Here is a 56,240-nt window from a genome sequence, read left to right on the forward strand (position 1 = left end):
GCGAGTCCTTCCGCATGAAACAGGCACGAACCCGGACAGGCAGACGCCTCACCAAGAAATAGTCAACTACGAAGACGTGGGGACCTTTACTTGGCCACCAGCGGCGACACGCACCCGACCATTGACAGCGCACATCCTTGCAGGAGCGCTAGTGGCTTTCGCGACATACGACCCTTACGACAAGCGTGATCTCTCATTCATTCTTCAAGAGATACGTGACGGCAGAGTGCGCGAAGCGACCCTTATCGACAACGATCAACGAATTTCCGTGACCAAGAACGATGGTCGGCAGTGGTATGCCGACTTTGGGCCGCCCGGTCTCTCCGAGACGGCACTCATGGAGGAGCTCAGCAAGGCTGACCCACTCGGCCATCTCAAGGTCACAGTTGTAGGATCTTCGTGGGGATGAGACCCGCCAGTACAGTTCGCTGAACTGGCTCAGAGTTTCTCTGCTGGTTCACGGCGACGGCGCTCCGCGCCGTACAGCCTCCGTGGCCGGCCTCCGCACCGTCGCCGCTCCGCCGCCCCCACCGCGCACACCATCGACTCAGGCGATCCCAGCAGCCCGACGCCGACAAACCGTCATTCGGCGGCCTTGTCCTACACGACACGCTGCTGCCCATCGGCGCATTCGGCGCGCTTGCACCCACGGACCTTCTGGGCCGGCCTGAAATTTTCACCGGAGACGCACCCGTCGACCTGCCTCGAGGTGGGCCGCCGAGTGTCGTGCCGGGGGATCTCGTTGACGATCGTTCCTGACTTCGCGTCCACTGAGGCGTGATGCCCCAGGCCGCCGGAGAGCGTTCACCGGCGTCAGCCCGTCCCCCGATATCGACGTCCGTTCGACGTGCCGTGGCAGGGGCGCGAGGACCCCGTCCCGCTCCAGGAGGCAGCATGAAGAAGATCGTGGCGGTGATCCTCGCCGCCATCACGCTCGCCGCGGGCGCTGACCCGGCGGCGGCGAGCCCGGGCGGCTCCCCGGCATTCCAGACGGCCTACACCAATCTCCTGCGCGGCATCCGGGCGGAGTGCCCGAACGCCGCGCACGTAAAGATCGCCAACCGCCTCACACCCATCGTCGCCCCCAAGATCGGAGTGTTATGAGGACCCGCCTGCTCCTGAGCACGCTCGTCGCCCTGGTCACGGTGCTCACTTCGCGGGCCGAGGCGGCGGTGGGCGACGGCTCGCCGACCGACGCCAACATCTCCTTCACCGGGCGGTGGGACACCTCGGTCTCCACCGCGTACGTGCCGTACTGGGCGGGCACCTACCTCACCACCGGCTTCAACGGCAGGACGGTCAAACTGCTACAGCGCAACACCATCGACTTGTACTACAGCATCGACGGCGGCGCGTGGGTCTACATCCAGAACGTGAAAGGCACGGTCAACCTCACCCCGACGCCCCTGGCCGCGGGGAACCACACCTTGCGCGTCTCCTACCGGGTCGTCGCGGGTTCCTACCATGGCGACGCGGTGTTCCAGGGCCTCGTGCTCGACCCGGGGGCCACCACGTACGCGACCGCGGTCTCGCCGAAGCTGATCGAGTTCGTCGGGGACTCCATCACCGTCGGCACGACCACCTCCAAGAATGCCCTGACCGCCTACGGCTGGCTCATCGGCGAGCGCCTCGGGGTCCGGCACACCCAGATCGCCCAGGGCGGCGCCTGCCTGGTGGCGACCGCGGACGGCTGCGTCGGCCTGGAGGCGCGCTTCCCCAAGCTCAACCCCAACGCCGACACCCCGAACTGGAACTTCTCCCGCTACCAGGCGAACGCCGTGGTGATCAACCTGGGCACCAACGACGTGGGACACGGCGTGAGCACCACCACCTTCCAGACGTCGTACGTCCACCTGCTGCAGGAGGTCAGGGCGGCGTACCCGGGGGCGGCCATCTTCGCGATGGAGACCTTCACCAGGCGGTACGCCGCGCAGACCAGTGCCGCGGTCGCCGCCCGTAACTCGGCAGGCGACGCCAAGGTCTACTACGTCACCACCGAAGGCTGGCTGACGAGCACGAACATGTCCGACAACGTTCACCCCAACGACAGCGGTCACGTCGTCATAGCTGATCGCCTGGCACCGATCATCGCCGCCAGAATCTGAGCGGCCTGCGGGCCCGGTACGAGCGGGTACGGCCGCGTCAGGCGCGGGCGGGTTCGATGACGCCGAACCACCGCTGCAAGGCTGCCCGGAGTGCTTCCAGCTCCGCAGGTTCTGGTTGTGGTGATGCCGATGCCCAGGCCACGTAGCAGTCCGGTCGAAGGAGCAGGGCTGTGGGCGCGGGGGTCTGGGGGCGTGCGGTGACGATGTCGACGTGGTCCTGCCACGGGGCGAGCGTCTCGGCGAGCGATGTGTCTTCGGTCAGGTCCAGCAGCAGAGGGCGTGCGGTTCTGGTCAGCTCGGCCAGCCGGACCGGCCCGGCCGGGGTGCGCAGTTCCATGTCCGGGGCGAACCTGCCGGTCAGCGGGTGCGCCTCGGGTTCGCCCATGTCGTAGTGGACGTCGGCGCCTGCGGTGAGTTCGGCCAGGCGCTGGACGGTGTCCGGGTCGCGGAGCAGTTCGGTGAACAGGTCGCGCAGTCCGGTGACGTCGCTGCCGGGGGCGATCAGGGCGGACTGTGCCCGCGCGTTCATGACCATGCGTTGGGCGGCCGATCTCCGCTCGGTGTCGTAGCTGTCCAGCAGTCCGGGCGGGGCGCTTCCTCGGAGCTCGGCGGCGAGTTTCCAGCCGAGGTTGATCGCGTCCTGCAGGCCGAGGTTGAGCCCGGGTCCGCCGCCCGTGGCGGAGTACACGTGGGCGGCGTCACCAATCAGGAACACCCGGCCGTCGGCGAATCGTTCGGCGACCCGGGTGTTACCCCCGCTCAGCCGGCGCAGCGCGTGCGGCCCTTCGCCGTCGGGCGGCCCAAGTGGCACGTCGACGCCGAGCACGCGGCGGACGCTCGCCCGCAACTCCTCCAGGCTCATCGGAGCGTCGGTCGCGGGCTGGTCCCGCTCTGTGGTGGTGACCAGCGGCGGGTGGCCGGGCATCGGCGCGTAGGAGAACCCTCCGTGCTCGGTGCGGTGGGGCAGGAACGGCAGAACAGCGCCATAGCCGGGCACGTTCAGCGCGCCGGTCACGGGATCGACCCAGTCCGTCGGGATCGTCGCGTGCGCTGAGCGGACCGTCATCCGGTCGTAGGTGATGCCGGGGAATTCGATGCCGGCGAGCTTGCGCGTGGTGCTGTGGGCTCCATCCGCACCGACGAGATACCGGGCCTGGAGCTGGTACGCTCCGTCCGGACTCGCGACGTCGACGGTGACCGTGTCGTCGTCCTGCGACAGGCCGACGACCTCGTGTCCCCGCCGGATCTCCACGCCCAGTTCGATGGCGCGCTCCTGCAGGACCTGCACAATGCGGTGCTGCGGTACCGGCAGGGCATAGATCGGACTGTCCTCCAGCAGGCTCAGGTTCAGGCCCATCGCGCCGAACATGAAGTACGCGGAGTTCGGCTGCGGCGGATGTGGGCTGCCGCTGAGACGTTCGTACAGCCCGCGGCGGTCGACCATTTTCACGACCTGGCCCAGCAATCCGTTCGCTTTCGGTTCCTTGCTCGGCTCCGGCAGCCGCTCCAGCACGATCGGCCGGACCCCTGCCAGGCTCAGTTCGCAGGCCAGCATCAGCCCGTTCGGACCGCCGCCGGCGATGACGACATCTGTGATCACGTGTGCTCCTTTGATCGCACGGAAAATCGACCCGGCAACGGCCAGGTTGGGAGGGGTTCGCGCGGGTTTTACGGGACGGGAAGGCCTGCGGTGAGCTGGTCGAACACCTCGCGCAGCAGCGGCCCGAGCGGAATCGGCCGATCGGCGTTCAGGCAGTGCGTCACGGCCACGGCAGTGCCCGCGCCGACCACCGCGGCGACCAGTTTCGGGTAGACGTCATGTGCCACGTCGGTGCCGGTGCGCTCGGCGATCGCCTTGGCCAGCTCATCCTGTGCGGCCGCGTCCGCCTTGAGGATCTCGCCGTGCAGCGCCGGCTCGGTCAGCAGGAGCCGGAGTCCGTCGGGCCGGCGCTGGTCGTGGGGAGACCCGCCGCCGTTGCCCTCGCCCGGTGCGAGCTGGGCCTGGACCGCACGCACGATGGAGTCCCACAGATGCTCATCGACCGGCCGCGCTCGCAGTTCGTCGGCGAGCTGCAGCGCGCGCTCCAGGTGGCTGGCGGCAATCGCCTCGGCCTTGCTGGAGAAATAGTTACGAAAGGTGCGCACGGATACGTTAGCCGCCGCGGCGATGTCCTCCACCGTCACATTGCTCCACCCGCGCTCGACGCACAGGTGGATCGTGGCCTGGCTCAGCGCGAGCCGGGTCTCCCGCTTCTTGCGTTCCCGCAGTCCGACACCGTCATTCCCTTCAGCCGTCATGTCCACCACCATAGGCTGATCTTGCCAAAAGTGCAAAAATGCCGTTTTGGCAAGATTTTTGGAGTGCTGCTCCGTCGGCGTTTTCGGGGGGTTGATGAAAGTTTCAGTATTTCTGGGGTGTTTGCCCAGCTCACCCGCATCTCTTCTTGACCGGCCAGCACTCTGCGGGGACGTTCGTCTCGAACCTTTCTGCGTTGGGAGACCGATGAGTTACGCCCGTCGCCGGTTACTCGCCATCCTGCTTCCCGGCCTCCTGGTCGCGCTGTGCGCCTTGGTGCCCTTAACAGAACAGTCCGCCGGCGCGGTCAGCGATCCGCCCGGCCCTGTGACGGGCAACGCCACCTATTTCGACGGGCTCGGCATGCCGTACGGTGGCTGCGGCGTGCCCCAGGCGAACCTCGACTCACAGGACTTCGTCGCGCTCAACGTCTACAACACACCCGGCGATTACACCTTCTACCCCCGGCCACTGACTGGAGCCAACCTCAGCAAGGCCGGGTTGTGGAACAACGGCCTGAACTGCGGCCGCTACGTACAGGTAGAGATCAGCGACTTCTGTACAGGCACCAACGACGGCGCGCAGAGTCAGCCGTTCTGCCGCAACGGCTCCTGGGTCTCCGATGCCTACAACGGCGCGAAGCTGACCATGCTGGTCGCCGACAGTTGCGGCGACTCCAACGCCTGGTGCCGCGACGATCCCTACCATCTGGACCTGGCCAAGGACTCACTCAACCGGTTCGTGAAGAACGGCGCCGGGGTCGGGGACATGTATCCCGGCCATTGGAACAACCGGCACGTCACCTGGTCGTTCATCCCCGCGCCCAACTACAGCGGCGACATCAACATCGGGTTCCTGCAGTCCGCCCAGGTCTGGTGGCCCGCCATCTCCGTCTCGCACCTGGCCAACGGCATTCACGGCGTCGAGTACCTCGCCAACGGAGCGTGGCAGCCGGCCCAGATGAACGGCGACATGGGCCAGTCCTACGTCATCGGCGGGACCACGTCGGGCGGCAGCCAGTTCCAGATCCGGGTGCGAGACGTCACCGACACGCTGATCAACGGCGGCCGCGTGTACAGCTTCACGCTTCCGTCCTCCTGCGGCACGCAGTGCGGCACGCCGTACACCAAGGTCAGCTACACCACCTCGAACGGCCCGACCGCCACGCCCACGGCGACCCCCACCGTCACCCCCACGCCCACGGGCGGCACCGGTGTCTCCTGCGACGTGAACTACCAGGTCGCCAACGCCTGGCAGGGCGGCTTCACGACCAGCGTCACCGTGCGGAACACGGGGACCGCGACCTGGAACAACTGGACGCTCACGTGGACCATGCTGTCCGGCGTGACCCTGACCAGCGCCTGGAGCTCCACCATCACATCGTCGGGTACCACCTGGACGATCAAGGCGCCGAGCTGGGCCACGAGCCTGGCGGCGGGCGCGTCGGCCACCTTCGGCTTCCAGGCCAACGGCCCGTCCACGCCCGGCCCGACCAACATCACCTGTTCTTAGGCCGGGCGGGCTCAGCTCGTGGTCATGAGGGTCAGGCTTTCGTCCTTCACTTTCTCCGCGACCGCCCCAACGTGGACATTCGCTACGAGGAAGGCGATCCGCACGGGACCATTCCCGCGGTGAACGAGGGGCGGCTCGACCTGGCCGTGGTCTTCGAGTACGGCATGGTGCCGCACAACTGGCCGAAGGACCTGAACATGACGTTGATCATGGAGGAGCCGCTCTACGTGCTCGTGCCGACCGGACATCGGCTGGCCGGCCGGAAGCGCATCCAGTTCGGCGAGCTGTCCGCCGAACGATGGATCTCCTACACCGAGGGGATGGACGCCTCGCTCAACCTGTCGCACATCTGCGCGGCCAGCGGCTTCGACCCCGACGTGCTGTTCCGCACCAACGACTACAACCTGCCCTTCGAGCTCGTCCGCAAGGGGCTGGGGGTGGCGATCGTGCCGGAGCTGGCGATGATCGAGTCGCACGACGTGTGCGTGTTCCGGCTCGGCGATCCCTCCCACATTCGCCGGGTCTTCACCGTGAGCCGCGCCACTGACCCGAACCCCCTGCTCGGCCATGCGACGAACATGCTCATCAGCGCCGCCGAAGTGCTGCACCGGCGCACGGACCTCCCCGTCGCCGTATAGGCCGGCGGGCGGCGATCACTCCGGCTCGGCGTGCAGCCGGCGGAAGTCGTCCAGGCTCCGGCGGTAGAGGGCGAGGTCGCTCTCCAGCTTCCGCCTGGTCAGCCGGTCGGGCTCGGACTCGGCCACCGATCTGCCCGACTCGGTCCAGAAAGTGTCGGGGGGCAGCTCGGCCGCACCCGGCGGGAAGAACTTCAGCGCCTCTTCCACGGCGCCCACGGCGAAGCTCCAGTCGGCTTCGACGTTCTCGTAGCTGTGGCCGCCGGACGGATCGGCGGCGTAGAAGAGCGCGCCCTCCAGCGCCCTGCTCGTGTACGTCGCGGCGATGAGGATCCACTGACCGGGGTCGATCAGCTCGGAGAGCCCGGAGCCGAAGATCGCGCCCTCCTCCCGCGCGCCGATCTCGGCCTCGTACGGGACGAGGATCTCCAGAGCACCGAGGCTGACCACGATCCCGTCCGGTTCCCGCGTGAGCGTCGCCCGCCGCGACGCCCCCGGCTCGCCGTCGTGGGCCACCAGGTCGAGGTAGACGTACGCCTCCACCAGCGAACGGCCCAGGCCGCGCTCAGGCATGACCGGCCGCCAGGTCCTGGTAGGTGTCCTTGACGACCAGCAGTCGGTCAAGCTGGAACCGGCCAGGCTCGTCCGAACGCATCCGCTGCCCGCGCTCGGACCAGAACCCGTCGTCGGGCACGGCGTCCGCACCGGGCGGCGCGAACTTGATGACCTCCTCGACGGCCGCGGTCGCGACCCGCAGCGCCCGCCAGGCCTCGGCCCGGTCGTCCACGGGTACGTTGCCCGCGCTCAGGTCGGCCACCCACAGCCACTCACCCGCGTCGAGCAGCTCCGACGGCTCCGGCCCGCCGAACGTCGGGTAGCCGGTGGGCATCACCGGCCGCTCGGGCAGCCCGAACAGGTATTCTCGCGCGGTCCCGCACTCCTCGCACGTGCCCGCGTAGCGGTTGACCAGCTCGCCCTCGACGTCGACCAGCCCACTGTGCCAGGTCGTCTCCGCCGACCCGCACACGCACGGGTGCAGGTCGAGGTAGAGATGCGCCTCGTCCCTCGTCCGCGCCACCGCGAATGCCATAGCCGTCCTTTCCTCGACAGTCCATCATCATGCCGGAACGCCGTCATGCCCCTCACAACGCGACCACGCGCTCCCTGGACGGCACCCGCTCGGGCTCGGGCTCGGAACGATGGCCGCACCGGCACGGCTCACCCGCGGGGCACCGGCACTCCCCCTCTTCCGGTGGCCACCAGCCGGTCGCGTTGGCGAGCGCGCGCAGGCGGTCCAGGTGCGCGGGCCAGTCCCGCGGGCGCTTGCCGCTGGCGAGCGCGGCCAGCTCATCGGCCACCGGCCGCGGGATGAGCCGCCACACCTCCGGGCGGGTGCCAGCGAGCAGGTCGAACAGCACGCCGAGCCGGCCGAACCGCTGGGCCGTGGTGGCCGCCCGCGCCTGTCGCACGCTCTCGTGCAGCTCGGCCAGGGCCGCATGGTCGCCGGGGTGTCTGCCCAGCGCGCGGGCGACGGCCGCGGCGGCGGTCGCGGCGGCGGCCCGCTCGTTCGCGCCGATCGTGCGGCGGCCGTCCACCTGGTACGTCAGCATGCCGGGCTCGGGGGGCCCGGCCTGGTCCGGCCGGACCTCGACGGGGATGGGCGGGCGGCCGGGCAGCACGATGTCCATCAGGCCGGGGCCGTACTCCTGGACCCGCGCGCCCATGAGCGCCGCGGCGCGCGCGATCGCCCTGGCCGCGGCGGTCTCGGGCAGCGCCGCCCCTCCCCGGACGGCCGCGACGTCGGCGGGAGAGAGTACGCCCGCCCGGGCCAGCTCCAGCAGCCTGGGCGTGGCCCCGTCCTGGCCGGGCGCCAGGCCCGCCCGGCTGATCTCGGCGCGCAGCGCGGACCTCTCGGCCGCGGCGCCGCGGGGGCCGGCCTCGGTGATCGCGTGGACCAGCCCGCGGAGCCTGGTCAGAGTCCTGGCGTCGGGCACGCCGAGCGCCCGGTGGGACACCACGGGTCCCGGCCCGAGCAGCGGCTCGTCCGGCCGTCCCGCGAGCCGCGCCGCGTGCGCGGCCACCTGCTCGGCCACCGCGGCCGTCACCCGGGCGCCGCCCTCCGAGGGCACCCGGAGTGTCAGCCGGTCCGACGTACCCGCCTCGACGGTCACCTCGGTGGCGTCCCGCACGGCCTCGGCCAGCTCCAGGGTGAACCGGCGGCCGCCCGCGGTCACGGTGAACTCCTTCACCTGGCCCGGTGCCGGACTCACGTCGGCCACGCCGGCGATCTGGGCCACCTTGGAGAGCCCGGCCGCCGAGGTGTCGAGGCCCGTGGCGGTCCCGCCGCTGAGCAGCCGCGCGATCCTGCTCTGCGGCTCGGCGACGGCCGGTGCGCGCGGGCCCGTCCCCCAAGGTGGCGCGGGCGGGGTGTGGCCGCGCCGCTCGACGTCGGCGGCGATGGCGTCGATCGCGTCCGCCAGGCGCGACCGGGTGGCGGGGTCGGTGGCGGCGCGCCACTTGTCCGACAGGTGGGCGTGCTCGTTCAGGCGCGGGATCAGGCAGAGGTCGGAGCCCTCGGCCTGCTCCTGGGCGAGCGACGGCCGCACGACGCCCTGCGGCGCGCCCCAGGCGGCGGCGGTGGCCTCCTGGGCGACGTGCGAGAGCTCGTGCACCAGGGTGGCCGACACGATGTCCGGGTGCACGCGCGGCCCGATCCGCATCAGGTGCGGGTCGTCCGGCGTGCCGGCGCGCGGCTCCGTGGCGGCGTTCAGCCCCTCGCCCGGGTCTCCGATGAGCACGCGGACGTGCTGGTCGGGCGAGCCGGGGAGCTGGACGGCCATCGTGTCGTCCGCGGTCCACCTGATGTGCTCGGCGACCCCGCCCAGGGCGCTCGCGGAGCGGGCCTGGGCGCGTACCTCGGCCACGGTCAGGCCGGGAACCCCCGCGGGCCGGGCCGACCTCGAGAAGATGGTGCCGTCGATCGCGGGCGAGGTCACGCTGGGCGGCGCCACGCCCTGGCCGACGCTTCCGCCCACCGGCTCGTTCGGGAACGGCCGCTCGGCCGGCCACGACGCCTTCTCGGTGTCGACCGCGACGACACCGCGGGACATCAGCGCGGCCCTGACCTGGTGGGCGAAGGCGCCGGGCGACTCGGAGTTCAGGAAGACGTCGCGCAGGTCGAGGTTGATGCCGGAGGCGGCGTCCAGCAGCAGCGGGGAGAGCGTGGCGAACGCCTCGGCGAACCCGCCGTCGGGGGTCAGGCTGCGCAGCGCGCCGTTGGGGTAGGCGTCGTAAAGGTGCCGGCCGTCCGCCTCCCAGATCGCCACGCGGGCCACCTCGCCGCGTTCGCGGGCGGCCAGCCGCGCGTCCCGCAGGGTGTCGATCGCGCCCTCGCGGTCGGGCTCTGGCCGGAACCTGAACGTCGGCTGTCCCAGGTCCCCGGTGGGCAGGGGCGCGAGCCGAACGTTCTCCTCCATCCGCGTCAGCAGCTCCTCGATCTCGTCCCCGAAGAGGACCACGTCGATCTCGCCGTTGGTGGCGCCCGGCAGGCGGACGGGCTCGCCGACGGGATGCTCGTGGCCGTCCCTCAGCCGGGCCACGTTCTGGAACGTCAGGTCGTAGTCGACCCTGAGGCGGACGAGGTAGGCGGCACCCTTCTCGAACTTGCTGCGCTCGCGGCGCGCCCCGTGGTGGTCGCTCACGCTCTCGGATGTCCCCAGGCGGACGCGGGCGCCCAAGCCGAGCCCCGACTCGCCGTCCGAGAGGTTCGCGCCCGCGCCGCCGGGCAGCACGCGACTGCGGGACAGGGTCGCGTTCTGGGCGTTGGCCGCCCTGTCGACCTCGCCCTTCTCCGCGTCGAACGGCCCGGCGGCGATGGTGAGGTCCGACAGGCGGGCCGTGATGTTCACCTCGGCGCCCTGGTTCCTGAACTTCTGCCTGGCCGCCCGTACGATCACCTCGCCCTCAGGCCCGGCCATCCGCTCGAACGCGGTCAGCATCGCCGACGGGAGCAGCCGCGTGACCAGCTCGGGGCGGATCTCCGCGACCGACGCGGCGCCCATCATCTTGGTGAGCTGCGCGACGATGACCTCGTACAGGGTGGGCCCGCTCGGGTCCTCCCGTATCGCCGCGGGGAAGTGGCCCGGATGCAGCTCGACCGGCCGGGGGTCGGGCACGGTCACCAGCGGTCCGTCATCCTCGGACATGGGCCGGATCATGCCGGTGGGGATGCTCCGGGTCAAGGTGGCGCCGTAGCCGGCCGGCGGCGCGGAACGGCTCCTGCCCCGCAATTTGTCGGCCAGCCTGCCCAACCGTCCCGACAGCTTGCCCTTGCGCATCGGCCGGCGCTCGACCTCGATGACGAGCAGCATGTCCTGCTGGACCCGGTCGAGCTCGCTGAACAGGCCGATCCGCTGCAGCCGCGTGCTCTGCCGGTTGATCGAGCCCGTGTACGAGCGGCCCCGGTCGGTGGACACTCCCCCGCCGTGGCCGTCGCCGTTGTCGGAGGCGCCGTAGTCGAGCCCCGCCGAGTAGGAGCCGTTGTACGACTCGGAGTGCGAGCGGTCGCCGTAGCGGTAGCGCTGGATGATGATCCCGGCCTGCGTCAGGTGCGCGAGGAACTTCGCCCAGCGGGGATGCTTGGAGTCGGCCGGCACCAGCCGCGCCTTGACCGTGACCTCCTCGGTCTGCGTGCCGGTCTGCACCTCGTAGCTCTTCTCGAAGCCGCTGCGCGACCACATGTCGAGGACGCGGATGCGGACCGCGTCGTCGGAGAAGTCGACGGCCAGTTCCTCGCCCAGGGTGGGGCTGCCCTCCACCGCCCCGGGGACCGCGGCGGCCACGGCGGCGGTCACCGCGTCCAGCATCGGCACGTGGTCGCCGTGCTCGTCGGTGAGGTCGAGTGACTCCACCGTGCTCAGGCTCACCGACTCGTCGAACGATGGGGCCAGCACGACGTCCCTGGAGCGTTCGAGCAGCTCCGACGCCTGGCTGAGGACCTTATCGAGGTCCTTTGCCGTCTCCTCCGAGGGTCGGTCGGGCAGCGGCCGGCCATTCGGGTCCGTCGTGGCCGGGTCGGGTGTGACCCCCATCACCTCCTTGACTCTGGCGAGCAAGGCCTTCGGGGTGTGCCGCGCCGCGTAGCTGACGTCCGCGCCGGCCGCCCGCGCCTTGGCCACGTCGGCGATGTAGCGCTGGATCAGGGGCACGGCGATGCTGGGGTCGAGGTTCAGGCTGCGGTTGAGGAAGCGCTCGATGGCGTCGCTGACGAGGACTCCCGACAGCGGGAGCTCGCCTTCGGCGTACAACAGCAGCGCCTCTTCCTCGGCCAGCGAGAACAGCCCGGTGCCCGGCGCCGTGGCCGTCCGGGTTTCGCCAAGGGGGATCCGGCCCCCGGCCGGCAGCGCGTCCGCCATGCTCTCCGAGCCGGTGAACGTGTGCTTCGTGGATGCGAGGATCATGTAGTGGCGGCCGTACTTGATCGTGAGATCCTCGTTGCCCCAGATGTCGAGGATCGAGGTGGAGTCGGCGGTGCCTCCCGACCGGGAGGGCAGCGACAGCGTGCCGCTGTCGCTCGACGTTCCTCCGCCGTCGAGGTCGGAAACGCTGGTCGCGGCGCCGGCGGACACGTTCGACGATCCGCCCCAGGACACGCCGGCGCTGCCGAGCCCGAACAGGATTTTGCCGCTCACGTGGTCGACGATGCCGATCACTTCGGCCTCGCCGAGTTCGCCGGACACCGACAGCGATGAGCGGGTGGGAACGCCGTTGACGCTCAAGGCGAGGCCGGCGGTCAGCGCCCGGGTGAACATCTTGAAGTGGGAGACGAGGGTGCGCACGTTCAGCATCGCGGCGATGGTCTGGAACGCGCCGGAGCCGGGGCGCATGCCCCTGTTCAGCACCTGCTGGGCGGCGGCGTGTGACCCCGGCACGTCCATGTGCAGCAAGTTCAGACTGCGCTGCACCTTCCTGGAGAGCTTGCCCAGGGGTGCGGGCGGGGTGTCGTTCGTGTCCGGGAGGAGGTCGCCGGCGATCTTCAGGGTCGCCCTGCCGGACTCGGTGGCCAGCGTCGTCGTCGTGCCGTTGTGCAGGAGCTCGGCGGTCATGACATGCCCCAGGGAGACGATCGCGACCGGGCCGCTGCTCTCTTGCAGCGTCACCACGTTCACCGTGCCGCCCGCGCTGGAGCCGGCCGTGCTGGTGCGGCTGCCGCCCGCGTTGACGCCCACTTCGTGCGTCATGCCGTCGTGGCCCTGGTCGGGCCCATCGCTCTCGCTGACGGACGCGCCACCCGCGTACGTCCTGGATTTGCTGATGGCCCGGGCGGAGGTGTCGGAGCCGATGTCGAGGTTGACCACCGTCTCCGCGTCGGTGTGCTGCATGGGGCCCACGTCGCCGAAGTCCTGCTTCAGTGACAGGCGCAGCTGGTAGTTCTCCGGGTCGCCGTTCAGGCCGTGCAGCGAGAGGTCGAGGAGGATGCCGTCCTGAGCGAGGGTGTCGTAGGCGGCCTGGATCCGGTGCTCTTTCAGCTGCTCCTCGACCTCCTGGAGGTTGAGGACCTGGGCAGCGCGTTCGAGCCGGTTGCGAGAGTACTCCCGCACGCCGTCGACGGTCTTGGGGATGATGCCGCGCTCGGCGAGCTCGTCCAGCACCTTTGTCCTGAACGCGTCCAGATCCTCGATCTCGTCGACGATGGCGGGACCCGCGCCGCGCATCTGCCCGGGGCCGTCGCCCAGCCAGACGGGCAGCTCGGCCTTGCGGCCCGGCGGCGGGCCGGGGCGCGGGTCGCCGTGCAGCACCGGGACGCCGTTGGCGTTGAGCACCGGCTGGCCGTTGTCGTCGTACACCACTGCCGCGCTGTCGAAGGGCAGTCCGAAATCGCGGGCGGCCGACAGCCGCATGCTGGCCACCACCGTGTTCCGCACCGGAGCCAGCGTGACCGGCGGCTTGCCGAACACCTCCACCGTGTACGTGGTTATCACCTCGAACTCCCAGGTCCCCTCGGCACTGGTCATCCTGAGCACGCTCGGGTGGATCGCCTGCTTGTTCGCGGTGGCGGAGTACGACCGCGACACCGACCTGGAGCCTCTGGCCTTGGGCCCGATGGAAGGGTGGTAGGGGCCGAGGCCGCCGATTCCCTCCAGCGAGGGATCCTTGAAGCCGGCGGAGGCGTTGCCCTCCACCGACCTGCCGACCGACGCCCCGCCTGGCAGCGCGGCGAAGTCGGTGATCACCCTCTCCCCCCACTGCGCGGCACTCACGCCGCCCACCGGCTTGGCCGTCACCCGGACGATCCTGCTGTCGGCGCGTACGCTCGCGTGCGGCTGGCCGTCCCTGGTGAAGACGCGCTCGTAACCGTTGTTGACGGCCTCGCCTAACTGATGGGGCATCTCCTCGGTGATGAACGTGCGTAACTCGTCATGCGGGACGGCACCGACCTTGGTGTACTCCCCGCCGAGGGTCGCGGCGACGGTGTCGAGGTTGTTCTCCGTGTCACTCATGCTGGTGACGACGTGCGGGGGGAATTTCGGGTCGCGCTTGGCCTCGTCGATCCAGAGCAGCTTGCGCGGCGGCTGGTCGGCGTGGGACTGCGAGAGCCATATCCGTTGCGCGGCGGCGTCGCCCGGCGCTCCGGAGTCGACCGTGACGCTCTCGCCCCAGCCCTCCGACTGCCGGAAGCGTACCTGGACGCCCCAGCTCGCGGCGGCGTCGAACAGCAGCGGGTCGCTTCTGTCGTCGGCGACGTAGCCGCCCTGCGCGAACGCCCCGGACCCGCCCGTCGCCGCCCAACTGCGCCCGACGCCCGCCCCGACGCTGACCCCCAGCATCTCGACCATGTTCCTGGCCACCTCGCCCTCGGGCAGCATCGGCGCCAGGGCGCCGCTGCTGAAGCCCGTGGACATCCCGACGTTCCCCGATTCGGTGACGCTGACCGTGCGGCCCGACTGGAAGAACAGGCCCACCATCATCTCGGACGCCTTGATGACCGGGTCCGTCACCTCGACCAGGTCGGAGAGGGCGAGCCTGATCCGCACCTCCGCCGCCGACCGGCCGCGGCCCACCCGCAGCACGACGCCGTCTGAGGTGACGACCTTGTGGAAGTCGGCTCTCAGGGCCTGCTCCAGGTCGATCGCCGTGAACCTGGGGCCGGGTCCGTTGGCCTCCAGCATCTTGTTCACGGTGGCGGTGAGCGTGGTCAGATGGGGGAGCCGGCCCGTCGGCAGGGACGCGGACAAGCTGAGCTCGTGCGGCAGCGCTGCCGCCAGCGCGTCCAGGTAGCTCTGGTGGAGCCGCTCGGCCTCGGCCGCCAGCCGCCGGGCGATGTGGGCCATGCCGACCTCGCCCGGCTGGGTTGGTCTGTCGGCCTGGCTCATGGCCATCAGGAGCTGCTCGTATTTCTGCCGCGCTCGCGTCGCCTCCGCCAGCGCGACACGGTACGCCGCGGCTATCCTGAGGTTCCGCTCCTGCGCGGCGCGGAACGTCCGGCTCTCCTTCCGGGCCTTGCGCCTCCGCTCGAAACGGCCACTGTCGTGCTGGTTCCTCGCCTCCTCAGCGGCCTCCATCTTGTGCTGGATCTGCTGAAGCGCCTCCTCGGCGACCTCCATCTTGTGCTGGATCTGGTGCTGAAGCGCCTTCTCGGCCTTCGCCAGCGCTTCGGCGACGGCCTGCACCTGGTCGGCGCGGGAGCTGTTGGCGGGTAAGGCCGGGGCCTGCTGCGTCCGGGTGTCCTGCTTGGGCGCCCAGGGCGGCAGCGGCGGGGTGTGGCCGCGCTCGCTCAGCTGGCGGGCCACGCCGTCGATGTCCACGGCGAGCCGGCGCTGCTCGCCCAGCGTCGGGGCCCGCTGCCACTTCTCGGCCAGGAACGCCAGCTCGTTGAGCTGTGCCGCCGCGCACATGTCCCGGGTGTTCTTCCCGGGGCGCGGCAGGACTCGCTGCCTCCGGCCTTCGCCGGCCGACAGCACCTCCTGGAGCGTGTCGGTGATCTCGTGCAGCCAGACCCTGGAGACCTGTCCTTCGCCGATGCGCGGGCCGAAGTGGACCAGGTACGGATCGTCCTCGGTCCCGCTCTTCCTGGTATCGGTCTCGCCCATCAGGCGCGGGCTCAGGCCGCCGATGACGGGGCGGAAGTAGAAGGTGCCGTTCGTCTTCGTGTGGACCGCCAACACCCGGTCGCCCTGCTCCTCCTCGTTAGGCTTGGTCTGCGACCAGGAGAAGCCGCTCACGTCCTCGTTGAGGAAGTGACGTGACTGCACGTCGGCGAACGCGTGGTGCACCTCGTCCAGGGTCAGGTTGGGGCCCTGGCGGCCGTCGGGCACGTGCCTGGTGCCGGGGACGGGTCTCGACGTGACCGTGCCCGGCTTGCTCGTCGGCGCCGCAGCGGCCAGGTCGTCCTGGGCCGGGGCCTCGCCCTCCTGGACGACCAGCAGCATCGCGGTCGCCTCGGCCTGCAAGTCCGCGATCTCGGTGACCTGCTCGGCGCGGCTGTCGAGGGCGGCGCGGAGGCGGGTCATCGTGGCGGCGGAGATCGTGCGCACGCTGGAGCCGGAGGTGATGAGGAGGTCGCCGGCCGGGCCGATCACCGCGTCGGGGAAGTCCGTGGCGAGCGCGCCGATCAGCGCCGTACGGGCCCGGTCGGCGGCCGGAGCGGTGACCGGGGCGGTGACCGCGGCAGGGTGCGTGGCCGTGTCCTGCGTTCCGTGGTCCGCCACGTCTGCCTGTGGGGCGGCATGGGTCGAGGGGCCGGCCGCGGCCTGGTCGCCGGTCGCGACCGGGCCAGTGGTCGCCGTTTGGTCGGGCGTCGCCGTTTGGTCGGGCGTCGCCGTTTGGTCGGGCGTCGCCGTTTGGTCGGGCGTCGCCGCGTGGTCCGGCGTCGCCGTGTGGTCCGGCGTCGCCGTGTGGTCGGGGGTTGCCGTGTTGTCCGGGGCTTGGGCCGGTTGGCCTGCTGCCTCGGCCGTGTTCGGCGAAGGGTGTTCCGCCGTTCCGGTCTGACCCTGTGCGGGCGCCGTCGCGGTGCCGCGCCCGGAGGGGTGGTGTGCGCCGTCGGCGGGCTCCGGGGAGGCGCCGGGCTGCGGGGGCTGGGCTCGATCGCCACGGTCCTGGGCGGCCGAGCCGCGCTTGGGCGCGGACGTGTCCACGTCCGGGGCGGCGGCCACGCGCCCGGCGGCGCCGTCCTGGCCCGTGGGGGACGGCACGGTGGCCGCCGGCCTCGCCGTCGCGGGCGAGTGGGGGGTGGCGGGCACGGCGCCGGCCCTCGGGGCGCCGGCCGCCGCGGGATCGGGTACGCGCACGGCCGCACCCGGCTGACCGCCGCTCGGGCCGGGGCCGCCACCCACCGGGCTCCCGTCGGGCGTGCCCCCCGGTGTGCCCCCCGACGGGTCGCCGCCCGCGCGGACGGCGTCGGCGCGGGCCGCGGCGTCGTAGGCGGAGGCGAGAGCGGTCGTCGGATGGGCCAGCGTCGTGTAGACCGCGGGGTTGAACGGGCTGATGGATCCGGTGCGCCCGGCGCCGCCCATGAAGCCGCCCATGAGGGAGTCGGCCGTGAACGGGTTCTCCCATTGACCGTAGACCACGCCGTTGGCGATGAAACTGCCCACCGGGGAGGCGATGGTGTTGGTCGCGCCGGTGGTGATCGCCCGGCCCGCGAACCCGGGCACGCGCCCGGTGACACGGGACACGGGCCCGGCCACCTTCATGCCCACGATCGCGCCGCCGCCCGCGCCGATGATCGCGGCCATGGACTTGTTCCAGTCGATCTCTTTCCTGGTGCCCATCTTGACCTGCTGGTACTGGGCGACGAAGTCGATGAAGAACTCTTCGCCGATCTCCTCGATGAGCTCGTGGCCGAGCGCGGAGCCCAGCAGCCTGGTGATCACGCTCCGCCCGGTGGCCCCGCTGAGCACGGCCACTCGGGCCAACCGCGTCGTGCCCACCTGCCTGGCCCCGGCGACCGCGAGCCGGACGAGGATCCGGTCGAGGGCCGCGCGGGCAGCGGCCGCGTACGGGCCGATGAAGATGGTGGTGGATCCGGCTGTGAAGAAGTTGGCGAGGCTGGCGATGGCGATGGCGACGACCGTGACCCAGAACGCCACGTTGATGGAGAGCTTGGAGTACTGGGTCTCGACGGCGAAGTTGCTCGCCTGCTGCGAGTAGGCCTGCGCGTTCTTGGCCACCCCCGACATTCCGCCCTCGTGGCCGTACAGGACCTTGGCCCTGGTGACGAAGTTGGCGGTGGCGGGTGAGGCCCAGCCGGTTACGATGGTGCGCGCGGCCGTACCCGCGCGCGGCGCGCAGCCGGCGGCGCCAGTGGCCAGGTCGTCGTACGCCTGGCACATCTTCGACAGCCCGCTCTCGCTGGCCTCCGGCCATTTCTGGCCGGCGGACAGCATCGGGATGAGCCAGTTGACCACCCAGCCGGGCAACGCCTCGGTCTCCCAGGCGGGCAGAACGTCCCGGTCGATGCGCACGATCGACTGGCCGCCGGTCGCCTGGCTGCCTGTGCTCACGGCGCCGGAAGCGCCGTTGACGGTCACCTCCCGGGCCTCAGATCTCTCGCGTCAGCCCGGACATGTCCTGATACGTGGCGGCGTGGGTGCGCAAGGTGTTGTCGATGGTCTTGCGCATCCTGTCACCGGCGTCGGTGATCTCCTTGGTGAGGTGGGCACATTGTGTGAGCATCTGGTTCGGGCCGTCGCCGCGGAAGTGGGCGGCCTTGAACGCGGCGCCCTCGGGCCCGCCGCCCCAGGGCGCCGCGGCGAGCGCCTCGGTGACCGCCGCCCTCAGCCGGGGCGATTCCCGTTCCCAGTCCTCGGCCATCGTGGACCACTGCGAGATGCCCAGGTTCACGATCGGCTTGGCGATCTCCACGCCATCCCAGGGTTTCAGCTCGCGCCTCCCATCCGCTCGGCGAAGCGCGCCATGACGGCTTCGAGGTCACCGTCGAGATGCGCCTTGAACTCCTCGGCCGGGATCACCGGTTCGAAGATCTCCGTGATGCGCTCCTGGGCCCTGACCGCCGCCCGCTGGGCGGTCTCCGCGATCGTGTCGGCGAGGTACCGCGCGTCGGGGCGCCGGTAGATGCGCGGGTCGAGGTCCAGCCGGACGAGCTCGCCACGGGCGCCGACCGTCACCGACACCTGGCCATCGCGTGAGGTCTCGGTGACCTGAACCGCTTTGGCCTGGGCGTGCAGCTCCGCACTCGCCTCCTGGATCCGCTTGAACACGTCGCGTAACTCGTCGGCGTAGGCCCTCGTTCCGGCCGTATCAGGTTGGTCAAGCGATTCCACGGACCCCCCTCGAAGCCACACGGTGCGCGTTTTGTCCCTTACGACACTGTCGCATTTCCTCCTAGTTTCTGTCACATGAACATCAAGAGACAAGAGCGTTACGTCACAAATGTTGATCTTCGGCATTCAGTGGCACGGCCTCCTCTTGGATGCCGATCACCTCCGCGCGAGGCACCCACAGGCGGTAAACGCCCCGCTCGACCCGCTCCAGCCCCAGCTCCACCGCGGTGAGCGCGGATCCGCCCAGGTATTCGAGCAGCACCAGCCCGTCCTTCTCGTCGTGCACGTGGAAACGCTCTCCGCGCCACTGGCACACGATCGTCACGAAGTCCAGGGCGGCGCACTCCGTCACGGGGACCGTGCGCACGTGACAACCCGGCTCGACCTCCTCGAAACCGTCCGCGGGTTCGGAGCTGCGCAGCCGTACCCACAGCTCCAGGGCGTGCGGCTCCGGGCTGGCCATGTAGTCGGCGCCCTGCCAGCGGGCCCGGTAGAAATGCCGGCTCACGCTGCCTGCCTGCCCACCAGCAGCCAGCGCCGCAGGTCGCCGTGGTACATCGCGCGCCGGTGCTCGGTCCCCTCGAAGGTGAGCTCCCAGATCTCCGCGCCGTGCGGCAGGCCCACGCCGTACACCTTGTACTCGCGGATGACGTGATCGACGTTGGGCACCAGGCCCAGCCCCACGAACGGCGGCTCCTCGACCACCCAACCGGCCACCGCGGCCTTGCCCTCCTCGTCGGTCCCGCCGTACGGAGTGCGGTACAGGTTGAGGCCGACGGGCCGCCAGCGCAGGATGTTCAGGCAACCGTCGGCGGTCAGCATGCCGGGCTGGCCCAGCGCCTCGGCGAGCACGGCGGGCGTGGCGATGTGGGAGACGTCCAGCGCGTGATGGCAGTAGCCGGACACCCGCGGCTCGCCGCCGACCAGGAGGCCGTGAACGTCGGCCGGCGAGAGCAGCTTCTGGACCACCGGCACCCCGGACCCGGGATCGAGCAGCAGGTCCTGGGCCAGCGTCGGCACCGCGAGCCTGGCCACCGTGCCCGGCTCCAGCATGAAGACGGTCGGCAGCCCCGGGTTGATCGCGAGACCCCACCGCGGGTCCGGCCAGCCCGCCGCCAGCTCGGCCAGCGAGACGACGCGGTAGTGCGTGGCGACGCCGCCCGTGGCCAAGCGCATCGCCTCGGCGGAGGTGTAGGCCAGCAGCCAGGTCCGTTCGGGGTCCGCGGCCGTCGCCCAGGCGGGGGCCTCAGTCCCGGCCGCCGCGGCGGCGGTGATCGGCAATGCCAGGTCGGCGTCGCGGAGCAGGCTCAAGCACAGAGCCTCCTGCCCGTTCTCACGTGCCGCCCACAGCCGCTCCTCGAACGGCGTCGCCGGATGGTGATCACTCATCATCATCTGCTCAGTCTGCCGACTCCCGCAGTCTTCCCGGCCCTCCGGGCCATAGCCCGTCTGCCGCTTCCCCCATCACCGCAGGAGGCGCCTTGGTCACATTTCGGGGCACAAGCTCTCCCACCATGCCTGAACCACATGATCACGGGTAGCGCTGGGCAACCACATCCACAACACCCGACGGACGGAAGCCCAGCATGATCTCCCTCATCCTGCTCATCTTCGCCCTGGCCTGCTTCGTCCTCGCCGCCTTCAACGTCGGCGGAGGCCGCGTCAACCTCATCGCCCTCGGCCTCGCCCTTTGGGTCCTGACCGAAATCATCCCTCACCTCAGCGACCTGTAGCAGCCGGCAGGACTCTGCCGCCGTCCCTAGCGAGGACGGCGGCAGAGTGGCCGGCGTCTGAGCTCAGCGGTCCACGAGCACCCGGCCGAACTCGACCAGCGGGGTACTGCCGGCGAAGTTACGGTCGACCTCGGCCCGTTCGGCCGCGCTCGGGTTCGCGTTCGTGCAGCTCACCGGGGCGCTGGAGCCCGACATCAGGTCGGAGCAGAGACCGGTGCGCCGGTCGGGCAGGCCTAAGATGTGCCCGATCTCGTGGGCGGCGATGCGCACGGGGTTGTAGCCCTGTGAGGTGGCTTGCCTGCCCATCCAGACGGTGCCCCGGCCCAGGCTCGTGGGCAAGGTGCGTGGCCAGCCGTTGTCGGCGACGACGACGAAGTCGGCGGGGGTGCCTGCGACGAGGCGGACATTCGTGACACTGGAGTTCCAGATCTGCGCGGCCTGGTCCACCGCGCCGCGGAACTCGGCCGCGCGGCTGGCATCGTACCGGAGGGCCCTGACCAGGGGCGCGGCCTGCGCGGGCGAGGTGGCCAGCAGGAACGCGACGGTGAGGACGAGAGAGAGCGCGAGACGGAGGGGTCTGGGCATCGTGTCTCCTCGGACAGTGGGGGTGCTGTCACGGTAGGCGCGACGACACCATCCGGGGATAGGCCAGTTTGCCCCTATTGCCGTGTTATGGAGCAGCCGATGTCTGCTATCGGCCGCGAGGGACAGTTCACGAAAGATACTTCTCGCGCAACGCCGTGATCAGCTTGTCGTCGACGCCCAGCCGGGTGACCGCGTAGTCGCGTACGGAACCATGGCCGGCGGCCAGCTCCGCCAGGCAGAGCCGCATGACCTCGCCCGGCGCGCGACCGTAGCCGGGCCACTTCAGTGTCCGGTCGGGGTGGGCCGCCCGCCAGTCGGCGACCAGCCGGTCGGTGGCCAGCTCGGTGAGCGCGAAGTCTTCGACGACGGTCTCCTCGTCCACCCCCAGCAGGGACAGCACCAGCGCGGCCAGCAGCCCGGTACGGTCCTTGCCCGATGCGCAGTGCATGACGAGAGGAGCGCTGTCGTCGGCGGCGATCACCTCCAGCGCCTGCCGCAGCTCCTCGACCCCGTCCAGCGCGACCTCGGCGTACCGGTCGGCGAGGAAGCGCGCGGTGTCGATCTCCGGGCCCAGTTCGGCCTGGTCGTAGGGCTGGTGTTCGATGCTGAGGTTGTGGTAGACGAGCCCGTCGCTCTCCGGTACGCGGCCTCTGGCGGCTATCTCCCATGGGTAGCGCAGGTCGATCACCGTACGCACGCCCAGGTCGAGAAAGCGCTGCCAGTCGTCGCCCCGGAGCTTGGCCAGGGAATCGGAGCGGTACAGACGCCCCCAGCGCACCGTACGCCCGTCGCGGGTGCGGTAACCGCCCAGGTCCCGGAAGTTGTGCAAGCGTTCGAACGCGACGTGCCTCATCGATCACATGCTATGGGGTTGGCGGACCTATAGACGTAGCCACCAAACATGACCAGATTGGTGGAGATATCCGTCTAAGCCCGGAGGTACGCGTGAAGCGTGTCATCGTCCTGGCCGCCTGCACCCTTGTGGCGACCGCCCTCGTCACCCCCGCTCAGGCAGTCCGGACCCCAACCGGTCAGGAAACCGAATACGTCGTCTTATACAAGGAGGGCGTGCGCCCGGCCGACGCCCGCAAGGCGGTCCAGGCCGCCGGCGGCACGGTGGTCAAGGAGAACACCGCCGTCGGCGTGGCCACGATCTCCACCACCAACGCGGGCTTCGCCACCGCCCTCGCCGCCAACTCCTCGATCGAGGGCGTGGCGCACAACCGGTCCATCGGAACGGTCCCGTCCGCCGCCCGCTCCGCCGCCGAAGCCCGCAAGGCCGTCGAGGCCGTGGAGAAGGCCGCTGACGGCGCCCCCGCCGCCACCACGTTCGGTAAGCCCGCTCCGACGGCCGAACCGCTGTCGGAACTGCAGTGGGACATGAAACAGATCCACGCCACCGCGGACGGTTCCTACCGTTACCAGCAGGGCGATCCGGGGGTGCTGGTCGGCATCCTGGACACCGGTGTGGACGCCTCGCATCCGGACATCGCACCCAACTTCAATCGCGCCCTGAGCCGTAACTTCACGGTCGACATCCCGGTCGACGCCAACGGCGCCACGGTCGACGGGCCCTGTGAGGCCGAGGCCGACCACTCCTGCAACGACCCCGCGGACGTGGACGAGAACGAGCACGGCACCCACGTGGCGTCCTCCATCGCCTCCCCGATCAACCGGCTCGGCGTGGCCGGTGTGGCGCCCAAGGTGTCCATCGTCAACCTGCGGGTCGGCCAGGACTCCGGCTTCTTCTTCCTCCAGCCGAGCGTGGACGGCCTGACGTACGCGGGCGACCACGGCATCGACGTGGTCAACATGAGCTACTACATCGACCCGTGGCTGTTCAACTGCGTGGACAACCCGGCCGACTCCCCCGCCGACCGCGCCGAGCAGGCCACCATCATCAAGGCGACCCAGCGGGCGCTGAACTACGCCCACGCCAGAGGCGTGACGCTGGTGTCGGCGGCGGGCAACGGCGCCACCGACTACACCAAGGAGATCATCGACGGCTCCAGCCCCGACTTCGCCAGCGTGCCCGGCGAGGCGCCGTACGATCGGACGATCCCGCCGAGCTGCGTGTCCATGCCCAGCGAGGGCCAGCACGTGATCGCGGTGTCGGCCACCGGCATCAGCAAGCGCAAGTCGTACTACTCCGACTACGGCAACGGCTATGTGGACGTGGCCTCACCCGGTGGCGACGCCTATGACACGCCGACCAACACGCGTGACGTGACCAGGGCGACGCTGGCGGCCTACCCGCAGTCGCTGGCGCAGGAGAACGGGCAGCTCAACCCCGACGGCACGCCGAACACCCCGTCGGTGGTGCGCGACTGCCGCGACTCGGTCTGCGCGTACTACACCTACCTGCAGGGCACCTCGATGGCCTCGCCGCGGGCCGCGGGCGTGGCCGCGCTGATCATCAGCCGGTACGGCCACCGCGACCGCGCTCACGGCGGCCTGACCATGAACCCGGACGCGGTGGAGGCGGCGCTCAAGGCGACCGCCACCAAGACGCCGTGCCCGGAGCCACGCGCGTTCACCTACACCCGCATCCTGCCGACCGGTGCGACGGTGACGGACACGCACACCTGCGAAGGCGGCAGGGCGCGTAACGGCTTCTACGGATCGGGCATCGTCGACGCGTTGAACGCGGCTCGGTAGCCGACGGCATGCCCGGTGCGCGCCCGCGAACGCGCACCGGGTCACCCGGGACCGGCGCCGGCTGCCGTAGGAGCCGACCGGCGTGCGCTATGACCTCTGAGCGCCCATGGCCTCGATCACCAGGGCCAGCTCGGTCTCGAAGAGGTCCGCCGACGTCATCGCGCCCAGGTGGGCAGCGACCGCGCTCAGGTGCGGCAGCCCTTCGGCGTCGACGGGGGCGTGGCCGAGCAGCACGCCCGCCGCCGCTGTGGGAGTTCTACCCCGCCGGGCTGCTGCCGTTCTGGACGTTCGCCGTGATCGCCCTGCTCGCCGTGGTCACCGCCGCCCTGATCCCGGCGCCGGCCGTACGGGAGACCGCGCCCGCGGGACGACGCTAGGCACGGCGGCCCCGGGCGAGGAGCCAGAGCAGGAGCGGCGCCCCGAGCACGCCGGTGACCACGCCGACGGGCAGCTCCACGTCCGGGATGACGCGGCGCGCCACGAGATCGGCCGCCAGCACCACGAACGCCCCGGCCAGCGCCGAGGCGACCGGCGGCGGCCAGGCGGTGCGGGCCAGGCGCTGGGCGATCTGCGGCGCGGCCAGCGCGACGAACGCGATCGGCCCCGCGGCGGCCGTGCCGAAGGCGACCAGCGCGACGCCCACCAGCAGCAGCGTCAGCCGCGCCCGCTGCACCGGCGCGCCGAGCACCACGGCCACCTCGTCACCGAGCTGCAGCGCCCGGCTCCAGCGGCCGAGCAGCAGCGCGACGGGCACGAGCACGGCCAGGGCGACCGCCAGCGGCACGGCCTGGCTCCAGGTGCGGCCGTTGAGGTTGCCCCAGAGCCAGCCGAGCGCGGCCTGCGCCTGGAAGGTGTCGCTCGTGACCATGAGATATTCGGTGGCGCTGGTGAAGATCCACGACAGGCCGATGCCGACCAGCACGATCCGGTACCCGGTGGTGCCGCGCCGCCAGGCGAACAGGTACGTGAGCACCGCCGCGAGCACCGCCCCCGTGAAGCCGAGCACCTGCGTGCCGGGCCCGGACCCGATGCCGAGGACGATCCCGGCCACCACCGCGACGCCCGCCCCCTGGGTGACGCCGATCATGTCGGGGCTGGCCAGCGGGTTGCGGGTCATGGTCTGGAACAGGGCGCCGGACAGCCCGAAGGCGGCGCCGGTGAGCAGCCCGGTCAGCGCCCTGGGCAGGCGCAGCTCCCGTACGACGAACAGGGTGCCCTGGTCGCCGGTGCCGAGCAGGGACTGGACGACCTCGCCGAGGCCGAGCGGGAACTCGCCCAGCCCGATGCCGAGGCAGAAGACCAGGAACGTCGCGGCGGCCAGGACCAGGCACACCACGACGACCCGCGGGCGCAGCACGCCGGACACGGGCGGCGTCGAGAGGCGGAAGGTGAGCTGGCCCATCACAGCTCCGCCAGCCGCTGCCGGCGGGCCAGCACGATGAAGAACGGCCCGCCGATGAACGCGACCAGCAGCCCGGCCTGCACCTCGATCGGCGGCACGACGAGGCGGCCCAGGATGTCGGCGGCCAGCAGCAGGCACGGCGCGAGCAGCGCCGACAGGGGCAGCAGCAGCCGGTGGTCGGTCTCGGCGCCGGCCCGCCGGGCGACGGCCCGCGCGAGATGCGGCACCACCAGTCCGACGAAGACGACGGGTCCGATGGCCGCGACCGCGGCGCCGGTCAGCAGCATCACGGCCGCCGCGCCCTGAAGGCGGACCAGGCCCACCCGGCGGCCCAGCCCGCGGGCCACGTCGTCGCCGAGCGCGAGGCTGTTGAGCGCGGGCGCGCAGGCGAGCGCCAGCACGGCCCCCGCCAGGATGAACGGCAGCAACTGCGGCAGTACGCCGGAGCCGTGCCCGGACAGCGACCCGGCCGACCAGAACCGGTAGCGGTTCAGCGATTCGGGATCGACGAGCACGATGGCGCTGGTCACCGAGCTGAGCAGGAACGTGACGGCCACCCCGGCCAGGGCCAGCTTGACCGGCGTCATCCCGTCGCGGCCCATCCCGGCCAGCGCGTACACGACGAAGCTCGCCACCAGTGCGCCCGCCAGCGCGAACCACACGAACCCGGACAGCGCGCTGATACCGAGCACCCCGATGGAGATCACCACGCCGAACGCCGCCCCCGCGCTGACGCCGAGAACCCCGGGGTCGGCGAGGGGGTTGCGGGTGAGCGCCTGCATGAGCGCGCCGGACAGGCCGAGCGCCGCCGCGGTGAGCACGCCGAGCAGCGTCCGCGGCACGCGTACGGACCAGATCACGTCATGCGTCTCCCGGTCCACGCCCAGGCCGCCCAGCGCCCTGACCACCTCGCCCAGGGGGATCTGGCGGGCGCCCAGGGCCAGCGACAGCAGGCAGATCAGGGCGAGGGCGCCGAGCGACGCCCCCACCAGGGCGGCCCGTCGGGTCACGAGGGCAGTCCGACCTCGGTCGCCGGGTTCCCGTCCACGGCCGCCGCGAGCCGCGGCACCAACGCGTCGAGTACGTACGGCAGGCTGAGCACGGTGATGAAGGACACGGCGTTGCCGTCGTCGGTGCTCTCCTTCACGAACACCTCGCGCCCCTCCTTGACCACCTTGAGCCCCTTGTAGACGCTGTCACCGCGCAGCGTGGCGGTGTCCTTGTCCACGTTGGTCACGCTCCAGATGAGCGCTCCGGTGTCGAGCAGGTCGAGGCGTTCGCGGCTGATGTTCGCGCCGAACTTGTCGCCGATGGCCTGGTCCAGGTCGGCGGGCAGCGTGAAGCCGAGCGCGGCGAGCAGGCGGGAGCGCGGGTCCTGGCTGCCGAAGACGAAGTAGCCCTCGTAGACCGTGGCCATCAGCCCGGTCTGGCCGGCGAACTCCGGATGCTCCTTCCGCACGGCGGCGAACCGGTCCTCCACCTGCTTGACCAGCGCGTCCGCCTTGGCGCTCTCGCCCACGGCCACGCCGACCTGCTTGGTCACCTCCTGCCAGGAGATCCCGTAGTCGATGTGCTCCTTCGGCTGGGCCACCGTGGGCGCGATCTTGGACAGGGTGGTGTACTGCTCCTGGGTCAGCCCCGAGTACAGGGCCAGGATCAGGTCGGGCCGCAGTGCCGCGATCTTCTCCATCTGGGGGCCGCTGCCCGTGTCCTTGAGCACCTGCGGGACCGGGGCGGAGCCGAGCTTGGGCTTGGCCCAGGGGCCGATCGCGCCCGGGTAGCCGCCGAACCACTCGGTGGTGGCGACGGGCACGATGCCGAGGGCCAGCAGGGCGTCCTGCTCGACGAGGCCGACGGTGACGATCCGCTTGGGCTTGGCGGTGATCGTCGTGCTGCCGTACTTGTGGGTGAGGGTGGCGGAGAAGGCCGACGCCGCCGCCACGGGGGTCTGGGGGGTGGTGGTGGAGCCGCATCCGGTGACCAGGGCGAGGGTCAGGGCGGCGAGCACGTACAGGACGCGGGTCATTGCTGGAGACTCCCTTATTCGTTGTGCTCGGCGCGGCCCAGCCGCCAGTAGCCCATGAAGGCCACGGCCCGCCGGTCCATCCCCCGCTCGGCGACCAGATGCCGCCTGAGCGTCCTGATCACGCCCGCCTCGCCGGCCAGCCAGGCGTACAGCGGGCCGTACGGCGACTCCTCGGGCACCTCCCACAGCTCCTCGACGTCCACGTCGACGTCCTCGAAGGAGTCCGGCGTGGGCAGCGGTGGGAGCAGCCGGTCGGCGGCGGCCCGGACGGCGGGCACGAGCAGGGCGCCGCGCTCCGCGCCGTCGCGGGCCAGCCAGGTGACCTTCACCCCGCTCGCCGTCTCGACGGGCAGGAAGTCGTCGGTGCGCGGCACCTCCATCAGCGCCTCGCCCTGGGAGCCGGCCGGGAGCCGTTCGAGGATGGAGCAGATCGCGGGGACGGCCGTCTCGTCACCGGCGATCAGCACCGCCCCGGTGTCGGCGGGCGGATGGAACTCCAGGCCACCGTGCGGCCCGGCGTGCCGGGCGTCGGGGCCGAGCAGCACCGCGACGTCGCCCGGCCGCACACCGGCCGCCCAGCGCGCCACGGGACCGTCGCCGTGGTCGTGCAGGACCACGTCCACGTCCACCTCGCGGGCCTCGGGGCGTACCAGGCGGGCGGTGTAGGTACGCAGCGGGTTGCGCTGCTCGTCGGGCAGGTCGCGCCAGCGCGGGAACCAGTCGGGGCCGGACGGCAGGTGCTCCAGCCCGTGCCCGTCGACCGGCAGGATGAGCTTGATCCGCTGGTCGAACCCGTTGTCGGCGAAGACGTGCAGGTCCTCTCCCTCGAACGTCACACGCAGGAACGACGGGCTCAGGCGTGCTAACCGGTTCACGCGTACGTCGAACATGCGAAAGGGCTCGGTCATCGTCAGCTCCACCTCTTTTCGTTAAGGTGAGGCTAACCTAACCCATGCTGATCGACCAGCCCGCCCCCCGGAAACGGCAAACGCCCCCGTCCCTCCAGCCCGGGACGGGGGCGCCTGCCTTTCCGAGCCCATGTCCGGCGGACTCGGAGGTCTGCGACACGAGGGCTGCGGCGCCGCCGAGTATCGCCCGCTCCCTCGGCGGCGCCGCGCCCGGCATGCGGACGGAGCATGGAAGCCTGATGCAGGACACTAGGCGGAGATCGGCGGCGTCGCGACAGGGCCGGACCTAGGGATATCCCTAGGCGCCTTCGCCGCTCACGGGCAGAACGTCTTTGCCGCTCACGGGCAGAACGTCGAAGTGGACCACCACGCGACCGGTCGCCGGGTCCGGGGCGCCGGGAGAGTCGATCTCGCGGCGGTCGGCCACCGCCCGGTACTTCTCCAGCACCTCGAACACCTCGTCGCGCATCTGCCGCGTCTCGGCCACGGTGAGCCGCATCGACCGGCGGCCGAAGCCGCTCGCCTGCACCCACTCCTCCGGAGTCGTGGCCTCCTCCTCGCGCCAGCGCGCCAGCTCGGCGCCGCGCTGCCGGATGAGGTCGTCGAGCAGGAAGGCGAACGCGCCGGCCACCTCGGGATCGGCCGAGGCGTCGGCCGAGGGGTCGCCGTAGGAGAAGCCGCCCGGCACGATCCGCCAGTACTTCTCCTTGCCCTTGCCCAGCTCGGGCACCGTCTCGATCATGCCGTGCCGGGCCAGCTCGCGTAGGTGGTAGCTGGTCGCCCCGGTGTTCTGGTCGAGCAGGCCCGCCAGCCTGGTCGCCGTCGACGGGCCGTGCTCGTCGAGCAGCTCGTAGATGCGCAGACGCAGCGGGTGCGCGAACGACTTCAGCGCGTTCGCGTCGAGCGTCCTGGCGGAGTAGTGCTTGCTCTGCATGGCTGTGCACACCTATCCTTGCAAAGAAATCTGTGCATAGTTTCCCTTACACATTATCGGAGTGGGCCATGCCACGTCTCGGCCGATCGTTCGGCTTCCTGCTGTCGTCGACCGCGCTCTCGAACCTGGCGGACGGCGTGCTCAAGGTCGGCGCGCCGCTCCTGGCCGTGTCCATGACCCGGTCCCCCACGCTGGTGTCGCTGACCGGGGCGGCCGCCACGCTGCCGTGGTTACTGTTCGCCCTGCACGCGGGCGCGATCGCGGACCGGCTCGACCGCAGGCGGATCATGGTGCTGGCCAACCTCGCCCGTTCGGCCGTGCTCGCGGCGGCCGCCGTGCTCGGCCTGCTCGGCCTGCTGAACCTGTGGGTCATGCTGGCCGCCGTCCTGCTGGCGGGCGTGGCCGAGGTCTTCGCCGACACCTCGGCGCAGTCGGTGCTGCCGATGGCGGTGCCGCCTGAGCGCATCACGGCGGCGAACGGACGGGTGCAGAGCGCCCAGATGATCGGCAACGAGTTCGCCGGCGCGCCGATCGCGGGCCTCGTGGTCACGCTGCTGCCCGCCGCCGTCGTCGGCGGCCCCGCCCTCCTGTACGGCGCCGCGGGCCTGCTCCTGCTGGGCATGAGGGGCCCTTACAGGGCACCTGCCGAGCGGGGCCCCAGGCGGTCGCTGCTGCGCGACATCGTGGAGGCTCAGCGCTATCTCTGGTCCCAGCGGTTCCTGCGGACCCTGGCCGTCTCGGCCGGGATGCTGAACTTCGCCAGCGCCGCCTACTTCGGGGTGTTCGTGCTGTGGGCCGTCGGCGACGGGTCGCGGATCGGGCTGTCGCCCAGCGGGTACGGCCTGATGATGACCGCGCTGGCCGTCGGCGCGGTGGCCGGGTCGCTCATCTCGGAGCGGGTCTCCGGGCTGTTCGGGGAGGGCCGGACGCTGGTCGGCGCCTGGCTGGTGAGCGCCCTGCTGTACCTCGTGCCGGTGTTCTGGCCCGTCGCCTGGCTCATGTACCCGACCGGCGTGGTGTGGGGTGTCACCGGGGCCGTCGCGAACGTACTGGTCATCTCCACACGGCAGCGGCTGATCCCGGCCGAGCTGCTCGGCCGGGTCAATTCGGCCTACCGGCTGATCGGCATGGGCGGCATGCCGGTGGGGGCCGCTCTCGGCGGGATAGCGGCCGAACTGGCCGGGTTGACCGTCGTCCTCGCGGGCGCCGCGGGGGTCTGCTTGGTGGCCGTGGGGCTCGTGTGGCGAGCCTTACACGATCGAATTTCTCACCCTTTGACCAGCGCACCTTCCGTTCTCGACACATTCAGATCACGTTAGTCACACTTTGGCCTACCCCGAGATGACATGATTACCCCGAGCAATGAGGGGATGGCATGCGGGAGATCGGCGGACGGTACCTCCTCAATGAGGAGGCCGGTCGTGGAGGTATGGGAGTCGTCTGGCGAGCCTTCGACCAGCTTCTCCATCGTGAGGTGGCGCTCAAGGAGCTGACCCTCAGCGGTGAGGCCGAGATGGTCCGCCGCCGGGTCCTTCGTGAAGCGCGGATGGCCGCTGGCCTCACCCACCCGAACATCGTCACCGTCCACGACCTCATAGAAGAGGGCGGCAAGCTCTGGATCGTGATGGAGTACCTCGACGGCCTTTCGCTCCACCAACTGCTTTCTCAGGTGGGGACGCTGCCCGCGCAGTCGGTGGCGGCGATCGGTGTGCACCTGCTCGCCGCGCTGCGCACCGCGCATCAGGCCGGGGTGCTGCACCGCGACGTGAAGCCCGCCAACGTGATGCTCACCGGCGACCGCGTGGTGCTGACCGACTTCGGCATCGCCACGGTCGAGGGCGACATCCGGATGACCACGTCCCGGCGGCTGCGCGGCACGCCCGCGTTCATGGCCCCCGAGCGGTTACACGGCGGCCCGGCCAGCAAGGAAGCCGACATGTGGTCGTTCGGCGCCACGCTGTACAGCGCGATCGAGGGCCAGCCGCCCTACCCCGGGCAGGACGCGGCCACGGTGCTCGGCATGGCCAGGAGCGGCGGCTACCCGCCACCGCGCCGGGCAGGGGTGATGCGGCCGCTCATCGAGGGTCTGCTGTCCCACGACCCGGTGCGCCGCTTCACGCCCGAGCAGACCGCCGGACTGCTGGCGGGCATGCGCGCAAGCAGCTACCCCGCGGCGATCTGACCGGCCGCTGTGCCCCTGCGGTTACCTGACCGCCCACGGCTGGCCGACCGGCCGCTGCTTTCCTGCGGCCGGTCGCTAGTCCTCTTCGCCCCGCTTGGCGCGGGCCTCCGCCTCGGCGGCGTCCATGGCGGCGGCCTCCTCCGGGGTGGGAGCCGTGCCGCCGAGGTGGCGGGGCTGCCACCACACGCCCGGCGGGATCTCCGGGTAGGTGCGCTGAGCCCGGTCCACCAGCTCCGACATCCGCGCGTGCAGGTCGGCGGCGTGCTGGTTGACGTCCTCGCCGCGCTTGGGGTGGATGGGCTCCCCCACCAGAATCGTGATGGGCACATGCCGCAGGGTGAGCTGCTTGGACCGGCCCTTGGTCCAGATCCGCTGACTCCCCCACAGCGCCATCGGGATGACCGGCACCTTGGTCGCCTGGGCCATGCGGATGGCGCCGTTCTTGATCTCCTTTACCGTGAACGACCGGCTGATCGTCGCCTCCGCGAAGACGCCCACCACCTCCCCCGCCTTCAGCATGCGCAGCGCGGTCGCGTACGACCCCGCGCCCGCGCCCCGGTCGACCGGGATGTGGTGCATGCCGCGCATCAGCGGGCCCGAGATGCGGTGGTCGAACACATCCTGCTTGGCCATGAACCGCACCAGCCGCTTGGACGGCACCGCACCGAACCCGGCGAAGATGAAGTCGAGATAGCTGATGTGATTGCTGACCAGCACCGCTCCGCCGGTCCGCGGCACATTCTCGGTCCCTTCCAGGTGGAAGCGGTAGTCGAGCACGCGAAAGAGGGTCCGCGCGGCGGCGATCACCGGCGGGTACACGATCTCAGCCATGACCAGAAGGTAGCCTATTCAGGCCGGTCGGACGGTAGTCGGGAGGCTGAGCATGCCCCGTACGTTCCCGTGCCTGGTGCGCCTGATGCCCGCGGCGTCGATGTCGTAGTCGAGGGCGATCAGCCTCGTCAGCTCCTCCAGCGTCACCCGGGCCTCCATCCTGGCCAGCGGCCCGCCGAGGCAGTAGTGGCGGCCCGCGCCGAAGCTGATCAACTTCGACGTGTCGCGGCCCAGATCGTAGGCGTCGGGGTCGGGGAAGACGCTCTCGTCACGGTTGGCCGACCCGACCAGCAGCCACATCCGCGTCCCCGCCGGCAGGGCGGTGCCGTGCAGGACCGTGTCCTCGGTGAGCCGCCGCGCCGTACCCTGCGCGGGGGTGTCGTAACGTAACGACTCCTCCATCCACGGCGCGATCACCCCGCCGAAGGCGGCGGCGCGCTGCTCCGGGTTGCGCCAGGCCCAGTACCAGGCGGCGTTGAGCAGGTGGGTGGTGGTCTCCGAGCCCGCCCCGACCAGCAGGAGCATGAACGGCACGATCTCCTCGTCGGTCAGCCCGTCGTCCGCGACGAGCACGGAGACCAGGTCGTCCCGCGGCGCCTTGCGCCGCTCGGCGATGATCGAGGCGTAGTAGCCGCCCAGCGAGAAGAGGTTGTGCAGGCCCTCCTCGGACGGATCGCTCCCCGGGTGGTACCGGAGCAGCCCGTTGTTACGCTCCCGCACCTCGGCCCGGTCGGACGGCGGCACGCCCATCAGCTCGGAGATCACGTCGAGCGGCAGCTTGGCCGACAGGTCCCGGGCGAAGTCGAATGTGCCCTTCTCCAGGCCCTCCTCGACATAGCCGCGGGCGAGCCTCCTGATCATCGGCTCGAGCGCGGCGACGCGGCGCATGGTGAAGCCGCGGGCGATGATCGACCGCATGCGGGTGTGGTCGGGCGGGTCCGTGGCCACGAACGACAGCATCGTGCGCGCCTTCGGCCCCCAGACCCCGCCGTCGAGCACCGGGCCGTGGTCACTGGAGTAGCGGGCGCTGTCGACGAGCGCGGCGGCTACGTCGTCGTAGCGCGACAGTGCCCAGAAGTTCAGCTCGGGATTGTGGTAGACGGGCGCTTCGCGCCGCATCCGGGCGTACACGGGGTACGGATCATCGTTCACGGCAGGGTCGTAGGGGCTGTAGACGAGTTCCACCATGCCCACGCTAAGACGCTTGTCCTTACAGCGAAACGGGCAGATGTTTCTCATCATGAAGAAGCTCATCAACTCGGCCGAATCCATGGTCGACGACGCGCTGGCCGGGATGGCGGCGGCGCACCCGTCGCTGCTGGTCCGCGACCGGGTCGTCTACCGCGCGTCGGGGCCGCGGGCGGGCAAGGTCGGGCTGGTGTCCGGCGGCGGCTCGGGGCACGAGCCGCTGCATGCCGGGTTCGTCGGGTACGGCATGCTCGACGCGGCCTGCCCGGGAGAGATCTTCACCTCGCCCGTGCCCGACCAGATCATCAACGCCACCGAGGCCGTCGACGGCGGCGCGGGCGTGCTGCACATCGTCAAGAACTACACCGGCGACGTGCTGAACTTCGAGATGGCCGCCGAACTGTGCGATGACGTCCAAGTCGCCGGCGTGCTCGTGAACGACGACGTGGCCGTCCAGGACTCCCTCTACACGGCGGGCCGCCGGGGCACCGGGGCGACGCTGTTCGTCGAGAAGATCGCCGGAGCGCTGGCCGAGGAGGGCGCGCCGCTGAGGGAGGTGGCGGGCATGGCTGCGGAGGTGAACGAGCGCAGCCGCTCGTTCGGCATCGCGCTCACCTCGTGTACGACGCCCGCGGCGGGCAAACCGACCTTCGACCTGCCGGACACGCAGGTGGAGCTGGGCATCGGCATCCACGGCGAGCCCGGCCGGACCCGGGCGCCGCTGGCCTCGGCCCGCGAACTGGCCGAGGTGGCCATGGACGCGATCCACGGCGAACTGCCGCTGGAGGGCGATCTACTGGTCATGCTGAACGGCATGGGCGGCACGCCGCTGATCGAGCTGTACGTGGCGTTCGCCGAGGTGAGTGCCTTCATCCACGGCAAAGGGGCGCGTGTGACCCGGTCGCTGGTGGGCAACTACGTGACGAGCCTGGACATGCAGGGCTTCTCCGTGACGATCTGCCGGCTCGACGACACGCTGACGCGCCTGTGGGACGCGCCGGTCGAGACGCCGGGGCTGCGCTGGGGGCGCTGATGAGCACCTCGATGGACCCCGACTCCGTGGGCGGCGACTTCGCGGACGGCGGCGTGTTGACCACGGACTTCTTCGTCGCCTGGTTCGACGACATCGCCAAGCAGGTCAGGCTCCAGCGCGAGCGGCTGACCGCGCTCGACGCGGCGATCGGCGACGCCGACCACGGCACGAACCTCGACCGCGGCTTCACCGAGGTGGGCAAGGCGCTGACCGACTCGCCGCCGACCTCGCCCGGCCAGGCGCTGCTGTCCGCCGGCACGACGCTGATCCGCCGCGTCGGCGGGGCTTCCGGGCCGCTGTACGGCTCGGCGTTCCGGGCCATGGGCAAGGCGGTGGAGGAGCCGGTGACGCTGGCCGGGTTCGCGGCGGCGTTCGACGCCGGGGTGGTGGCGGTCGAGCAGTTGGGGAAGGCCGTGCCGGGCGACAAGACCATGGTGGACGCGCTGGTCCCGGCGTCGCGGACCCTGGCGCTGGCCGTACGGGATGGGGTGGGGGTGCGGGAGGCGTTCGAGCTGACGGCGCGCGCGGCCGAGGAGGGCGCGCGGGCCACGATCCCCCTGCGAGCCCGCAAGGGCCGGGCCAGCTACCTGGGCGAGCGCAGCATCGGGCACGAAGATCCGGGGGCAGCATCGTCGGCACTCATCGTCGCCTCCCTGGCCACCGTCGCAGCCGTGGGCTCGTGATGGCGGGGCCAGTGATGGTGAGCCTCGTGACGGCGGACCCCGCAATGGTGGGCCCGTGAAAGCGGGCCCCGGGCGGGTGGGCTCGTGATGGTGGGCATCGTGCTGGTCGCGCACAGCGCCGGGCTGGCGGTGGAGGCGGCCGCGCTCGTCCGTGGCATCGCCGGGGCGGGCGCCCTGGTGGCGGCGGCGGGCGGTACCGAGGACGGTGGGCTGGGCACGAGTCTCGATCTGATCGAGAAGGCGCTCGCGGCGGTCGACCGAGGTGACGGCGTGGTGCTCGTGCCCGATCTCGGCAGCTCGGTGCTGACGGCCCGGCTGCTGGAGGAGCCGGGGCGGGTGGTGGTGGCCGACGTGCCGTTCGTGGAGGGGGCGATCGCGGCGGCCGTCACGGCGAGCGCGGGCGCGCCCCTGGCCGCCGTCCTCGCGGCCGCCGAGGAGGCTCGCGACTTCCGCAAGCTCAGTAACCCCTGAACGCCTCCCCCAGCCCCCACGAGCCGCGCAAGCTCAGTGACCCTTGAACGCCTCCTCCAGCCACCACGAGCCGCGCTCCCTGGTGACTTTGGCGTGGACCAGCAGCGGCCGGTCCCTGGGGCCTTTCAGCCACTCGGCCACCCCGGCCAGGTCATCGGCCCCGGTGACCGTCACGGCCGCGAAACCGTAGCCGGTGGCGATCGCGGCGAAGTCGGCGGGCGGGAACGTGACCGTGCCGAGCGGGTGCCCGTGCGGCCCGAAGTGGTGCACCTCGGCGCCGTACGCCTCGTCGTCGTAGACCACGACCACCATCGGCAGGCCGAGCCGTACGACGGTCTCGAACTCGGCGATGCCCATCAGCGCCCCGCCGTCGCCCAGCGCGGCCACCGGCAGCCGGTCGGGCCGGGCGAGCGCGGCGCCGATCGCGGTCGCCAGCCCCAGCCCGATCGACTGGAACGCCTGCGTGAAGCAGAACCCTCGCTCGTCGGGCACATCGAGGAACATGGCCGGGTAGCCCATGAAGTTGCCGGAGTCGACGGCCACGATCCGCTCCGCAGGCAGCAGTTCGTCCAGCCCGATCGTGAGCGTCCTGGGATCGATCAGCCCCTCGCCGCCCTCGTCGTCGTAGCGCACCGCCTGCCACCTGCCCTCGGCCCGGATCCGCCCGGCGACCTCCGCCGACCGGTAGCCGCGCTCGGGAGTGGGTTCGAGGGCGTGCAGGACTGTACTGGCCGTCGCGGCCGTGTCGCCGACCAGGCCGAGGCTGACCGGCCGGTGGACGCCCAGCGCGCTCTCGTCGAGATCCACCTGGACGAGCGTGGCGTGCTCGCCGATCAGCCGGCCGTGGCGGGTGGTCCACATGTTGAGCGCGCAGCCCCATCCCACGACGAGGTCGGCGTCGCGGATCACCTCGGCGGCCAGGGGCGTGGCGAAGCCGCCGCTCACGTCCAGGTCCCACGGGCTGCCACGGAACAGCCCCTTGGCGACGGCGGAGGTGGCGAGCAGCGCGCCGGTGGCGGCGGCCAGCTCTTCCAGTTCGGCCCTGGCGTGCCGGGCACCGCGCCCGGCGATGAACACCGGCCGCCGCGACTCCGCCAGCAGCCGGGCCAGCGCGTCGATCTCCGCGGCCGCGGGCGTACGGAACGACGGATCGGCGGTGTCGGCCACCACGCGATGGGACGCGACCATGTGGTCGAGGAACTCGCCGATCAGGCCGCGCCACGGGACGATGTCCTGCTGCACGTCGAGCGGCAGGTTGAGCACCACCGTGCGCCGGTCGCGGGAGGCCGTGCGGTAGGCCGACAGCGTTTCCTCGACCGCCTCGCGGCCCGCGGTGACGCGCAGCGGCACCGCGCCGACCGCCGCCGCCAGCGCGTCCTGGTCGACGTGGAAGTTGGAACGTACGTCCGTCGCCTCGCCGGTGAGCACGATCATCGGGGTACGGCTCTTGGCCGCCTCGGCGATCCCGGTCATGGCGTTGGTGAGGCCGGGGCCCTGGTGGACGGAGACGATCCCGACCTTGCCGCTCATCCTGGCGTACGCGTCGGCCATGGTGGCGGCCCCGCCCTCGTGGCGGGCGGCGACGAAGCGTACGCCGTGCTCCACGAGGGCGTTGGTGACGTGGAAGTTGCCGCTGCCCACCACACCGAACGCGGTGTCGACCCCGACCTCGGCCAGCACCCGCCCGACGGCCTCGGCGACGATCACCGCTCGACCAACGCCAGCACCCGCACAGGACTTCCGGACCCGCCCACGATCGGCAGCGGCGGGGCCAGGACGACGGCGCCGGTGACCGGCAGGCGGTCGAGGTTGCGCAGTTGGGTCAGGCCGTACTTGCCCGCCCCCAGCAGGAACGAGTGGCAGGGGAAGGCCGGGTCGAAGGAGTGGGCGGTGCCCGCGTCGGTGCCGACGGTCTCGACGCCGAGCCCGAGGATGGGCGTCTCGTTCGCCAGCCAGGCGGCGCATTCGACGGAGATGCCGGGGGTGTGCGGGCCGGTCTCGTTGGCGTTCAGGAAGGCGGCCTGGTCGGCGGACCTGGCGTCCCAGCCGGTGCGGTAGAGGAGCCAGCCGCCGTCGGGCAGCGGGCCGTTGGCCCGTTCCCACTCCTTGACGTGGTCGATCTGGAGCAGGAAGTCGGGGTCCTTCTCCGCCTCGGCCGACAGGTCGAGCACGACGGCGGGCGCCAGCAGGCTGGACACGGGGACCTGGGAGACGTCCTGGCCGTCGCGGCCGGTCACCCAGTGGATCGGCGCGTCGAAGTGGGTGCCGGTGTGCTCGCCGGTGTGGATGTCGTTCCAGTACCAGGCGGGGCCGCGGTCGTCGTAGCGGCTGATCTCCTCCAGCCGGAACGGGATCGTGTTGCCGAACGGCTCGGGCAACTGAAGGATCGGCGTCTCGGGCGACAGGGGCGAGGTGAGATCGACCACCTCGATGGCGCCACCGCGCAGGCTCTCCACCAGGCTCCGCAAGATCGACATGTCATCCTCCTTGATGGGCTGGCTGCATCCTCTTACATCGGCCGACCAGGCTCCAAACACCTCAGGCTTTGGTCCATTCGGCGCAACCGGCCGTCTGGAACGCCTTGTCGGTGGCCATGATCGTCACGGTGGCGGGGCCCGCGGGCATACCGGCCGAGATCACATCGCTGACCTGGGCGGACGCGCTCTTCATCCGGGCCCAGTAGCACTTGGCCGCGCCCGCCACGGGACCCGTCGTACGGTAGTTGCCGGGTTGGATGTCCACGCCCACGATGAGCGTCCGCGTGGCGGCGAGCCCGCCCGGCGGCGCGGACGCGGCCGGACCCGAACTGGCCGGACTCGACGCGGTCGGGCCCAAGCCTGTCGGGCCCAAGCCAGTCGGACCTAAGCCTGCCGGATCCGAGCCCGTCGGAACCGAGCCCGTCGGAGCTGAGCCGGTCGGAGCCGAGCCGGTCGGGCCCAGGCCGGCCGGACTGGACCCGGTCGAGCCCGGTGTGGCCGACGGGTCCGTCTGCTGGTCGGCCGGCGGGGTCGAGTCCTCGATCGTCACCGTCACCCGGGGCCCGGCGGCGGACGCGTCCGTCGTTTCCCCAGAGCCCATCCCGGTGAAGAACCCGAGCAGGAACCCCAGCACGCAGGTCAGCCCGGAGACGAGCACGATGATCGGCGGACTCTTCGTCGCCTGAGGATAGTCAGGAGCCGGCGGGTATTCGGGAGGAGGCCCGTACATCACGGGCACCAGCGTCCCACCCCTGTCAACGGTGGAGGTAGTCGACCAGCGACGCCTTCTCCGTCTCCAGCTCCTCGATCGCGCTCTTGACCACGTCGCCGATGCTCACGATGCCGACCAGCCGCCCGTCCTCGACCACGGGCATGTGGCGGAACCGGTGCGTGGTCATGGTCCGGCGCAGCTCGTCGACGTTGTCGTGCGGGCCTACCGTCCGTACCTCGGAGGTCATGATCGCGGACACCGGCTGGTCGAGCACGGCCGCGCCGCGGTCGTGCAGGCGCCGGACCACGTCACGCTCGGACACGATGCCGATGATCGTCGCGCCGTCGGCGGAGACGACCACGGCGCCGATGTTGTGCTCGGCGAGCTTGGTCAGCAGCTCGCGGACCGTGGCCTCCGGCGCCACGGTCGTCACATCGCTTCCCTTGCCGCGCAGAATCGTCCCGATGAGCATCTGAACCACCTCGGCTCTCAGTTACCCCGCGTGGGCTCCACTAAGCGCTCCACCCGCGTCGCTTTCAGGCAAGCAAGCAGGTAGGGACGCCGTCAAGCGTTCCCGTAGGCTGCATGCCGTACACGGACCTTGTGAAACAGGATGCGTCATGACAGAGCCGCTCAATACCGGCAGCCACGACCTGCCCATCACCGCGGAACTCGCCGCGTTCATGCGGACGGGCTGGGCCGACACCCGGCGCACGGACGTGGCGGCGCTGCCGATCGCGCCCTGGGCGGCCCGGCGCCGCGCCGCGCTCGCTGCCCGCTTCCCCGGCGAGCGGCTCGTCGTGCCGTCCGGGACGCTGAAGGCGCGCAGCAACGACAGCGACTACCCCTTCCGGCCGCACAGCGCGTTCTCCTATCTGACGGGCGCGGGCGAGCCGGGTGACGTGCTCGTCATCGAGCCGTCGGGCGAGGCCACGCTGTACCTCAGGCCGCGCTCGCCGCGCGAGGACGGCGAGGAGTTCTACCGCGACAGGCGTTACGGCGAGTTCTGGGTGGGGCGGCGGCCGGACCTGGCGGAGGCCGCCGAGCTGTACCAGATCGGCTGCGCGCACATCCGCGACCTGTCGCTGAAGGGGCCGGCCAGGGTGCTGGGCGGGGTGGACGCGGCGGTCGACGCGCTGCTGCCGGGCGACGCGGAGTTCGAGGGCTTCCTGGCGGAGCTGCGGCTGATCAAGGACGAGTGGGAGATCGGCGAACTGCAGTCGGCGGTCGACGCCACCGCGCGCGGCTTCGAGGACGTCGTACGCGCGCTGCCCGCCGCGCTCGGGCACCCGCGGGGCGAGCGCTACCTGGAGGGCATGTTCGGGCTCCGTTCGCGCCTGGAGGGCAACGCGGTCGGCTACCCCAGCATCGTCGCCTCCGGCGCGCACGCGTGCGTGCTCCACTGGATCCGCAACGACGGCCGCCTCGACGCCGGCGACCTCCTGCTGCTCGACGCGGGCGTCGAGTCCGACACCCTCTACACGGCCGACGTCACCCGCACGCTGCCTCTGTCCGGCCGCTTCAGCCCGGTGCAGCGGCAGGCGTACGAGCTGGTCTACGAGGCGCAGACGGCGGGGATCGCCGCCCTCAAGCCCGGCGCCCGCTTCCGCGACTTCCACCTGGCGGCGATGCGCGTCATCAGCGAGGGCCTGCACGACTGGGGCCTGCTGCGCGACTCGCCGGACGCGCTGATGGAGTCGGGCCTGTACCGGCGCTACACGCTGTGCAGCAGCGGCCACATGCTCGGCCTGGACGTGCACGACTGCGCCCGCGCGCGGTCCGAGGTCTACCTGGACGGCGTGCTGGAGGAGGGCCAGGTGCTCACCGTCGAGCCGGGCCTGTACCTGCAGCCCGACGATCTCACGCTGCCGGCGGAGTTCCGGGGGCTGGGCATCCGGATCGAGGACGACCTGGTGATCACCGCCGACGGCGCCCGCCTGATGTCCGCCGCCCTCCCCCGCCACCCCGCCGACGTCGAAGCCTGGATGGCCGCTCTGCTGGGCTGACCGGCTGCGCAGCGGTCACATTTCGTCGCGAGCTGACAACATGTGAGCTGGGTCTCATACCTTTTCCTCAAATTCCAGCGAAAGCATCGACTTACTAGACGGCCCGTCAGTAGGGTTACTGCTCCGTAGTCGGCTGGTTACGAGGTGGTCAGTTGTCCGGATACGTGGGCCGCAAGGCCGTGTCCGTGCTGGGCCAGGTGGGCGACCTCTTCGTCATCGTCCTGGAGGGATTGCGCCGTAGCTGGGACGTCCGGAGCTGGTGGTGGGAGTTCGTCGACCAGTGCTGGTTCCTGGCCCGGGTGACCAGCGTGCCCGTGCTGCTCGTCTCGTTACCCCTCGGCGCGACCGTGGCGTTACAGGTGGGCGACCTGGCCTGGCAGCTCGGCGCGGCCTCCGCCACCGGGAGCGCCGTGTTCGTCGGGCTCATCCGGGAGGTCGCGCCGCTGGCCAGCGCCCTGCTGATCGCCGGGGCCGGCGGCAGCGCGATGACCTCCGACATCGGCGCGCGGCACATCCGTGACGAGCTGAGCGCCATGGAGGTGATGTCGGTCAATCCGATCCACCGCCTGGTCACGCCGCGCATGTGGGCGGCCAGCACGGTCGCGGTCTGCCTGTGCCCGCTGGTCATCCTGGCCGGGGCCGGCGGCGGCTACTTCTTCAACGTGGTCGTCCAGGGCGTGACCTCCGGCGCGTACTTCGACGGCGCGCTGTCCCTCGTGGTGAGCTCCGACCTCTACGTGACCCTGTTCAAGGCGTGGATCTTCGGCTTCATCGCCGCGGCCGTCGCCTGCTACAAGGGCATGACCTGCGCCACCAGCCCCGTCGGCGTGGGCCGCGCGGTCAACCAGTCGACGGTGGTCACGTTCATGCTGGTGTTCGCGTTCAACTACGTGATCTCGGCGGTCTACTTCCTCGCCTACCCGCCGAGGGCGCTGTGATGGTCACGCGTACGGCCGGCCTCAGGGTCGCCGTCACCGGGCGCGAATGGGCGGAGCGGTTCGCGACCCTGGCCAACTGGCCGCTGTTCGTGTGGAAGGTGCTGTTCTACTCGGTCCGCGACGTGATCCTCCGGCTGAAGTATGTCAAGGTCGTCGTCCGCCAGGTCAGCGACGTGGTGGTGGGCGTCGGCGCGACCGTCATCGGCGGCGGCATGATCTTCGTGGTGTTCACGATGGCCTTCGTCGTGGGCGCGACCGTCGGGCTGCAGGGCTACCAGGGGCTGGCGGCGATCGGCGCCGAGTCGTTCATGGGCCTGGTCGGCAGCTTCGCCAACGTACGCGAGATCACCCCGATCATCGCCGCGACCGCGCTGGCCGCGCAGGTCGGCTCGTCGTTCACCGCCGAGCTCGGCGCGATGCGGATCTCCGAGGAGATCGACGCGCTGGAGGTGATGGGCATCAACGCCTTCACCTACCTGATCTGCACCCGGGTGGTCGCGGCGCTGCTGGCGCTGGTCCCGATCTACTTGATCGCGCTGTTCGCCAGCTTCTTCGCCACCCGGCTGATGAGCACGGTGCTGTTCGGGCTGGCGCCGGGCGTCTACGACTACTACTTCTACCTGTATCTGCCGGTCAGCGACATCGTGTTCAGCGTCACCAAGGTGGCCATCTTCGCCTTCACCGTCGTCGTCATCCACTGCTATTACGGCTTCTACGCCACCGGCGGCCCGGTGGGCGTGGGGGTGGCGGCGGGGCGCGCGATCCGGCAGTCGATCGTCACGATCGTCCTGCTCAACCTGCTGTTGTCGTACCTGTTCTGGGGTGGCGGCGGCAGCGTGAAGCTGACGGGGTGAGCGATGGGCCGCGATGAGTTCTCCCTGCCCGTCCGCGCGGGCATCGCGCTCGCGCTCATCCTGGTGCTCGCTGCGACGACGATCCTCATCGTACGGACCGCGTCCGAGATCAGCGGCACCAGGATCGACGCCGTGTTCGACCGGGCCGGCCAGGGCCTGGACACCCAGTCCCCCGTCAAGATCCGCGGCATCACGGTCGGTGACGTGACGAAGGTGTCGCTCGACGCCAAGGGCAAGGCCGTGGTGAGCATGGCCATCCAGCCCGGCGTCCGGCTGCCGGGCAGCACCGTCGCGGCCGTCGAGCCGTCGTCGGTGTTCGGGCCCAAGTTCGTCGACCTCAAGCTCGGCGCGGGCGAGACCACCGGCCCCTACCTGGCGAGCGGCGCGGTCATCACCACGACCGAGGAGCCGCTCGACCTGTCCGACACACTCGGCGCCGCCTACCGCGGCCTGAACGCCGTGGACCCGCGTGAGGTCACCGTCATCGTGCACACGCTGGCCCAGGGGCTCGACGGTGAGGGGACGCGGCTGCGCGAGCTCATCGACGACGCGGGCACGGTCGTCGGCGTCGCGCACCGGCAGCGCGCGCGGGCCAGGCAGTTCCTGCACGACGCGGCCGGGCTGTCCACCGCGCTGTCCGACAAGGGCGACGAGCTGGTGTCCATCTCCTCCGACGTCAACGTCATCACCCCCGACCTGCTGGAACGGGCCGACAAGGTGCGGGTCCTGCTCCAGGAGGTCACCTCGGTCTCCGACCTGGCCGCGCACGGCCTGCGCGAGCACCGGCAGGACCTGCGGGCGGGCGTCCACTCGGGCGAGCGGGTGGCCGCGCTCATCTACGCCCAGCTCGGCCTGGCCGGTGACGGCGTACGCGGCCTGAACCGGCTGGTGGATCTGCTGAACAAGCTGATCGAGGCGCCGGGCCCCGGCAACACCCGCCAGCTCCAGGTGGAGGCGTTCGTCTCGACCGACATCTGCGAGCTCGTCGTCGGCTCCTGCGGCCCGACCGACGGGAGGGACTGACGTGGCGCTGTCCAGGGAACGCGTGACCCGCCGGTGGACACTGCTCCGCGTCGTCCTGTTCGTCGGCGTGACGCTGACGCTCATCGTGCTGATCGCCGTACAGATCGCCCGGGTCAGCACCGGCGGCGGATACCGCCTTATCGCGACATTTGATGATGTGTCGGGGCTGACGGAGGGCGACCAGGTGAAGATCGCCGGAGCGCCCGTGGGCCAGGTCGACACGATCAAGGTGGTGAACGGCCGCGCCGAGGTCACCATGGAGGTCCAGGACGCCGTCAGGGTGCCGTCGGACACCGAGGCCGCGATCAGGTGGCGCAACGCGGTCGGCCAGCGGGTCGTCTACCTGCTCCCCGGCACCGCGCCCGGCCGGCTCGCCCCCGGCTCGCGGGTGATCCGCACCTCGTCCGTGGTCGACATCGGCGCGCTGGTGAGCGATCTCGGCCCGCTGACCCGCAGCCTGGACCCGGACCAGATCAACCAGTTGCTCACCGCCGCCGCCAAGTCCCTGAAGGGCAACGACAAGAACATCCCGCGGCTGCTCGACAACGTCAACGCCATCACCGGCACGATCAACGAGCGCAAGCGGACGATCCAGGGTTTGCTGAAGGACTACGCCACCGTCACCGGCGTGGTCGCCCAGCGCGACAAGCAGATCGAGCAGCTCGTCGACAACCTGGTCACGCTCTCCGAGGCGTTTGCCGGCAACCGCAAGCTGATCGACGAGTCGATCGTGCGGCTCTCGACCACCGTCCACACCTCCAACGAGGTGCTCGGCAAGAACGCCGACGAGCTGGGCGCGCTGGTCGACCACCTGTCCGGGCTGACCGGCGGCATCAGGCGGCACGTGGGCGAGCTCGACAAAACGATCGGCACGTTCCAGCCGCTGTTCGCCCGCGCCTACTCCAGCGTCGATCGCGGCCACTACTTCATCACCGCGGTCCCCTGCCTGGCGCTGAACGCCGCTCCCTGCCCGTACCCGATGAAGACGCCGCCCCCGCTGCGCGGCAGCACGCGGATCCAGAGCTCGAAAGACCTGCAGCAGCTCATGGTCGGTGAGTGATGGCGCTCAAGTCCTTCCGCGACCGCAACAAGATCGTCGTCGGCCTGGTCTCGCTGGCGGTGCTCGGCGCGGTCCTCGTGGCCACCTTCCTCGTCGGCAACCTCGGTCTGCTCGAAGGCGGTTACTACATGTCCGGCACGTTCGTGGACTCCGGCGGCCTGCGCACCGGCAACGACGTGCGCGTCGCGGGCGTGCGCGTCGGCAAGGTCACCGAGGTGCGGCCCGACTACGGCCAGGGCAACGTGGTCGTCACCTGGAAGGTCGACACCGGCGTACGGCTCGGCCGCGCCACCCGGGCCGACATCACGCTGTCCAACCTGCTCGGCGGCCGGTACGTCAAGCTGACCGGCCCGGTCGCCGCCCCGTACATCGACCAGCTCCCCGAGGCGCAGCGGCGGATCCCGGTGACGCGGACGGGCGTCCCCACGCTGATCAACGACGCCATCAAGGACGCCACCCACCTGGTCCAGAAGCTCGACACCAAGGCCGTGGACGACCTGCTGACCGAGCTGGGCAAGATCGACACCAGCAAGCGCGGCCGGATCACCAAGCTGCTGAAGAACATCGGCGACCTGTCCGACACCATCAGCGAGAGCGAACCGCAGTTGCGGAAGCTCCTCGACAACGGCACCAAGATCATGAACGTGCTGGAGCGGAAGGACAAACAGCTCGCCCGCCTCATCGACGCCATCGAGGTCATGCTGGACGAGCTGCGCTCGCGCCGCAACGAGCTGCGCACGCTGCTCGGCGACGGCAGCGACCTGGTGCGGAGCACCACCCGGCTGATCAACGAGCACGAGGGGACGCTGGTCCGGGTCCTCGACGACACCGGCGCGATCACCACCAAGCTGAACAGCGGCAAGAAGGAGTTCAACGCGCTCCTGGCGTGGGCCGGCCCGACGTTCTCCGGGCTGTCCACGATGGGCGGCCAGGGCCCGTGGCTCGAGGCCATAGCCACGGGCCTGGGCCCCATCGACCCGGAGGTGCTCGGCGCCATCGCCAAAGACAGGAAGAACGACAGATGACCCGCTTTATGGCGGTCCTGCTGGCCGTGACGCTGCTGGCGGGCAGCGGCGGGTGCACGCTGCTCGGCGCGGAGCCGTACCGGCTGACCGCGATCTTCAGCAAGGCGCCGTCGCTGTACGAGCAGGCGCGGGTGAAGGTGATGGGGCTCGACGCCGGATACGTGACGAGCATCCGGATCGACGGCGACAAGGTACGCGTCGAGCTGTCGGTGGACCGTGAGGTGCCGCTGCCCGCAAACGTCAAGGCCGTGGTCGCGCCGCAGAACACGCTGGGCGAGCGGAACGTGGTGCTCTACCCGCCGTGGAAGCCCGGCGACCGGCGGATCGCCTCCGGCGCCACCATCCCGCTGGAGCGCACCGACCTGCCGGTCGAGATCGACGACGCGCTCGACGCGTTCACCAAGCTGACCGACGCGCTCGACTCCGACAAGCTGGGCGACGTCGCGGGCGACCTCGCCGACGGCGTCAGAGGCCGCGGCAAGACGGTCAACAACGCGATCGCCGACACCGCGCACCTCACCGACACGCTGGCCAAGCAGGACCAGCAGCTCATCGACCTGGCCAAGGGTCTGAACAAGCTGGCCACCAGCCTCAACAAGCGGCAGGACCAGGTGACGGGCGCGATCGACTCCTTCGCCGAGGCCAGCGCCATCCTGGCCGAGGAGCGGCGGCGGCTGCGCACGTTCATCTCCGGCATGGCCGGCTTCGTCCGCCGCGGCGACGTGATCATCGAGGCCTATTCCGAACGGCTCCCGCAGGCCGCCGGCACGCTGGCCGAGCTGGTGCTGACGGTCCGGGCGAACAGCGCGTCGATGGCCCAGGCGGTCAAGGGCGCGGCGGACTTCGCCGACATCCTGATCGACTCGTGGGACAAGAAGCAGCACGTGCTGAAGATCCGCGTGGTGCTCAACGCGATGACCAGGGCCTGGCTGACCCCGCTGTTCGACGCGCTGAACCTCGGCAAGGTGCCGTGCCTGCCCGCCGGCCTCAGCAACTGCCCCTACGAAAAGAAGACGCGATGAAGGCACGTGTCCTGTCAGGGCTGCTCGCGCTGGGCATCACCGCCTCGTGCTCGCTCCAGACGCTCGGCGCCACCGGCGGCGACCTGACGCTCAACGCCACCTTCGACGACGTACAGAGCCTGGTGACCGGGCACAGCGTGCAGATCTCCGACGTACGGGTGGGCACGGTCACCGGCATCCGGCTGCAGGGCTACCAGGCCAGGGTCACCATGTCGATCATGTCGGAGCACCCGGTGCCCGAAGGCAGCACCGCGACGGTGGCCAAGACCTCGGTGCTGGGCGAGAACTACGTCCAGCTCACACCGCCCGCCGGCAGGGACCTGTCGAAGGGCCCCTATCTCAAGAACGGCGCCACGATCACCGACACCTCGGTCGAGCCGGACATCGAGCAGGTCACCGCCAAGGCCGGGCCGCTCATCGAGGCGCTCGGCACCCAGGACGTCAACGCCATCCTCGACGCCGCCTCGACCGCGTTCGCCGGCAAGGGCGCCGACGTCAACAAGCTGATCAAGCAGACGGCCGAGGTGACCGACACCTACGCCGCGGCCCGCCAGGACATCGCCACCACCGTGGACGCCCTGGCCAAGCTGGGCGACCAGCTCGCCAAGGGCAGCAAGGAGCTGGACCGGCTGCCCGGCACGCTGGCGGCGGCCACCGCCCGCCTCGCGCACGGCCGCAAGCACGTGAAGAAGGCCATCATCGCCCTGACCGACCTGGCCAAGGAGGCCAACCTCACGGTCTACCCGCGCCACGCCGCCCGGCTGCGCACGCTGCTGCGCGAGCTCGACGCGATCACCTCCTCGATGCTGCGCGGCAAGGAGGACCTGAAGGCGCTGGTGGCCAAGCTCCAGGCGTTCATCGACGCGCCGCCGATCACGGTCAACGGCCAGGTGCTCATCTACGTGTGGTTGAAGGGCCTGCTGCTGCCGAAGCACAAGGGGCTCCTGCCGGACGGCAAGACGGGCGTGCTGCCCAACCGGATCGAGGACTTCCGCCTGCTCTGGGAGCCGCCGCGATGAGGAACCGCCGCATCTACCTGAACCTCGGCTTCTTCGTCGTCCTGGGCATCGTGATGACGGTCTGGGCGTTCAGCACGATCATCAAGCTCGACGCGATCACCAAGCCCTACCGGGTCTCGGCGGAGTTCGTCTCCTCCCCCGGCCTGATCCGCGGCTTCGACGTCGCCTACCTCGGTGTCCGGGTGGGCAAGGTCGGCGACGTACGGCTGGCGCCCGGCAAGATCATCGTGGGGCTGGACATCGACAAGGAGATCCGGCTGCCGAAGGCCAGCACGGCCGAGGTACGGCGCAAGTCCGCGATCGGCGAGCCGTACGTGGAGCTGTCGCCGCCCGCGACGGGCGTGAACGGCCCGTCGCTGGCGGCCGGCGACGTGATCCCGCTGTCCAAGACCACGGTGCCGCTCGACTACAAGAAGCTGTTCGAGGGCGTGGGCAAGCTGCTCGCCGCGGTGCCGCCCAAGGACGCCAAGACGATCACGCACGAGCTGGCGGTGGCGCTGGACGGCCGGTCGTCGTCGATCAGGAGCATCATCGAAGACGCGCACGACCTGACCGGCACGCTGGCCGACAACTCCCAGGTGCTCGACGACCTGTCCGTGCAGCTCACCCAGCTCACCCACACGCTGGCGGGCAGGAAGGACAAGCTGGCCTCGGGCATCACGGACCTGAGCACGGTGACGGCCACGCTGCGCGAGTCGCGTACCGACCTCGACGCCTTCCTGGACCAGGGGCCAGGCGTGTTCGCGCAGCTCGACCGGGCCATCAAGCGGGCCAGGCCGGGCCTGTCGTGCCTGCTGACCGCGGCCGGCCTGCCGCACAAGCCGGTGTTCTCCGCCGAGACCGAGCGGAACGTGCACCACCTGCTGGGCATCGTGCCGACGGCACTGAGCCTGGCGGACGACATCAGCGCGAAGGAGGGCGGCACGGTGTACGGCAAGGCGTCGTTCGTCTTCAGCGTCCCGGGCGGCCCGCAACCGGCCGAGGAGTACGCGGATCCGGTCGGCCCGCCGACCGTTCCCCGCCTGCGCGCCTGCCCCGACCGCGCCGTGGACGATCCCGTCCGTACGGAGGACGCCGCGGCCAAACCCCGCAAGGACCCGACGACAGAGCAGACCAGGCGGCCGGCCGGCAAGGCCACCGCAGAGCCCGAGCGGACCCCGGAGGCGGCGGGTGCGAAGTCGCCCGCCGCGGCTTCCGGGCCCGCGTCCCGTACCCCGGTGGACGCCGCTCCGCTGATTGCCGCGATATTCCTCGCGGTGGCGGCGAGTGGTGGCATCTTGGGGTGGATTGCGGTGGGCCGGGCCGCCCGCCGCCGTGAGGAGAACTCATGACCACCAAGCAGGACCTCGCCGCGGAGGAGGCCACGGAGGCAGAAACCCCGGCTGCCACAGATGGTCCCGCCCTGGACGCCGGTGCGGTCGGTGCTGAGCGGGGGCGGCTGGGCCGGGCGCGGATCATGGTGGTGATGGCAGCCCTGCTGGTGGCCGCGCTGGCCGCCACGGCGGCGCTGCAGTGGATCTCCGCGAGCCAGGCCCGCGACTCGCTGGCCCGGCTGGAGAGCGAGCGCGCCCTGCGGCTGGAGGTCTCGGGCGCGGCCAGTTCGTTCGGCAAGGCCCTGCTCAGCTACGACTACCAGGACCTCCAAGCCACCCGCGCCACGCTGACGGCCCAGGCCACGGGCGACTTCCTGGCCACCTACGACGAGGCGTTCGGGGGCGCGATGGCCCAGGTCATCGTCAAGCTCAAGGCCGTCTCCCAGGCGAACGTCCGCGAGGTCTACCTGTCGGACGTCGACGAGGCCACCGCGCACGCCATCGTCGTGGTCGACCAGCAAGTCAACACCTCGGAGGCGATACGCTCGGTCAAGGACTCCCATCTGAAGATCAGCTTGGTCAAGGAGAAGGGCGTCTGGAAGGTCCACGACGTGTCCGTGCTCGGCGCGGCCAAAGAGGACCAGTACAAACTGGACAGCGGCTCGAAGAAGAAGGACTGACCGATCGGCCCCGTAGCGATGGGCGGACGCCCCGACGAGGTGCACGCCCCAGAAGACTGGCTGACCGACGTCGAGCGGGCCCGCGCCGCCCGGTTCGCGTTCGAGCCCGACCGCCGCTCGTTCACGGCGGCCCACCTGCTCGTACGCCTCTGCGCCGCGGCGGTGCTCGACACCGATCCGGCCGAGCTGACCCTGTTGCAGCACTGCGACGTCCACGGCCCCGGCCACGGCCGCCCGTACATCGAGCAGGCCCCCTCACTCGGCGTCAGCCTCAGCCACACGCGCGGCTACGTCTGCGCGGCGGCCGGTGCGGGCCGGGTCGGCATCGACGCGGAGCGGGTGCCGCCGGGCCCGTTCGACCGGCTGCTCGCCGGCCGGGCGCTCACCGAGCAGGAGCTCTCGGTGGTCACCACCAACGAAGAGCTGATCAGGCACTGGACGCGCAAGGAGGCGCTGATCAAGCGCGGCGAGCTGACCATCGACGGGCTGCGGGGAGCCGACGCCGACCCGGCGGGCCGTCACCTGCTCGAATGGACCGCCGAGGGGGACATCGTGGTGGCCGTTATCACAGACGCACCAGCGGAGCACATCCCGATATCCGGATAAACTGGACGCATGTTCTATCGCAAGCCACTAGAGGAGCGGATCGCCGATCGGGTGGCCCAGCGCAGGCCGCTCGAAGAGGGCAAGACCTTCGAGCACGGGCCGGCCAAGTTCGTCTTCATCTCGCTGATCGTCGCCGTCGTGGTCATGCACGTCGTCGGCCTCGCTGTGGTGATGGCTCTGCACTAGCGGCGCCGGGTAGGCGTGGGATCCAGGAACACCTGGGAGATGCCGGGATAGCGGTCCCGCAGCCGGCGGTCGAGCTCGTCGCAGGCGATCTCCACGCCTGCCGCGGTCGCGTCGTCCCGGAAGTCGATCTTCGCGGCCACCATGAGGCTGCCCGGACCGAGGTACATCGTGAGCAGCTCGACCACGCTCATCACCTCGGGCTGCGCGGCCAGCACCTCGCGGATCTCCTTCTCGACCGGGTCCGGCGCGGACTGGCCGATCAGCAGCGACAGGTTCGACCGGATCAGTGTGAGCGCGGCCACCAGCAGGAGCAGGCCGATCGCGATGGACGCGCCGCCGTCCCACACGGCCGAGCCGGTCACCTGGGAGCCGAGCAGGCCCAGCGCCGCGATCACCAGCCCGACCAGCGCCACCGCGTCCTCGTACACGACGGCCTTCAGCGCGGTGTCCGAGGTGATCGAGACCAGGCGGAACGGGCTGACGTCACGCCTGCGGGCCTCCTTGCGAAGCTGCGCGAGCGCGTTGAGGAAGGACCCGCCCTCGATCGCGAAGGAGACGGCCAGCACGATGTACGACGGGAGCAGGTTGCCGAGGTCCTCGCCGTGACTGATCTCGTGCACGCCGTGGGTGATGGAGAACCCCGCGCCGCCGACCAGGGTCGCGACCGCCGCCATCATCGCCCAGAAGAAGCCCGCCTTGCCGTGCCCGAACGGATGGCGCCCGTCAGCGGGCCGCTGGCCCCGGCGTACGGCGACCAGCAACAGGAGCTCCGTCACCGTGTCCGCGGCCGAATGAGCCGCCTCCGACAGCATCGCCGCCGAACCGCCGATCAGGCCCGCGATCAGCTTGGCCACCGCGATGGCCAGGTTCGCGCCGCCCGCCACGAGGACGGTGCCCAAACTTTCCCCGTTGTCCGCCACAACGGGTCACTCTATGTTGGGCCGCGTTCAGCGGCCCAACACAGGCAGCGGTGTTTGCGCCTATGTTGGGCCGCGTTCAGCGGTCTTCCACGGGCGGCGGTATTCACAGCTCCGTGCGCTAGATTGGAGATCATGAGCGCGCCCCGCTGGCTTTCCCCCGCTGAGCAGCGTGCCTGGCGTACCCACCTGGCGCTGCACAAGCTGCTCATGCACCGGCTCGACCGCGAGCTGCAGGAGCACGCTCTCTCGGTGAACGACTACGAGATCCTGGTCAACCTCTCCGAGAGCCCCGAACACCGGATGCGGATGAGCGACCTGGCCGACGCGACCATCCAGTCCCGCAGCCGGCTGTCGCACCAGATCTCCCGCATGGAGGCCAAGGGTCTGGTCGCCAGGGAGGACTGCCACGACGACCGGCGCGGCACGTTCGCCGTACTCACCGACGAGGGCTGGGCCACGATCGAGAGAGTCGCGCCTGATCACGTGGCCAGTGTCCGGGAGCACTTCGTCGACCGGCTCACCGACGACCAGCTCGACGCGCTCGTGGTGGCCTACGAGCCGATCGTGGAGCATCTGAAGAAGCTTCGCTGAGCCCCCAGGCCGACACCTAACCGATATGCCCGACGGCACACGATCGTTCCGGGCGCTCGCTACGATCCGCTCATGCTCCGAAAGCTGCTGTTCGTCGTCATCTTCGCGCTGGTGTCCGCCTGCTCATCAGGTGGCAGCGGCAGCGAGTTGCCCGCCGGACCCGATCTGCTGAAGAAGTCCACCGAGGCCATGAAGGCGGTCAAGTCGGCCACCTTCTCCATCGCCACGGACGGCAAGCCCAAGGTGCCGGTGAAGAAGGCCGACGGCAGGCTGACCGCCACCGGTGACGCCGACGGCACGATCACCATCGAGGTCCTGGGCAGCCTGCAGGAGCTCACCTTCGCCCTGGTCGGCGACACCGTCCACTTCAAGGGCCCGACGGGCGGCTTCCAGAAGATGACCAGGAAGGACCTGGCGCAGATCTACGACCCGTCGCTGATCCTCGATCCGGCCAAGGGCCTCGCGCAGTTGCTCGGCACGGCCACCGACCCGCGCGTCGAGGCCGAGGAGAGCGGCGTCTACCGGGTGGCCGCCACGTTCTCCGGTCAGGTCCTCGGAACCCTCGTCCCGGGCGTCACCCAGGGTGTCAACGCCAAGATCTGGGTGGACAAGGCCACCAGCCGGCTCACCAAGGTCGAACTGCCGCTGCAGGACGGCACGGTGACCGTCTCGCTCAGCGACTACGACGCGCCGGTGACGATCACGCCGCCCGCCGGATGAGGCGCGCCCGCCGGGTCGCGCTCGGCGTCGGCGGGGCGGTGGTGCTGCTCGCCGCCCTCGACGCGTACGTGGTCGTGACCGTCCTGCTCGACATCGCCACCGACGTGGGCATCCCCACCAACCGCCTGGAGCGGGCCACACCGGTGGTCACCGGTTTCCTGCTCGGCTACATCGCCGCGATGCCGCTGCTCGGCCAGCTCTCCGACCGGTACGGCCGGCGGCCCCTCATCCACGCCTGCCTGGCGGCGTTCGCGCTCGGCTCGGTGCTGACCGCGCTGGCGGCCGGTGAGGTGATGGTGGTGACGGGCCGGACGATCCAGGGGATCGCGGGCGGCGCGCTGCTGCCGATCACGATGGCGCTCATCGGCGACATGTGGGACGAGCACGAGCGCCCGGTGGCGCTCGGCGCGGTCGGCGCGGCGCAGGAACTGGGCAGCGCGCTCGGTCCGCTGTACGGCGGGGTGCTGGCGCTGATCCCCAGCACCTCGGTGTTCGGGGTCGAGATGGGCGGCTGGCACGCAATCTTCTGGATCAACCTGCCGCTGGCCGCGCTGGCCGCCGTGGCGGTCCAGCTGACCGTCCCCCCGCCACGGCCTCGGCGGCCAGTTGCCGGCTTCGCGATGCCGACCCCTTCTGGGCCTTCCGATCCGGCTCCCTCCGATCCGGCTTCCTCTGGTCGCGTGGACGGGGTCGGCGGCGCGTTGCTGGCCCTGAGCCTCGCCCTACTGGTGGTGGGCCTGTACAACCCGGAGCCCGCCACGACCGTACTGCCGCCGTGGGGCCTGCCGGTGATCACGGCGGGGGTCCTGGCCGGAGCGGCGTTCGTCTGGTGGGAGATCCGGTCGAAGGTCCGGCTGCTCGACCTGTCCGGCATCCGCAAGGGCCCGCTGCTGGCCACGCTGGGCGTGAGCTTCCTGACCGGGGCCGCGCTGCTGATCACCATGGTGTTCGTCCAGTTCACCGCGCAGACGCTGCTCGACATGGAGGCGCTGGAGGCGGCGCTGGTGCTGGCCAGGTTCCTGATCGCGCTCCCGGTCGGCGCGGTGCTGGGGGGCGTGCTGGCCCGCCGGCTCGGCGACCGCATGGTGGCGGTGGCGGGCCTGATCGTGGCCACGGCCGGATATGTGCTGATGAGCCGCTGGCCGCTCGACCTGGCGAACGCCGGACTGATGGTGGACCTCGCGCTGATCGTGGCCGGGCTGGGTCTGGGGCTGGTCATCGCGCCCGTCTCGGCGGCCGTCCTGCGGGTGACGCCGGCCACGCAGCACGGGGTGGCCTCGGCGGCGGTGGTGGTGGCCAGGATGATGGGCATGCTGATCGGCATCGCGGGGGTGTCGGCATGGGGGTTCCACCGCTTCCAGTCGCTGACCGCGAACCTCGACACACCGCTCCCGGTCGGGGTTGAACCCGCCGTGTACACCAAGCAACTGAGCGAGTACCTCGCGAAGGTGAACGCGGCGCTGCATCTGGAATATACGGAGATGTTCTTCCTCACCGCCCTGATCTGCCTCCTGGGCGCGGTGGTCGCCGCCTTCCTCCCTCGCCGTCCGGTGACAGCCGTCTGACCGGTTAATCAGCACCTGCAGCGCCGATAGGGATTTTTAGGACAAATCGCGCGCCTCGCTCCGAGTCCTCGATGGTCAGCGTCCCGCCATGGCGCTCGGCGATCTCCCTGGCGATCGCCAGGCCGAGTCCCGTACCCCCTGTGTCCTTGCTTCGGGCGGCATCCAGCCGGGTGAAGCGCTGAAACACGAATTCCCGCAGGTCGGGTGGGATGCCCGGGCCGTCGTCATTCACCTCGAGCACCGCCTCGTCGCCCTCGCGGCGGACCGAGACCGCCACGCTGGAGGTGGCGTGCCGAGCGGCGTTGTCCAGGAGGTTGGTGAGCAGGCGGCCGAGTTGCAGCCGGTCTCCGCTGAGGACCACGCCCGGCTGGAGGTTCGTCACGATGCGCACCTGAAGGGCGCGGCGTCCCAGCTCGGACTCGATCAGCTGGCTCAGGTTCACGCAGTCGTCCGCGCGCTTGGCACCGGCGTCGAGCCGGGCGAGCACCAGCAGGTCGATGACGATCGCCTCCAGCCGGTCGAGACTGGCCAGCAGGGCTCGCGTCATGGCGGGCCAGTCCGCGTCGTCCGGGTGCAGCAGCGCCTCCTCCACCTGGGTGCGCATGGCGGTGATGGGACTGCGCAGGTCGTGCGAGGCGTCGGTGGCGAAGCGCCGCTGCTGCTCGACCGCCGCCTCCAGCCGGTCCAGAGTCCGGTTCGCGGCCTCGGCCAGCTTCCGGATCTCGTCGTGGTGATCGGGCACGGGCACGCGGCGGCCCAGGTCGGTCAAGGTGATCTCGGCCAGCTCGGCGCTGATGGCGTCGACCGGGTCGAGGGTCTTGCTGACGGTACGGTAGGCGCCGATCGCCGTGGCGCCGACCAGCAGCACGGATCCGATCAGGAGCTTGGCCAGCAAGGAGCGGTCGACGTACCACGGGATGACGGGATCGGCGCCGTAGACGATGTATTCGGTTCCGTCCTTGTGGATCTTGATGGCCTCGACGATCAGGCACTTGCCCGGAAAGCCCGGCACGGTGCAGACGACCCGGTCCGCTCGCAGGTTCTCCCCCGGCAGGGAGAAGGAGGCCATCCGGGGTTGACCGGCCATCCGCTCGTTGGCCGCCACCACCCGGCCGGTCGAGTCGATCACCTGGATGGCGGCGACGTCGGGGTCGGGCAACACTGGAGGGATCGAATCCTGCAGGATGTAACGGACCGCCCGTAGGTCCGCGGCCAGAATCCGGTCCGCCTGATCATCTGTGGCATGGTCGTGGGCGCCTCCCAGGATGGCCCAGCAGAAGATCGCGCACAGCAACGCCATGACGACACTGGACAGCAGCGTCATCCGAGTCCGCACGGACCAGTCGCGCCGCAAGCTCACCATGCCCCTCCATCCACCTGACGATCACGCTAAATGCGCATCGTGCGAGGCTGAGGCAGTGGACAGGCAAGACGACACAAACTATGCGCCAAGAACGTGGAGTCTCTCCTCCGCTCGGCGTCTCCGTCCCCGATCTCGACCAGCGGTTCTCACGGGGAGAGCCGATGCAGGTCGCGCGGGAACAACGTCGCCTGGCGGATGTTCGCCGCGCCCACGAGGCGCGCGGTCCAGCGCTCGAGGCCCAGCGCGAACCCCCCGTGCGGCGGCATGCCATGCGCGAACGCCTGCAAATACCCCTCGTACGGCCCGGCACCCTCACCCCGCGCGGCGAGCGCGTCAAGGTAGTCCTGGTACCGATGCAGCCGCTGACCGCCCGTCACCAGCTCCAACCCCCTGAACAGCAGGTCGAACCCGTTCGAGTACCCCTCACGCAGCGGGTCCGGATGCGTGTAGAACGGGCGCTTGGCCATCGGATACCCCGTGACGAACAGGAACTCCGACCCGTGCTCCCGCACCGCCCACTCCGACAGCCGCCGCTCCTGCTCGGGCGACAGGTCCGGCTCGAACTCGCCCGTGAGCCGCTGCGCCTGCGTGAAGTGGATCGCCGGGATCTCGGCGGGCACCTCCGGCAGCGCCACGCCGAGCAGGTCGATCGCGGGCTGCCCCCGTACCGCCTCCAGCATGCCCGCCACCGCCTCGC

Annotated in this window: 54 protein-coding genes (1 of these 54 running past the window's edge); 28 read left to right on the forward strand and 26 right to left on the reverse strand. The window is 70.7% G+C overall.

Features of this window, described 5'->3' with window-relative positions; genetic code table 11:
- The 3 genes from KLK06_RS22175 to KLK06_RS22185 form a co-directional block, all read left to right on the forward strand.
- On the forward strand, positions 1–409 hold a 409-nt coding region (locus KLK06_RS22175; RefSeq protein ID WP_214637492.1), incomplete at its 5' end, for a hypothetical protein.
- Between the two features lie 485 nt (positions 410–894).
- A complete protein-coding gene (locus KLK06_RS22180; RefSeq protein WP_214637493.1) occupies positions 895–1,104 on the forward strand; it encodes a hypothetical protein in 210 nt (69 codons plus the stop codon).
- Positions 1,101–2,105, forward strand: coding sequence for an SGNH/GDSL hydrolase family protein (locus KLK06_RS22185; RefSeq protein WP_214637494.1), 1,005 nt, complete (start codon positions 1,101–1,103; stop codon positions 2,103–2,105). Before KLK06_RS22180 ends, KLK06_RS22185 begins: the two co-directional genes overlap by 4 nt.
- Before the next feature lie 37 nt (positions 2,106–2,142).
- Here the strand turns inward: KLK06_RS22185 and KLK06_RS22190 are convergent, their stop codons facing one another.
- Positions 2,143–3,705: an FAD-dependent oxidoreductase gene (locus KLK06_RS22190; protein WP_214637495.1), complete on the reverse strand. Its 1,563-nt coding sequence runs from the start codon at positions 3,703–3,705 to the stop codon at positions 2,143–2,145.
- Positions 3,706–3,773: 68 nt separating this feature from the next.
- Positions 3,774–4,415: a TetR/AcrR family transcriptional regulator gene (locus KLK06_RS22195; protein WP_250905859.1), complete on the reverse strand. Its 642-nt coding sequence runs from the start codon at positions 4,413–4,415 to the stop codon at positions 3,774–3,776.
- Positions 4,416–4,608: 193 nt separating this feature from the next.
- Between KLK06_RS22195 and KLK06_RS22200 the strand changes: the two genes are divergently transcribed.
- A complete protein-coding gene (locus KLK06_RS22200) occupies positions 4,609–5,913 on the forward strand; it encodes a cellulose binding domain-containing protein (protein ID WP_214637496.1) in 1,305 nt (434 codons plus the stop codon).
- Positions 5,904–6,551 (forward strand): LysR substrate-binding domain-containing protein, encoded by a 648-nt coding sequence (locus tag KLK06_RS22205; RefSeq protein ID WP_250905907.1) that lies wholly within the window; start codon positions 5,904–5,906, stop codon positions 6,549–6,551. Before KLK06_RS22200 ends, KLK06_RS22205 begins: the two co-directional genes overlap by 10 nt.
- A 15-nt stretch (positions 6,552–6,566) precedes the next feature.
- On the opposite strand, the gene KLK06_RS22210 is transcribed toward KLK06_RS22205, so the two are convergent.
- The 7 genes from KLK06_RS22210 to KLK06_RS22240 all read right to left on the reverse strand — a co-directional run bounded on the left by KLK06_RS22210 (position 6,567) and on the right by KLK06_RS22240 (position 20,224).
- Complete coding sequence (locus tag KLK06_RS22210; protein ID WP_214637498.1) at positions 6,567–7,121, reverse strand: hypothetical protein; 555 nt, start codon at positions 7,119–7,121, stop codon at positions 6,567–6,569.
- Positions 7,114–7,638: a hypothetical protein gene (locus tag KLK06_RS22215; RefSeq protein WP_214637499.1), complete on the reverse strand. Its 525-nt coding sequence runs from the start codon at positions 7,636–7,638 to the stop codon at positions 7,114–7,116. Before KLK06_RS22215 ends, KLK06_RS22210 begins: the two co-directional genes overlap by 8 nt.
- A 52-nt stretch (positions 7,639–7,690) precedes the next feature.
- Positions 7,691–18,076 (reverse strand): hypothetical protein, encoded by a 10,386-nt coding sequence (locus KLK06_RS22220; RefSeq protein ID WP_214637500.1) that lies wholly within the window; start codon positions 18,074–18,076, stop codon positions 7,691–7,693.
- Positions 18,077–18,086: 10 nt separating this feature from the next.
- Positions 18,087–18,410, reverse strand: coding sequence for a hypothetical protein (locus tag KLK06_RS22225; RefSeq protein ID WP_214637501.1), 324 nt, complete (start codon positions 18,408–18,410; stop codon positions 18,087–18,089).
- A 14-nt stretch (positions 18,411–18,424) separates the two neighbouring features.
- Positions 18,425–18,829 (reverse strand): YbaB/EbfC family nucleoid-associated protein, encoded by a 405-nt coding sequence (locus tag KLK06_RS22230; protein ID WP_214637502.1) that lies wholly within the window; start codon positions 18,827–18,829, stop codon positions 18,425–18,427.
- Positions 18,830–18,932: 103 nt separating this feature from the next.
- Positions 18,933–19,337 (reverse strand): hypothetical protein, encoded by a 405-nt coding sequence (locus KLK06_RS22235; protein WP_214637503.1) that lies wholly within the window; start codon positions 19,335–19,337, stop codon positions 18,933–18,935.
- Positions 19,334–20,224 (reverse strand): SseB family protein, encoded by an 891-nt coding sequence (locus KLK06_RS22240; protein ID WP_214637504.1) that lies wholly within the window; start codon positions 20,222–20,224, stop codon positions 19,334–19,336. Before KLK06_RS22240 ends, KLK06_RS22235 begins: the two co-directional genes overlap by 4 nt.
- Before the next feature lie 191 nt (positions 20,225–20,415).
- Between KLK06_RS22240 and KLK06_RS22245 the strand changes: the two genes are divergently transcribed.
- Positions 20,416–20,562 carry a hypothetical protein gene (locus tag KLK06_RS22245; RefSeq protein ID WP_214637505.1) on the forward strand — a complete coding sequence of 49 codons (147 nt, stop codon included), beginning with the start codon at positions 20,416–20,418 and terminating at the stop codon, positions 20,560–20,562.
- Positions 20,563–20,625: 63 nt separating this feature from the next.
- On the opposite strand, the gene KLK06_RS22250 is transcribed toward KLK06_RS22245, so the two are convergent.
- Positions 20,626–21,147, reverse strand: coding sequence for a snapalysin family zinc-dependent metalloprotease (locus KLK06_RS22250; protein ID WP_214637506.1), 522 nt, complete (start codon positions 21,145–21,147; stop codon positions 20,626–20,628).
- Between the two features lie 127 nt (positions 21,148–21,274).
- On the reverse strand, positions 21,275–22,000 hold the full coding sequence (locus tag KLK06_RS22255) for a tyrosine-protein phosphatase (RefSeq protein ID WP_214637507.1): 726 nt from the start codon (positions 21,998–22,000) through the stop codon (positions 21,275–21,277).
- A gap of 92 nt (positions 22,001–22,092) precedes the next feature.
- Here KLK06_RS22255 and KLK06_RS22260 point away from each other — a divergent pair, with 92 nt between their 5' ends.
- Positions 22,093–23,805, forward strand: a complete 1,713-nt coding sequence (locus KLK06_RS22260) for a S8 family serine peptidase (RefSeq protein WP_214637508.1) — start codon at positions 22,093–22,095, stop codon at positions 23,803–23,805.
- An 87-nt stretch (positions 23,806–23,892) separates the two neighbouring features.
- Here KLK06_RS22260 and KLK06_RS22265 read toward each other — a convergent pair whose 3' ends face one another.
- The 6 genes from KLK06_RS22265 to KLK06_RS22290 form a co-directional block, all read right to left on the reverse strand.
- Positions 23,893–24,039 (reverse strand): hypothetical protein, encoded by a 147-nt coding sequence (locus KLK06_RS22265; protein WP_214637509.1) that lies wholly within the window; start codon positions 24,037–24,039, stop codon positions 23,893–23,895.
- Between the two features lie 139 nt (positions 24,040–24,178).
- Positions 24,179–25,207: an iron chelate uptake ABC transporter family permease subunit gene (locus KLK06_RS22270; RefSeq protein WP_214637510.1), complete on the reverse strand. Its 1,029-nt coding sequence runs from the start codon at positions 25,205–25,207 to the stop codon at positions 24,179–24,181.
- Positions 25,207–26,217, reverse strand: coding sequence for an iron ABC transporter permease (locus tag KLK06_RS22275; RefSeq protein WP_214637511.1), 1,011 nt, complete (start codon positions 26,215–26,217; stop codon positions 25,207–25,209). The genes KLK06_RS22270 and KLK06_RS22275 overlap by 1 nt, the downstream gene beginning before the upstream one ends.
- The gene (locus tag KLK06_RS22280) at positions 26,214–27,233 is read right to left on the reverse strand and encodes an iron-siderophore ABC transporter substrate-binding protein (RefSeq protein WP_214637512.1); all 1,020 of its coding nucleotides are present in this window, start codon (positions 27,231–27,233) and stop codon (positions 26,214–26,216) included. The genes KLK06_RS22275 and KLK06_RS22280 overlap by 4 nt, the downstream gene beginning before the upstream one ends.
- 14 nt (positions 27,234–27,247) lie before the next feature.
- Positions 27,248–28,141 (reverse strand): siderophore-interacting protein, encoded by an 894-nt coding sequence (locus KLK06_RS22285; protein WP_214637513.1) that lies wholly within the window; start codon positions 28,139–28,141, stop codon positions 27,248–27,250.
- A 298-nt stretch (positions 28,142–28,439) separates the two neighbouring features.
- Positions 28,440–29,075, reverse strand: a complete 636-nt coding sequence (locus KLK06_RS22290; protein ID WP_214637514.1) for a helix-turn-helix transcriptional regulator — start codon at positions 29,073–29,075, stop codon at positions 28,440–28,442.
- Between the two features lie 68 nt (positions 29,076–29,143).
- Between KLK06_RS22290 and KLK06_RS22295 the strand changes: the two genes are divergently transcribed.
- Positions 29,144–30,394, forward strand: coding sequence for an MFS transporter (locus KLK06_RS22295; protein WP_214637515.1), 1,251 nt, complete (start codon positions 29,144–29,146; stop codon positions 30,392–30,394).
- Positions 30,395–30,450: 56 nt separating this feature from the next.
- Entirely contained in the window at positions 30,451–31,257 is an 807-nt protein-coding gene (locus KLK06_RS22300; RefSeq protein ID WP_214637516.1) for a serine/threonine-protein kinase, read from the forward strand.
- Between the two features lie 75 nt (positions 31,258–31,332).
- Here KLK06_RS22300 and KLK06_RS22305 read toward each other — a convergent pair whose 3' ends face one another.
- Both KLK06_RS22305 and KLK06_RS22310 read right to left on the reverse strand, forming a co-directional pair.
- A complete protein-coding gene (locus KLK06_RS22305; RefSeq protein WP_214637517.1) occupies positions 31,333–32,088 on the reverse strand; it encodes a 1-acyl-sn-glycerol-3-phosphate acyltransferase in 756 nt (251 codons plus the stop codon).
- A gap of 18 nt (positions 32,089–32,106) precedes the next feature.
- Positions 32,107–33,276, reverse strand: coding sequence for a cytochrome P450 (locus KLK06_RS22310; protein WP_250905911.1), 1,170 nt, complete (start codon positions 33,274–33,276; stop codon positions 32,107–32,109).
- A gap of 52 nt (positions 33,277–33,328) precedes the next feature.
- On the opposite strand from KLK06_RS22310, the gene dhaK reads away from it, so the two are divergent.
- The 3 genes from dhaK to KLK06_RS22325 all read left to right on the forward strand — a co-directional run bounded on the left by dhaK (position 33,329) and on the right by KLK06_RS22325 (position 35,463).
- Positions 33,329–34,309, forward strand: a complete 981-nt coding sequence (dhaK, locus tag KLK06_RS22315; RefSeq protein ID WP_214637519.1) for a dihydroxyacetone kinase subunit DhaK — start codon at positions 33,329–33,331, stop codon at positions 34,307–34,309.
- On the forward strand, positions 34,309–34,992 hold the full coding sequence (dhaL, locus tag KLK06_RS22320) for a dihydroxyacetone kinase subunit DhaL (RefSeq protein ID WP_250905861.1): 684 nt from the start codon (positions 34,309–34,311) through the stop codon (positions 34,990–34,992). Before dhaK ends, dhaL begins: the two co-directional genes overlap by 1 nt.
- An 87-nt stretch (positions 34,993–35,079) precedes the next feature.
- Positions 35,080–35,463, forward strand: coding sequence for a PTS-dependent dihydroxyacetone kinase phosphotransferase subunit DhaM (locus KLK06_RS22325; RefSeq protein ID WP_214638024.1), 384 nt, complete (start codon positions 35,080–35,082; stop codon positions 35,461–35,463).
- A gap of 33 nt (positions 35,464–35,496) precedes the next feature.
- Here the strand turns inward: KLK06_RS22325 and KLK06_RS22330 are convergent, their stop codons facing one another.
- The 3 genes from KLK06_RS22330 to KLK06_RS22340 form a co-directional block, all read right to left on the reverse strand.
- Positions 35,497–37,170, reverse strand: coding sequence for a thiamine pyrophosphate-binding protein (locus tag KLK06_RS22330; RefSeq protein ID WP_214637520.1), 1,674 nt, complete (start codon positions 37,168–37,170; stop codon positions 35,497–35,499).
- A complete protein-coding gene (locus KLK06_RS22335; RefSeq protein WP_214637521.1) occupies positions 37,167–37,940 on the reverse strand; it encodes a cyclase family protein in 774 nt (257 codons plus the stop codon). Before KLK06_RS22335 ends, KLK06_RS22330 begins: the two co-directional genes overlap by 4 nt.
- Before the next feature lie 61 nt (positions 37,941–38,001).
- Positions 38,002–38,205 carry a hypothetical protein gene (locus KLK06_RS22340; protein WP_214637522.1) on the reverse strand — a complete coding sequence of 68 codons (204 nt, stop codon included), beginning with the start codon at positions 38,203–38,205 and terminating at the stop codon, positions 38,002–38,004.
- Between KLK06_RS22340 and KLK06_RS22345 the strand changes: the two genes are divergently transcribed.
- Positions 38,198–38,626, forward strand: coding sequence for a hypothetical protein (locus tag KLK06_RS22345; protein WP_214637523.1), 429 nt, complete (start codon positions 38,198–38,200; stop codon positions 38,624–38,626). The genes KLK06_RS22340 and KLK06_RS22345 overlap by 8 nt on opposite strands.
- A gap of 69 nt (positions 38,627–38,695) precedes the next feature.
- On the opposite strand, the gene KLK06_RS22350 is transcribed toward KLK06_RS22345, so the two are convergent.
- Positions 38,696–39,124, reverse strand: a complete 429-nt coding sequence (locus KLK06_RS22350) for a CBS domain-containing protein (protein ID WP_214637524.1) — start codon at positions 39,122–39,124, stop codon at positions 38,696–38,698.
- Positions 39,125–39,272: 148 nt separating this feature from the next.
- Between KLK06_RS22350 and KLK06_RS22355 the strand changes: the two genes are divergently transcribed.
- From KLK06_RS22355 to KLK06_RS22410, 12 genes are all read left to right on the forward strand, one after another.
- The gene (locus KLK06_RS22355) at positions 39,273–40,658 is read left to right on the forward strand and encodes an aminopeptidase P family protein (protein ID WP_214637525.1); all 1,386 of its coding nucleotides are present in this window, start codon (positions 39,273–39,275) and stop codon (positions 40,656–40,658) included.
- Positions 40,659–40,810: 152 nt separating this feature from the next.
- Positions 40,811–41,596 (forward strand): ABC transporter permease, encoded by a 786-nt coding sequence (locus tag KLK06_RS22360; protein ID WP_250905862.1) that lies wholly within the window; start codon positions 40,811–40,813, stop codon positions 41,594–41,596.
- Positions 41,596–42,450 (forward strand): ABC transporter permease, encoded by an 855-nt coding sequence (locus tag KLK06_RS22365; protein WP_214637526.1) that lies wholly within the window; start codon positions 41,596–41,598, stop codon positions 42,448–42,450. Before KLK06_RS22360 ends, KLK06_RS22365 begins: the two co-directional genes overlap by 1 nt.
- 3 nt (positions 42,451–42,453) lie before the next feature.
- The gene (locus KLK06_RS22370) at positions 42,454–43,473 is read left to right on the forward strand and encodes an MlaD family protein (RefSeq protein WP_214637527.1); all 1,020 of its coding nucleotides are present in this window, start codon (positions 42,454–42,456) and stop codon (positions 43,471–43,473) included.
- A 1-nt stretch (position 43,474) separates the two neighbouring features.
- On the forward strand, positions 43,475–44,533 hold the full coding sequence (locus KLK06_RS22375) for an MCE family protein (RefSeq protein WP_214637528.1): 1,059 nt from the start codon (positions 43,475–43,477) through the stop codon (positions 44,531–44,533).
- On the forward strand, positions 44,533–45,558 hold the full coding sequence (locus tag KLK06_RS22380) for an MlaD family protein (protein ID WP_214638026.1): 1,026 nt from the start codon (positions 44,533–44,535) through the stop codon (positions 45,556–45,558). Before KLK06_RS22375 ends, KLK06_RS22380 begins: the two co-directional genes overlap by 1 nt.
- The gene (locus KLK06_RS22385; protein WP_214637529.1) at positions 45,555–46,580 is read left to right on the forward strand and encodes an MCE family protein; all 1,026 of its coding nucleotides are present in this window, start codon (positions 45,555–45,557) and stop codon (positions 46,578–46,580) included. The genes KLK06_RS22380 and KLK06_RS22385 overlap by 4 nt, the downstream gene beginning before the upstream one ends.
- A complete protein-coding gene (locus KLK06_RS22390; RefSeq protein WP_214637530.1) occupies positions 46,577–47,599 on the forward strand; it encodes an MlaD family protein in 1,023 nt (340 codons plus the stop codon). The genes KLK06_RS22385 and KLK06_RS22390 overlap by 4 nt, the downstream gene beginning before the upstream one ends.
- A complete protein-coding gene (locus KLK06_RS22395) occupies positions 47,596–48,930 on the forward strand; it encodes an MlaD family protein (RefSeq protein ID WP_214637531.1) in 1,335 nt (444 codons plus the stop codon). The genes KLK06_RS22390 and KLK06_RS22395 overlap by 4 nt, the downstream gene beginning before the upstream one ends.
- Positions 48,927–49,592, forward strand: coding sequence for a hypothetical protein (locus KLK06_RS22400; protein ID WP_214637532.1), 666 nt, complete (start codon positions 48,927–48,929; stop codon positions 49,590–49,592). The genes KLK06_RS22395 and KLK06_RS22400 overlap by 4 nt, the downstream gene beginning before the upstream one ends.
- An 18-nt stretch (positions 49,593–49,610) precedes the next feature.
- Entirely contained in the window at positions 49,611–50,198 is a 588-nt protein-coding gene (locus tag KLK06_RS22405) for a 4'-phosphopantetheinyl transferase superfamily protein (protein ID WP_214637533.1), read from the forward strand.
- 9 nt (positions 50,199–50,207) lie between these two features.
- Complete coding sequence (locus KLK06_RS22410) at positions 50,208–50,384, forward strand: hypothetical protein (RefSeq protein ID WP_214637534.1); 177 nt, start codon at positions 50,208–50,210, stop codon at positions 50,382–50,384.
- Here the strand turns inward: KLK06_RS22410 and KLK06_RS22415 are convergent.
- Complete coding sequence (locus KLK06_RS22415) at positions 50,381–51,283, reverse strand: cation diffusion facilitator family transporter (protein WP_250905863.1); 903 nt, start codon at positions 51,281–51,283, stop codon at positions 50,381–50,383. The genes KLK06_RS22410 and KLK06_RS22415 overlap by 4 nt on opposite strands.
- A 153-nt stretch (positions 51,284–51,436) precedes the next feature.
- Here KLK06_RS22415 and KLK06_RS22420 point away from each other — a divergent pair, with 153 nt between their 5' ends.
- The 3 genes from KLK06_RS22420 (at position 51,437) to KLK06_RS22430 (ending at position 54,180) form a co-directional block, all read left to right on the forward strand.
- Entirely contained in the window at positions 51,437–51,895 is a 459-nt protein-coding gene (locus tag KLK06_RS22420; RefSeq protein WP_214637536.1) for a MarR family winged helix-turn-helix transcriptional regulator, read from the forward strand.
- Between the two features lie 72 nt (positions 51,896–51,967).
- A complete protein-coding gene (locus tag KLK06_RS22425; protein WP_214637537.1) occupies positions 51,968–52,615 on the forward strand; it encodes an LppX_LprAFG lipoprotein in 648 nt (215 codons plus the stop codon).
- On the forward strand, positions 52,612–54,180 hold the full coding sequence (locus KLK06_RS22430) for an MFS transporter (protein ID WP_214637538.1): 1,569 nt from the start codon (positions 52,612–52,614) through the stop codon (positions 54,178–54,180). The genes KLK06_RS22425 and KLK06_RS22430 overlap by 4 nt, the downstream gene beginning before the upstream one ends.
- Before the next feature lie 4 nt (positions 54,181–54,184).
- Here the strand turns inward: KLK06_RS22430 and KLK06_RS22435 are convergent, their stop codons facing one another.
- Both KLK06_RS22435 and aspS read right to left on the reverse strand, forming a co-directional pair.
- The gene (locus tag KLK06_RS22435) at positions 54,185–55,543 is read right to left on the reverse strand and encodes a cell wall metabolism sensor histidine kinase WalK (protein WP_250905864.1); all 1,359 of its coding nucleotides are present in this window, start codon (positions 55,541–55,543) and stop codon (positions 54,185–54,187) included.
- Positions 55,544–55,689: 146 nt separating this feature from the next.
- A protein-coding gene (gene aspS, locus KLK06_RS22440; protein WP_214637539.1) for an aspartate--tRNA(Asn) ligase crosses the window boundary here: on the reverse strand, positions 55,690–56,240 show its final stretch. 706 nt of this gene lie beyond the right edge of the window; only the last 551 of its 1,257 coding nucleotides appear in the window; the start codon falls outside the window, past its right edge — the gene reads right to left on this strand; its stop codon occupies positions 55,690–55,692.

Origin of the sequence: Nonomuraea sp. NEAU-A123 (assembly GCF_018603905.1) — a bacterium.
GTDB lineage: Bacteria > Actinomycetota > Actinomycetes > Streptosporangiales > Streptosporangiaceae > Nonomuraea.

Excerpts from the sequence above, each read along its gene's own strand:
- KLK06_RS22180 (WP_214637493.1), top strand. The coding sequence starts at position 895 with ATGAAGAAGATCGTGGCGGTGATCCTCGCCGCCATCACGCTCGCCGCG.
- KLK06_RS22185 (WP_214637494.1), top strand. The coding sequence starts at position 1,101 with ATGAGGACCCGCCTGCTCCTGAGCACGCTCGTCGCCCTGGTCACGGTG.
- KLK06_RS22195 (WP_250905859.1), bottom strand. The coding sequence starts at position 4,415 with ATGGTGGTGGACATGACGGCTGAAGGGAATGACGGTGTCGGACTGCGG.
- KLK06_RS22200 (WP_214637496.1), top strand. The coding sequence starts at position 4,609 with ATGAGTTACGCCCGTCGCCGGTTACTCGCCATCCTGCTTCCCGGCCTC.
- KLK06_RS22210 (WP_214637498.1), bottom strand. The coding sequence starts at position 7,121 with ATGCCTGAGCGCGGCCTGGGCCGTTCGCTGGTGGAGGCGTACGTCTAC.
- KLK06_RS22215 (WP_214637499.1), bottom strand. The coding sequence starts at position 7,638 with ATGGCATTCGCGGTGGCGCGGACGAGGGACGAGGCGCATCTCTACCTC.
- KLK06_RS22240 (WP_214637504.1), bottom strand. The coding sequence starts at position 20,224 with ATGATGATGAGTGATCACCATCCGGCGACGCCGTTCGAGGAGCGGCTG.
- KLK06_RS22245 (WP_214637505.1), top strand. The coding sequence starts at position 20,416 with ATGATCTCCCTCATCCTGCTCATCTTCGCCCTGGCCTGCTTCGTCCTC.
- KLK06_RS22250 (WP_214637506.1), bottom strand. The coding sequence starts at position 21,147 with ATGCCCAGACCCCTCCGTCTCGCGCTCTCTCTCGTCCTCACCGTCGCG.
- KLK06_RS22255 (WP_214637507.1), bottom strand. The coding sequence starts at position 22,000 with ATGAGGCACGTCGCGTTCGAACGCTTGCACAACTTCCGGGACCTGGGC.
- KLK06_RS22270 (WP_214637510.1), bottom strand. The coding sequence starts at position 25,207 with ATGGGCCAGCTCACCTTCCGCCTCTCGACGCCGCCCGTGTCCGGCGTG.
- KLK06_RS22280 (WP_214637512.1), bottom strand. The coding sequence starts at position 27,233 with ATGACCCGCGTCCTGTACGTGCTCGCCGCCCTGACCCTCGCCCTGGTC.
- KLK06_RS22285 (WP_214637513.1), bottom strand. The coding sequence starts at position 28,141 with ATGACCGAGCCCTTTCGCATGTTCGACGTACGCGTGAACCGGTTAGCA.
- KLK06_RS22290 (WP_214637514.1), bottom strand. The coding sequence starts at position 29,075 with ATGCAGAGCAAGCACTACTCCGCCAGGACGCTCGACGCGAACGCGCTG.
- KLK06_RS22295 (WP_214637515.1), top strand. The coding sequence starts at position 29,144 with ATGCCACGTCTCGGCCGATCGTTCGGCTTCCTGCTGTCGTCGACCGCG.
- KLK06_RS22300 (WP_214637516.1), top strand. The coding sequence starts at position 30,451 with ATGCGGGAGATCGGCGGACGGTACCTCCTCAATGAGGAGGCCGGTCGT.
- KLK06_RS22305 (WP_214637517.1), bottom strand. The coding sequence starts at position 32,088 with ATGGCTGAGATCGTGTACCCGCCGGTGATCGCCGCCGCGCGGACCCTC.
- KLK06_RS22310 (WP_250905911.1), bottom strand. The coding sequence starts at position 33,276 with ATGGTGGAACTCGTCTACAGCCCCTACGACCCTGCCGTGAACGATGAT.
- dhaK (WP_214637519.1), top strand. The coding sequence starts at position 33,329 with ATGAAGAAGCTCATCAACTCGGCCGAATCCATGGTCGACGACGCGCTG.
- dhaL (WP_250905861.1), top strand. The coding sequence starts at position 34,309 with ATGAGCACCTCGATGGACCCCGACTCCGTGGGCGGCGACTTCGCGGAC.
- KLK06_RS22325 (WP_214638024.1), top strand. The coding sequence starts at position 35,080 with ATGGTGGGCATCGTGCTGGTCGCGCACAGCGCCGGGCTGGCGGTGGAG.
- KLK06_RS22335 (WP_214637521.1), bottom strand. The coding sequence starts at position 37,940 with ATGTCGATCTTGCGGAGCCTGGTGGAGAGCCTGCGCGGTGGCGCCATC.
- KLK06_RS22345 (WP_214637523.1), top strand. The coding sequence starts at position 38,198 with ATGTCCACGCCCACGATGAGCGTCCGCGTGGCGGCGAGCCCGCCCGGC.
- KLK06_RS22350 (WP_214637524.1), bottom strand. The coding sequence starts at position 39,124 with ATGCTCATCGGGACGATTCTGCGCGGCAAGGGAAGCGATGTGACGACC.
- KLK06_RS22355 (WP_214637525.1), top strand. The coding sequence starts at position 39,273 with ATGACAGAGCCGCTCAATACCGGCAGCCACGACCTGCCCATCACCGCG.
- KLK06_RS22365 (WP_214637526.1), top strand. The coding sequence starts at position 41,596 with ATGGTCACGCGTACGGCCGGCCTCAGGGTCGCCGTCACCGGGCGCGAA.
- KLK06_RS22370 (WP_214637527.1), top strand. The coding sequence starts at position 42,454 with ATGGGCCGCGATGAGTTCTCCCTGCCCGTCCGCGCGGGCATCGCGCTC.
- KLK06_RS22380 (WP_214638026.1), top strand. The coding sequence starts at position 44,533 with ATGGCGCTCAAGTCCTTCCGCGACCGCAACAAGATCGTCGTCGGCCTG.
- KLK06_RS22385 (WP_214637529.1), top strand. The coding sequence starts at position 45,555 with ATGACCCGCTTTATGGCGGTCCTGCTGGCCGTGACGCTGCTGGCGGGC.
- KLK06_RS22390 (WP_214637530.1), top strand. The coding sequence starts at position 46,577 with ATGAAGGCACGTGTCCTGTCAGGGCTGCTCGCGCTGGGCATCACCGCC.
- KLK06_RS22395 (WP_214637531.1), top strand. The coding sequence starts at position 47,596 with ATGAGGAACCGCCGCATCTACCTGAACCTCGGCTTCTTCGTCGTCCTG.
- KLK06_RS22400 (WP_214637532.1), top strand. The coding sequence starts at position 48,927 with ATGACCACCAAGCAGGACCTCGCCGCGGAGGAGGCCACGGAGGCAGAA.
- KLK06_RS22405 (WP_214637533.1), top strand. The coding sequence starts at position 49,611 with ATGGGCGGACGCCCCGACGAGGTGCACGCCCCAGAAGACTGGCTGACC.
- KLK06_RS22410 (WP_214637534.1), top strand. The coding sequence starts at position 50,208 with ATGTTCTATCGCAAGCCACTAGAGGAGCGGATCGCCGATCGGGTGGCC.
- KLK06_RS22420 (WP_214637536.1), top strand. The coding sequence starts at position 51,437 with ATGAGCGCGCCCCGCTGGCTTTCCCCCGCTGAGCAGCGTGCCTGGCGT.
- KLK06_RS22425 (WP_214637537.1), top strand. The coding sequence starts at position 51,968 with ATGCTCCGAAAGCTGCTGTTCGTCGTCATCTTCGCGCTGGTGTCCGCC.
- KLK06_RS22430 (WP_214637538.1), top strand. The coding sequence starts at position 52,612 with ATGAGGCGCGCCCGCCGGGTCGCGCTCGGCGTCGGCGGGGCGGTGGTG.
- KLK06_RS22435 (WP_250905864.1), bottom strand. The coding sequence starts at position 55,543 with ATGGTGAGCTTGCGGCGCGACTGGTCCGTGCGGACTCGGATGACGCTG.